This is a genomic window from Pirellulaceae bacterium (genome assembly GCA_019636385.1).
GTDB lineage: Bacteria > Planctomycetota > Planctomycetia > Pirellulales > Pirellulaceae > Aureliella.
This window is the reverse complement of the sequence record JAHBXT010000004.1, coordinates 173,014-230,684: the sequence shown is the minus strand read 5'-3', so window position 1 is coordinate 230,684 and position 57,671 is coordinate 173,014. Positions and strand designations below refer to the sequence as shown.

The 57,671-nt window shown below is 55.1% G+C and carries 46 protein-coding genes (2 of these 46 only partly in view); 30 read left to right on the top strand and 16 right to left on the bottom strand.

Annotation, left to right across the window (positions count from 1 at the left end; genetic code table 11):
- From KF752_15440 to KF752_15420, 5 genes are all read right to left on the bottom strand, one after another.
- Positions 1–926 carry the 5' portion of a glycine--tRNA ligase gene (locus KF752_15440; GenBank protein ID MBX3422947.1) on the bottom strand. The gene continues 679 nt to the left of window position 1, outside the view, so 926 of the gene's 1,605 nt are visible here — the first part of the coding sequence; the start codon lies at positions 924–926; its stop codon lies beyond the left edge, outside the window.
- Between the two features lie 233 nt (positions 927–1,159).
- Positions 1,160–2,047 carry a peptide chain release factor N(5)-glutamine methyltransferase gene (gene prmC / locus KF752_15435; protein ID MBX3422946.1) on the bottom strand — a complete coding sequence of 296 codons (888 nt, stop codon included), beginning with the start codon at positions 2,045–2,047 and terminating at the stop codon, positions 1,160–1,162.
- Positions 2,044–3,123 (bottom strand): peptide chain release factor 1, encoded by a 1,080-nt coding sequence (prfA, locus tag KF752_15430; protein MBX3422945.1) that lies wholly within the window; start codon positions 3,121–3,123, stop codon positions 2,044–2,046. Before prfA ends, prmC begins: the two co-directional genes overlap by 4 nt.
- 295 nt (positions 3,124–3,418) lie before the next feature.
- On the bottom strand, positions 3,419–3,661 hold the full coding sequence (gene rpmE, locus KF752_15425) for a 50S ribosomal protein L31 (protein ID MBX3422944.1): 243 nt from the start codon (positions 3,659–3,661) through the stop codon (positions 3,419–3,421).
- A 218-nt stretch (positions 3,662–3,879) separates the two neighbouring features.
- Entirely contained in the window at positions 3,880–6,228 is a 2,349-nt protein-coding gene (locus KF752_15420; GenBank protein ID MBX3422943.1) for a UvrD-helicase domain-containing protein, read from the bottom strand.
- Positions 6,229–6,509: 281 nt separating this feature from the next.
- Between KF752_15420 and KF752_15415 the strand changes: the two genes are divergently transcribed.
- The 7 genes from KF752_15415 (at position 6,510) to KF752_15385 (ending at position 15,399) form a co-directional block, all read left to right on the top strand.
- Complete coding sequence (locus KF752_15415) at positions 6,510–6,791, top strand: DNA-directed RNA polymerase subunit alpha (GenBank protein MBX3422942.1); 282 nt, start codon at positions 6,510–6,512, stop codon at positions 6,789–6,791.
- A gap of 63 nt (positions 6,792–6,854) precedes the next feature.
- Positions 6,855–8,183, top strand: a complete 1,329-nt coding sequence (locus tag KF752_15410) for a beta-ketoacyl-[acyl-carrier-protein] synthase family protein (protein ID MBX3422941.1) — start codon at positions 6,855–6,857, stop codon at positions 8,181–8,183.
- 401 nt (positions 8,184–8,584) lie between these two features.
- Complete coding sequence (gene nusA / locus KF752_15405) at positions 8,585–9,961, top strand: transcription termination factor NusA (GenBank protein ID MBX3422940.1); 1,377 nt, start codon at positions 8,585–8,587, stop codon at positions 9,959–9,961.
- Between the two features lie 178 nt (positions 9,962–10,139).
- Positions 10,140–12,896 carry a translation initiation factor IF-2 gene (gene infB / locus KF752_15400; protein ID MBX3422939.1) on the top strand — a complete coding sequence of 919 codons (2,757 nt, stop codon included), beginning with the start codon at positions 10,140–10,142 and terminating at the stop codon, positions 12,894–12,896.
- A 28-nt stretch (positions 12,897–12,924) separates the two neighbouring features.
- Entirely contained in the window at positions 12,925–13,347 is a 423-nt protein-coding gene (gene rbfA / locus KF752_15395) for a 30S ribosome-binding factor RbfA (GenBank protein ID MBX3422938.1), read from the top strand.
- Positions 13,348–13,485: 138 nt separating this feature from the next.
- Positions 13,486–14,511, top strand: a complete 1,026-nt coding sequence (locus KF752_15390; protein MBX3422937.1) for a hypothetical protein — start codon at positions 13,486–13,488, stop codon at positions 14,509–14,511.
- A 132-nt stretch (positions 14,512–14,643) separates the two neighbouring features.
- The gene (locus KF752_15385) at positions 14,644–15,399 is read left to right on the top strand and encodes a YebC/PmpR family DNA-binding transcriptional regulator (GenBank protein ID MBX3422936.1); all 756 of its coding nucleotides are present in this window, start codon (positions 14,644–14,646) and stop codon (positions 15,397–15,399) included.
- A gap of 726 nt (positions 15,400–16,125) precedes the next feature.
- Here KF752_15385 and KF752_15380 read toward each other — a convergent pair.
- From KF752_15380 to KF752_15370, 3 genes are read right to left on the bottom strand one after another with little or no spacing between them, the layout of a single operon-like run.
- The gene (locus KF752_15380; protein MBX3422935.1) at positions 16,126–17,319 is read right to left on the bottom strand and encodes an MCE family protein; all 1,194 of its coding nucleotides are present in this window, start codon (positions 17,317–17,319) and stop codon (positions 16,126–16,128) included.
- Positions 17,320–17,333: 14 nt separating this feature from the next.
- A complete protein-coding gene (locus tag KF752_15375) occupies positions 17,334–18,254 on the bottom strand; it encodes an ABC transporter ATP-binding protein (GenBank protein ID MBX3422934.1) in 921 nt (306 codons plus the stop codon).
- A 27-nt stretch (positions 18,255–18,281) separates the two neighbouring features.
- On the bottom strand, positions 18,282–19,160 hold the full coding sequence (locus tag KF752_15370) for an ABC transporter permease (GenBank protein ID MBX3422933.1): 879 nt from the start codon (positions 19,158–19,160) through the stop codon (positions 18,282–18,284).
- 134 nt (positions 19,161–19,294) lie between these two features.
- Here KF752_15370 and trmD point away from each other — a divergent pair, with 134 nt between their 5' ends.
- From trmD to xseA, 4 genes are all read left to right on the top strand, one after another.
- Positions 19,295–19,972 carry a tRNA (guanosine(37)-N1)-methyltransferase TrmD gene (gene trmD / locus KF752_15365; protein MBX3422932.1) on the top strand — a complete coding sequence of 226 codons (678 nt, stop codon included), beginning with the start codon at positions 19,295–19,297 and terminating at the stop codon, positions 19,970–19,972.
- Between the two features lie 218 nt (positions 19,973–20,190).
- Positions 20,191–21,036, top strand: coding sequence for a diaminopimelate epimerase (locus KF752_15360; GenBank protein MBX3422931.1), 846 nt, complete (start codon positions 20,191–20,193; stop codon positions 21,034–21,036).
- 69 nt (positions 21,037–21,105) lie between these two features.
- Complete coding sequence (locus tag KF752_15355; protein ID MBX3422930.1) at positions 21,106–22,038, top strand: DUF374 domain-containing protein; 933 nt, start codon at positions 21,106–21,108, stop codon at positions 22,036–22,038.
- Positions 22,028–23,281: an exodeoxyribonuclease VII large subunit gene (gene xseA / locus KF752_15350; protein ID MBX3422929.1), complete on the top strand. Its 1,254-nt coding sequence runs from the start codon at positions 22,028–22,030 to the stop codon at positions 23,279–23,281. The genes KF752_15355 and xseA overlap by 11 nt, the downstream gene beginning before the upstream one ends.
- A 20-nt stretch (positions 23,282–23,301) precedes the next feature.
- Here xseA and KF752_15345 read toward each other — a convergent pair whose 3' ends face one another.
- Entirely contained in the window at positions 23,302–23,796 is a 495-nt protein-coding gene (locus KF752_15345) for a hypothetical protein (protein MBX3422928.1), read from the bottom strand.
- A gap of 174 nt (positions 23,797–23,970) precedes the next feature.
- Here KF752_15345 and queG point away from each other — a divergent pair, with 174 nt between their 5' ends.
- The gene (queG, locus tag KF752_15340) at positions 23,971–25,131 is read left to right on the top strand and encodes a tRNA epoxyqueuosine(34) reductase QueG (protein ID MBX3422927.1); all 1,161 of its coding nucleotides are present in this window, start codon (positions 23,971–23,973) and stop codon (positions 25,129–25,131) included.
- On the opposite strand, the gene KF752_15335 is transcribed toward queG, so the two are convergent.
- Positions 25,128–25,457: a hypothetical protein gene (locus KF752_15335; GenBank protein MBX3422926.1), complete on the bottom strand. Its 330-nt coding sequence runs from the start codon at positions 25,455–25,457 to the stop codon at positions 25,128–25,130. The two genes, queG and KF752_15335, sit on opposite strands and share 4 nt — an antisense overlap.
- A gap of 532 nt (positions 25,458–25,989) precedes the next feature.
- Between KF752_15335 and KF752_15330 the strand changes: the two genes are divergently transcribed.
- The 4 genes from KF752_15330 to KF752_15315 all read left to right on the top strand — a co-directional run bounded on the left by KF752_15330 (position 25,990) and on the right by KF752_15315 (position 30,464).
- The gene (locus KF752_15330; protein ID MBX3422925.1) at positions 25,990–28,080 is read left to right on the top strand and encodes an FHIPEP family type III secretion protein; all 2,091 of its coding nucleotides are present in this window, start codon (positions 25,990–25,992) and stop codon (positions 28,078–28,080) included.
- Positions 28,081–28,095: 15 nt separating this feature from the next.
- Entirely contained in the window at positions 28,096–29,163 is a 1,068-nt protein-coding gene (locus KF752_15325; GenBank protein ID MBX3422924.1) for a hypothetical protein, read from the top strand.
- Positions 29,164–29,301: 138 nt separating this feature from the next.
- Entirely contained in the window at positions 29,302–29,574 is a 273-nt protein-coding gene (locus KF752_15320) for a hypothetical protein (protein MBX3422923.1), read from the top strand.
- 104 nt (positions 29,575–29,678) lie between these two features.
- Positions 29,679–30,464, top strand: coding sequence for a FliA/WhiG family RNA polymerase sigma factor (locus KF752_15315; protein MBX3422922.1), 786 nt, complete (start codon positions 29,679–29,681; stop codon positions 30,462–30,464).
- A gap of 295 nt (positions 30,465–30,759) precedes the next feature.
- Here KF752_15315 and maf read toward each other — a convergent pair whose 3' ends face one another.
- The 3 genes from maf to KF752_15300 are packed head-to-tail and all read right to left on the bottom strand — an operon-like array spanning position 30,760 to position 35,724.
- The gene (gene maf, locus KF752_15310; GenBank protein ID MBX3422921.1) at positions 30,760–31,374 is read right to left on the bottom strand and encodes a septum formation protein Maf; all 615 of its coding nucleotides are present in this window, start codon (positions 31,372–31,374) and stop codon (positions 30,760–30,762) included.
- Positions 31,375–31,385: 11 nt separating this feature from the next.
- Positions 31,386–32,288 carry a nickel pincer cofactor biosynthesis protein LarB gene (larB, locus tag KF752_15305; protein MBX3422920.1) on the bottom strand — a complete coding sequence of 301 codons (903 nt, stop codon included), beginning with the start codon at positions 32,286–32,288 and terminating at the stop codon, positions 31,386–31,388.
- The gene (locus tag KF752_15300; protein MBX3422919.1) at positions 32,263–35,724 is read right to left on the bottom strand and encodes a hypothetical protein; all 3,462 of its coding nucleotides are present in this window, start codon (positions 35,722–35,724) and stop codon (positions 32,263–32,265) included. The genes larB and KF752_15300 overlap by 26 nt, the downstream gene beginning before the upstream one ends.
- 143 nt (positions 35,725–35,867) lie before the next feature.
- Here KF752_15300 and KF752_15295 point away from each other — a divergent pair, with 143 nt between their 5' ends.
- Entirely contained in the window at positions 35,868–37,466 is a 1,599-nt protein-coding gene (locus KF752_15295) for an altronate dehydratase (GenBank protein MBX3422918.1), read from the top strand.
- Positions 37,467–37,478: 12 nt separating this feature from the next.
- Positions 37,479–38,561: a tetraacyldisaccharide 4'-kinase gene (gene lpxK / locus KF752_15290; GenBank protein MBX3422917.1), complete on the top strand. Its 1,083-nt coding sequence runs from the start codon at positions 37,479–37,481 to the stop codon at positions 38,559–38,561.
- Here lpxK and KF752_15285 read toward each other — a convergent pair.
- Positions 38,531–38,749, bottom strand: a complete 219-nt coding sequence (locus tag KF752_15285) for a BON domain-containing protein (protein ID MBX3422916.1) — start codon at positions 38,747–38,749, stop codon at positions 38,531–38,533. The genes lpxK and KF752_15285 overlap by 31 nt on opposite strands.
- Before the next feature lie 289 nt (positions 38,750–39,038).
- On the opposite strand from KF752_15285, the gene KF752_15280 reads away from it, so the two are divergent.
- The 5 genes from KF752_15280 (at position 39,039) to queC (ending at position 45,355) form a co-directional block, all read left to right on the top strand.
- The gene (locus tag KF752_15280; GenBank protein MBX3422915.1) at positions 39,039–40,544 is read left to right on the top strand and encodes a GGDEF domain-containing protein; all 1,506 of its coding nucleotides are present in this window, start codon (positions 39,039–39,041) and stop codon (positions 40,542–40,544) included.
- Positions 40,545–40,835: 291 nt separating this feature from the next.
- Positions 40,836–41,735: a hypothetical protein gene (locus KF752_15275; protein MBX3422914.1), complete on the top strand. Its 900-nt coding sequence runs from the start codon at positions 40,836–40,838 to the stop codon at positions 41,733–41,735.
- A gap of 189 nt (positions 41,736–41,924) precedes the next feature.
- Positions 41,925–42,752, top strand: coding sequence for a hypothetical protein (locus KF752_15270; GenBank protein MBX3422913.1), 828 nt, complete (start codon positions 41,925–41,927; stop codon positions 42,750–42,752).
- A gap of 136 nt (positions 42,753–42,888) precedes the next feature.
- On the top strand, positions 42,889–44,592 hold the full coding sequence (locus tag KF752_15265; GenBank protein ID MBX3422912.1) for an AarF/ABC1/UbiB kinase family protein: 1,704 nt from the start codon (positions 42,889–42,891) through the stop codon (positions 44,590–44,592).
- A 37-nt stretch (positions 44,593–44,629) separates the two neighbouring features.
- A complete protein-coding gene (gene queC / locus KF752_15260; GenBank protein MBX3422911.1) occupies positions 44,630–45,355 on the top strand; it encodes a 7-cyano-7-deazaguanine synthase QueC in 726 nt (241 codons plus the stop codon).
- Positions 45,356–45,460: 105 nt separating this feature from the next.
- Here queC and KF752_15255 read toward each other — a convergent pair whose 3' ends face one another.
- Positions 45,461–46,666, bottom strand: coding sequence for a 2,3-bisphosphoglycerate-independent phosphoglycerate mutase (locus tag KF752_15255; GenBank protein ID MBX3422910.1), 1,206 nt, complete (start codon positions 46,664–46,666; stop codon positions 45,461–45,463).
- Between the two features lie 355 nt (positions 46,667–47,021).
- On the opposite strand from KF752_15255, the gene KF752_15250 reads away from it, so the two are divergent.
- On the top strand, positions 47,022–49,679 hold the full coding sequence (locus KF752_15250; protein MBX3422909.1) for a c-type cytochrome: 2,658 nt from the start codon (positions 47,022–47,024) through the stop codon (positions 49,677–49,679).
- Between the two features lie 115 nt (positions 49,680–49,794).
- Here the strand turns inward: KF752_15250 and KF752_15245 are convergent, their stop codons facing one another.
- Complete coding sequence (locus KF752_15245) at positions 49,795–50,346, bottom strand: hypothetical protein (GenBank protein MBX3422908.1); 552 nt, start codon at positions 50,344–50,346, stop codon at positions 49,795–49,797.
- A 251-nt stretch (positions 50,347–50,597) separates the two neighbouring features.
- Between KF752_15245 and KF752_15240 the strand changes: the two genes are divergently transcribed.
- The 6 genes from KF752_15240 to KF752_15215 all read left to right on the top strand — a co-directional run.
- Positions 50,598–52,019 (top strand): glucose-6-phosphate isomerase, encoded by a 1,422-nt coding sequence (locus tag KF752_15240; protein ID MBX3422907.1) that lies wholly within the window; start codon positions 50,598–50,600, stop codon positions 52,017–52,019.
- A complete protein-coding gene (locus tag KF752_15235) occupies positions 52,016–52,705 on the top strand; it encodes a metal-dependent hydrolase (protein MBX3422906.1) in 690 nt (229 codons plus the stop codon). Before KF752_15240 ends, KF752_15235 begins: the two co-directional genes overlap by 4 nt.
- A 190-nt stretch (positions 52,706–52,895) precedes the next feature.
- On the top strand, positions 52,896–53,276 hold the full coding sequence (locus KF752_15230; protein MBX3422905.1) for a nitrite reductase (NAD(P)H) small subunit: 381 nt from the start codon (positions 52,896–52,898) through the stop codon (positions 53,274–53,276).
- A 313-nt stretch (positions 53,277–53,589) separates the two neighbouring features.
- Positions 53,590–56,415 (top strand): serine/threonine protein kinase, encoded by a 2,826-nt coding sequence (locus tag KF752_15225; protein ID MBX3422904.1) that lies wholly within the window; start codon positions 53,590–53,592, stop codon positions 56,413–56,415.
- A gap of 206 nt (positions 56,416–56,621) precedes the next feature.
- Positions 56,622–57,032, top strand: a complete 411-nt coding sequence (locus KF752_15220) for a hypothetical protein (GenBank protein ID MBX3422903.1) — start codon at positions 56,622–56,624, stop codon at positions 57,030–57,032.
- Positions 57,033–57,090: 58 nt separating this feature from the next.
- A protein-coding gene (locus KF752_15215) for a DUF1080 domain-containing protein (GenBank protein MBX3422902.1) crosses the window boundary here: on the top strand, positions 57,091–57,671 show its 5' portion. Its footprint extends 73 nt past the window's final position; the window shows 581 of its 654 coding nt (coding positions 1–581); the start codon lies at positions 57,091–57,093; its stop codon lies beyond the right edge, outside the window.

Below are 57,671 nucleotides of genomic sequence, written 5' to 3'. Positions count from 1 at the left end.
AGTTCATCGGTGGCATGTTCGCGCAGCCGCAAGCGCTCGCCAGACAGTCCCAACCCGGTATACCAAGCCATGCGACGATCGCGCCAGTACTGATACCACTGGTTGGACGAAGCGGGGTGGCAGAAGAACTCGATCTCCATCTGCTCGAATTCGCGCGAACGGAAGGTAAAGTTGCGGGGTGTGATCTCATTGCGAAAGCTCTTACCAACCTGAGCGATTCCAAACGGGAGACTGACGCGTGAGCTATCCAGCACATTCTTGAAGTTGACGAAGATGCCTTGCGCCGTTTCAGGACGCAGGAAGGCGGCACCTTCTTCGCCGCTCAGCGCGCCAACGTACGTCTTGAACATCAAGTTGAACTCGCGTGGCTCGGTCAACGTTCCCAATTCATTGGCATCGGGTGCCAGTACCTGAGTCATGTCGTCGACTTCTGGCAAGCTGCGCACGCCGCCGTCCCACTTGAGTTGTTCAGCGTCCTTGGCGCGGAGGTTGAAGTATTTGAGCGCTTTGCGCTGCATTTCTTCATCCTCGACGTCGGCCTCGACCATCGTGGTCACAAATATCTTTTTGCCTTTGGCCTCGACCCATCGGCCACGAACTTGATCGTGACGATAACGCTTGCGCGACTGGCGGCAGTCGACCATATAGTCGTGGAACAGATCGTAGTGGCCGGAGCACTTCCAAACTTGCGGGTGCATGATAATGGTGCAATCCAGGCCAACCATTTCGTAGTGGCTGGGTGCCCCAGATTGCAATGTCAATTCATCGTGACCGCTGACCATGTCACGCCACCAGGCGTCTTTAACGTTGCGTTTGAGTTCAACGCCCAGCGGACCGTAGTCCCAGAATCCATTCAGGCCACCATAGATTTCGCTAGACTGAAACATGTAGCCGCGGCGTTTGCACAGCGAAACCAGTTTTTCCATAGGCAACATAAGGCTGAGCTTTCTAGCAAAAGTGAAAATCGTAACGTTTCAGCGGTTTGAAGTAGGGTGTATGGTGGGCACAAGCCGGTGGTGTGTTCGGCAGGTCGGCGCGGTGTGGCAGTTCAAATTTGAATCGACGTACTATGTGTATTGCCGATGTAACCCAACACGTGCTGGCGACTTGCTTCACACCCCTACGAACTGGCCCCAGCCTACAAATAATGTCAACGGTTTCATAATTTCTTCAGGATGACGACGCGGGCCAAGCCTGCCAAGTCCTTGCGAATGCGGTGCGGTTCCCACAGTGCGGGCTGAGTCACCATCTGCTGGACCTGCGGCGCTAACATGGGTGAGAGTTCAAAAACCAGATATCCCCCGCTGCGCAGCCGCTGACCAGCTTGAGTAATCAGCTTCGACAGCAGGTCAGCGGGCGTGGGTTCGGCGACCAATGCCGTCCGCGGTTCGAAGTCGCGCACGGTGCGGGCCAGTTGTTGGTACTCGTCCTGCGAAACATAGGGAGGATTGCTGACGATCAGATCGAATTGTTCATCGGCCTGACACCAGTTTAGCATGTCGCCCTGGACGAGTTTTAGCTGCCTATCGTCGATGCCATGTCGCTGAACGTTGCGTCGAGCCAACCCGATGGCTTCTGGGGAGATATCGACGGCGGTCACACGGCAGCCCGGGCAGTGTTTGGCGATGGCGATGGCGATGCAGCCCGATCCGGTGCCGATGTCGACGATTTCGAGCACACGACCATTTTGAGGATTCAAAGATTTGGCCAGATCGAGCGCTTCCACGACTAACAATTCGCTCTCAGGCCGAGGAATCAGCACATCCGGATTGACCTCGAAGCTGAGCGAGTAGAATTCCTTGTGGCCAACTAGGTAAGCCACCGGAGTACCTTCAGCGCGACGGCGTACCATTTCGCGAAAGGCGGTACGTATCTCGTCGCTCGGCTCCTGTTCAAAAGCGGTATACAGCCCGATGCGTTGGCAGCCCTGGGCGTGCGCCAGGAGAACTTCGGCGTCTAGACGGGGAGAGGTAGAGCCATGCTTCTTGAGGTAGTCTGCTGTCCAGGTCAGCAGTTTGCCATTGGTCCAGGCCTCGGCAGTGCTCATTCGTCCTGTACCCCCCCGTCGCGCAATTGGTCGCGTTCGTATTCCAGCAGTGCCTTGCTGACTGGAGACATATCGCCGGCCATGATTTGGTCGAGTTTGTAGAGCGTCAAATTGATGCGATGATCGGTCAAGCGATTCTGAGGAAAATTGTAGGTGCGAATGCGTTGGCTGCGATCACCTGAGCCGATGAGCGTCTTGCGGGTATCGGCACGCTTTTGTAGTTCTTGTTGCCGATGGAAATCGTAAATACGGCTTTTGAGCACACGCAGCGCCTTGGCTAGATTCTTGAGTTGGCTCTTCTCGTCCTGGCACTGGACGACGATGCCGGTTTCAAAGTGAGTCAGGCGAATCGCCGATTCGGTCTTGTTGACATGCTGTCCACCGGGGCCTGATGCGCAAAACTTGTCGATGCGATAGTCGTCTTTTTTCAAATCCACTTCCACGTCCTCGGGTTCGGCCAGCACGGCCACGGTTGCAGCGGACGTGTGCACGCGGCCTTGAGCTTCCGTTTCTGGGACGCGCTGGACGCGATGCCCCCCACTTTCAAATTGCAGTTCACGGTAGACCCCATCGCCTTCGACGCCGAAGACGACTTCCTTAAAGCCGCCGCGTTCGGACGTGCTCATATCCATCACTTCGATCTTCCAGCCCTTGGCATCGGCATAGCGACGGTACATTTCGTAAAGATCACGAGCAAATAAAGCCGCTTCTTCACCGCCTGTACCGGCCCGGATTTCCATCACGCACCGCGAGCGATTGGCGTCCTCGCCTCCGACGGTCATTTCCAGCAGTTCGTTCCACAACGCTTCGCGTTGGGCTCGCAGATCGGCCAGTTCGTCTTCGGCCATTACGCGTTCTTCCGGGTCTTGGCTGCTGGCCATTTCCAGCAGTCCGCTAATGTCGCCAGACAGTTTCTTGTAAGCGCGGATTTTTCCAGCCAGCTTGATCAGCGAGCCGTGTTCGCGAGCTACAGCGGCCATACGCGCCGAGTCGGCCAACACTTCTGGCGAGCCCATTTGAGCTTCCAACTCTTCAAATCGCTTGAGTTTGGCTTCCAGTTCTTGACGGACGTTCATGCGTGGCTTCTTGGAGGGGGCGTCACCCGCTGCGCTAGCGAGGACTGGTCCATTCCCGGGCTAGCGCAGCGGGTTGTGAAATTACAATGCGGAGCAATACATCGCTCGCCACCGTCTGGCGACGGTCGCTACTTAAGCACGCGTAGCCCGCCGTGAAGGGAATCACGCGGGCTACTGGGAGACAGTGCGTCTAGTCCGCCTTGAAAACATCCCCTGCATGGCCGGAGCGGCCCAGTTGACGTGAATTGCATTTGCGGGCGATGTCTGGCCCTGTGCAATTCCCAGGCGGAATCAGCTACTTCTTCTTGGCCTTCTTGGGCTTTTGCAAGCTGGCGTAGGTGCCGGCTGCGAACTTGTTCTGGAATTTCTCAATGCGTCCCGCCGTGTCGACGAACTTCAGCTTGCCCGTGTAAAACGGGTGGCAGACGCTGCAAATGTCCACTTTCAGTTCAGGTCGAATGCTGCGCGTCTTGAAGGAATTGCCACAGCCGCAGGTCACGGTGGTCTCTTGATATTTGGGGTGAATGTCCGCCTTCATTGCTAGTCTCGTAGGGTCTGGCTAATTTGGAAAAACATGTGGGTCTAAAGCACAAACACAGAACCAAGAAATGCTACCCCCGATCCCAGGCTGGCTCAATCCCAAATGGCCCACCCGAATGGGTGTTTGTTGGCTTGGCTCGAGCCTAAGGTCTGTGAAACGCGCCTTTCGCGAATGCTGCGTTCCCCCACGCTCTGGCGAACGTAGCAATCTGGTGTCTATTCTTCTAATTGGAGCTGGGCGTGGGAGAGGCGGAAGGTGCGCGCTTGTTGGTCGTCACTGAAGCGGACGGTGACGGAGCGCTTGGGACCGTGGCCAGTAGTGGAGATGATTTGCCCGGTGCCCCACTGGGGATGGGAAACTTTACAACCGGGTTGGAAAGCGGACCAATTGGTGCCGCTGGTTGCGAGCTGCGAGGCGACCATCAGCCGGCCGCTGCTGGACGCCGTGCGGCGACGGCCGATGCGCTGACGCAGTTCTTCTTCAGGCAACTGACAATCGTCGTCGTATTGGACGGCCGCGTCGACTTCATGTGGTAGTTGGCAGGCTTCATCGTAGTCTGGGCCATCTTGGCGAGCCCAGTCGTCTGTATCACTACCATCCCACTGCGCCATGGACGAACTGCGATCGCAGTGGTCAACGATGACCATCTCGTGTCTAGGCAACTCCATCAGGAATGAGCTCGGGATGCCCGAACCGCCGCTGCCGGCAAATCCGCGATTGAGGGCGTAACTGAGTTGCAGGCGATCTTGCGCACGGGTAATGCCTACGAACAGCAACCGCCGTTCCTCTTCAAGCTGACCGGCGTCGTCGCGGCTGCGAGCGTGCGGCAGAATGTTCTCCTCGACGGCCACGATGTACAAATTGCGAAATTCAAGTCCCTTGGCGGCATGGAGTGTCATTAGTGTGACCATATCGCTGCCCGTAGCCAATCTGTCGGTATCCGACTGCAGAGCCACCACCTCCAAGAACCGCTCCAGCGCAGGCCGATCTTCATGCTGGACTGCATCCAGATCGTAGGCTTCGGCTAACAGTTCGTCGATATTTTGCAATAGCTCGTGGCGATCGCTATCTTCCAGGCGTTGTTTGGCCAGGTACCCTCGATAGTCGGTTTCTTCCAGCACCGACTGCAGTAGGGCTGTCAGCGAATCGCAGGTCTTTCGGGAAAGCTGGTCGTACAGTTCCAAGAATCCGCGCAGCGCAGCGGTGGTCTTCTTGGGAAAATGGTTCTGCTGCACTGCGTTGCGGCAAGCCTGTAGGAGTCCGCAATCCTGGCTGCTGGCCAATTGCCCGATGCGCTGCAGCGTTTGCTTGCCGATGCCACGCGGTGGAACATTGATGATACGCTGCAAGGCGATGTCGTCATCGCTGTTGTACAGAAGTAACAGGTAGGCGATCAGGTCCTTGATTTCCTTGCGCAGGTAGAATCGAAAGCCACCGACGAGCTGATAGGGCAATTGTCGTCGCAGCATGGCCTGTTCGATCAGGCGCGACTGAGCATTGGTGCGATACAGGATGCCAAAGTCGCTTAGCCGATTCTCGCCTTGGCTGACTAGTGTGGCGATCTGCTGGCCAATGTCTTCGGCTTCGGCGCGAGCGTTCGGGTAGATAGCCAAGCGTACTTTGTGGCCGCCCGCACGGCTAGGGACGAGTTGCTTGTGTTTGCGATACTGATTGTTCTGAATCAGGCAGTCAGCGGCAGACAAGATTTCTGGAGTGCTGCGATAGTTGTCCTCTAAGCGGACAATCTTCAGGTCGTGGTAGTCGCGTTCCAAATGCGTCACGTTTTTTAAATTGGCACCGCGCCAGCCGTAGATCGATTGATCCGGGTCGCCGGTGGCCGCCAGATTGCGATTGTCCACGCACAGATGGCGAAGGATCACGTATTGAGCCAGGTTCGTGTCTTGGTATTCGTCTACCATGACATATTGGAACTGCCGGTCCAGTTGTTCGCGGACCGACGCGTGCTGCCTGAGCAGCAGGGCGGTATGCAGCAATAAATCGTCAAAGTCGGCAGCTCCGCAGCGCAGCAGAGCGCGTTGGTAGAAAGGATAGACTTGCGCTACCTGATACTCGCTGCTACTTAGAGCTTCAGACTCCAAGACTTCGGGTGTTACCAGTCGATTCTTGAAGTAGCTGATCCGTTGGGCTAGAGCCCCCAGGCTGGTGTGAGTCAGCTCGAATTTGGCTTCAGCCAGAGCCTGTTTAAGGCAGGCGTGCGAATCATCGGTGTCGTAGATGCTGAAGTTTTCAGGTAGGCCAACCAAGCGCGCGTAGCGCCGGAGCAGTCGCACGCAGAAGCCGTGAAAGGTTCCCAGCCAGACATCGTCGCGACCGACCAGCCGCTGGACGCGCTGCCGCATTTCACTGGCTGCTTTGTTGGTAAACGTCAGCCCCAGAATATGCTGCGGTGCAATGCCCTGATCGATCATGTAGGCCACGCGCTGCGTAATGACCCGCGTCTTGCCACTGCCTGGGCCGGCTAGAATCAGCAGCGGCCCGTCCAAATGAGTTACCGCTGTTCGCTGCGAGCTATTCAATCCAGCTAACAGGTTTGTCGAGCTCATAACGCTTTCCCGAATTTAAGAGGAGGCCAGGGTGTTGCTAGCAATCGCCAAAAAAGTTCGGCATTTTGTGGACGATGACGACGGCTAGTGCCTCCAGTGCTGGTGGTTGACGTTTATATTATCCCGTTCATGCAACCCAGAGGTAGAGGCGGAAGGAATCGCTCGATCGGTCGTGCCGGATCGTGTGGCCGTTGCAGCCTAACTTCCGTGCTCACTCAATTTCTGTTCGCTGAGCTGAGGTTCGGCGAATTTCACGACTAAGATTTGGAGGGATCCCAATCATGGCGCGGACACGCATTCCCATTAGTCAGGCCGAAGAGAAAGCTCGCCGCTTGCGCGAGCAATTGGACTTAAGCACCGCTGAAATTGGCTTGACGGTACGCACCACCAATTGCCTTGAAGAAAAAGGCATTTTCACCGTGCGAGACCTGCTTCGCAGCACCCCCAAGGAGCTGTTGAGTATTTCCAATTTCGGCGAAAAAACCTTGGAGGAAGTCTATTTGGCTCTGGAAAAAATTGGCTATTATCGGCCTCAACGTAGTCCCGCTGAGGTTGGCAATTAAGGCGGGTTGAGGAAACTATATCGCCACCTTCCTGGACGCATCCTTCGTTGTTGAATATTTTCGATGAGCAAGTCACGAGTCGTCATCACTGGCCTGGGCGTGGTCAGTCCCCTGGGCTGTGAGCTAGACAATTTGTGGGACAACCTGCTGGCCGGTCACTCTGGGATCTCGCCGATTGAGAGCTTGCCGACGGCATCGCTGCCGGTGAAGTACGGAGCCGAGTGCAAGGAGTTTACCGGCGACATCGAAAACTATGGGCCGCTCGAGAAGTCGTTGCAGCGGTCCATCAAGAAAAACATGAAGGTCATGTGCCGGGAAATTGAGATGGGCGTCGCAGCCGCGCAGAAGGCTTTGTCGCATAGTGGTCTGGGAGACCAACGCAATCCGGAGCACTGCGGATGCTTGTTCGGCTGTGACTACATCTTGACTCGACCAGAGGAGTATGCCGACGGTTTGCGAAACTGTCGGCAGCATTGCCAGCCGTCACGTAACGATCTGTCAGGATGGGTTGAAGCTTGGCCACAGCAGGGATTGCCGAAAGTCAACCCCTTGTGGCTGTTGAAGTATCTGCCCAACATGCCCAACAGTCACGTGTCGATCTATAATGACTTTCGCGGACCCAATAATGCTATTACGGTGCGTGAGGCCAGTTGGAATTTATCGTTGGCCGAAGCTGCTTCGATCATTCAGCGCGGTTGCGCCGACGTGATGCTGGTGGGTTCAACGGGCAGCCGCATTCATCCGCTGCGAACGCTGCACGTCACGCTGATTGACGAATATGCGTCGTCGCAGCCGGATCCATCGACCATGTCGCGTCCGTTTGATGCCAGCCGTGATGGGATGGTTCTGGGCGAAGGTGCCGGAGCGGTAATGCTGGAGTCACTGGAGCATGCTCAGGCACGGGGAGCCAAGGTGTGGGGCGAGATCGTAGGTTGGGGCGAGTCGATGGTCTGCCCAGCAGCCGATCGCGACCACCTGCGAATGGCCATTGCGCAATCGCTGAAACTGACGGTTGGCCGCGCCGGTGGTGCCCTCGGGCAGGATTGGCACTTGCATGCTCAGGGGCTGAGTATGACAGGCGGGGATCGTTCCGAAGCGGCGGCCATCACCGATTTGTATCAGGACTTGGGGTACACCGCGCCTGTCACGGCGGCCAAGAGTTACTTTGGCAATTTGGGAGCCGGAGCGGCGGCCGTGGAGTTGGTTTGCAGTCTGCTGGCCTTGGACAAGCAGCAACTATTTGGCATTCGCAATCTCAAACAATTGATTCCGGAAGCTCGGTGGCAACCCGCGCAGACCGGTCAATTGCCGGGTAATGGCGTTGTGCATTGCAGTTACACGCTTCAGGGCCAAGCCGCTAGCGTGGCCGTCGTCCGAGCCCAAACTGGCTGAGCAGAGCTGCCTTTACACGGCCAGTGTCCTAAAATCAGGCAGCTACCTCCGCCCAGCTAGCTACCGTCGCCAGAGGGTGGGGCTGTTTTCAAAACTCTCCAGCTTTGTTGACACAACTTGACCGAGAATACCCTGAATCGGCGGTTATCTCGCGTTGACACCTGTTGGCAACAAAAGTACCATTTTCGGCTTACTGATCGAATCTTGCCTTCAACTTGGCAGGGTCTATCGGCCGAATTCGCCGATGCGGTGGGTTGGTGCACCATAATTGCCATGCAATCAATGGTGACTATCTCTACGGCATTCGCTTCGCTGGCGCTCCATGATGAGCTCTGACGGTCTGGGAATTAGGCCGCAGAAACCGCCACGAACGTCGAACGTCGCCAACCCCTAGTGCACTCATGAATCCGCATGAATTACTTCGCTTGGTTGATTCACTTCACCGCGAAAAAAATATTGATAGCGAGATCGTATTTGCTGCGATTGAATCCGCGCTGGTAACAGCCATGCGCCGTTTTCGTGGGGAAGAGGCGGAGATTGACGTCCGCATCGATCGCAACAGCGGGACTATTACAGCGGTATGCGATGGCCAGGAGCTCGACCAAGCCGAAATCGGGCGCATTGGGGCGCAAACCGCCAAGCAAGTCATTATCCAGAAAATCAAGGAAGCCGAACGCGACTCCTTGATGGAGGAATTTCACGATCAAATCGGACAATTGGTAACCGGTACCGTGCAGCGCAGTGAGCGCGGTGTGACAACTGTGCAATTGTCGTCGGTCGAGGCGATATTGCCGCGCGGAGAACAGATTCCTGGCGAAAGCTATCACAATGGCGATCGTGTGCGAGCCGTGGTGTACGAAGTTAAAGCTGCCGGTAATCGCGTCAAGGTGATCCTTAGTCGAACCAAGCCCCAGCTTGTGCAGCGGTTGTTCGAGCAGGAAATACCGGAGATCATCGATGGAGTTATCGAAATCAGGGCCATTAGTCGCGAGCCTGGTCAGCGCAGTAAAGTTGCCGTGACCAGTTCCGATACACGTGTCGATTGCGTGGGCGCGTGCGTGGGCGTGCGCGGTAATCGCATCAAAAATATCACCAGCGAATTGGCTGGCGAGCGTATTGATATCGTCCGCTGGAATGATGATCCGCAGGTCATGATTCCGGCGTCGTTGCAGCCGGCTGAGGTCGAGCAGGTGCTGTTGTGCGATATGATTGGAAGAGCCATTGTGCTGGTCCGCGACGATCAATTGTCTCAAGCCATCGGAAAATTTGGGCAAAACGTCCGCCTGGCAAGTAAATTGGTGGGTTGGGACATTGAGATCATGACTACCGCCGAGTTAGAGGAACAAATCGATCGGGCTGTCTCCTCCTTCATGGAGCTACAGGGCATGACCGAGGATTTGGCTCAGCGCCTAGTAGAACAGGGTTACTTGTCTTACGATGATTTGTCGGTGATCGAGCCCGATCACCTGATGGAAATGGGCGGTCTGACGGCTGAAGAGGTCGATGTGATCGTCGAGCAGGCCGATGAACGAGTGGCGGAAGCCGAGCGCGTCGCCGAAGAAGAAAAGCAATTGAAGAAGCAGCGGGAGTTGGCTGAACAACAGGCCGCTGCCCAAGCTGCTTCGCGGGGCAGTGTTCATGAAGCTCCGACAGCAGTATTGGAGGCCCAGTCGCCCAGTGGCGATGCGGACCTCATGCAGGCAACGGATGATTCGTCCGCTGTCAGCGATGCTCCAGAGGAAACTATGGACCAGAGCAATGACACCGATCGGAATTAAATCTCTGATCGGTAAACTGGGTCGGCTCAGTCCGACCAACGGCGTATTCGATAAATGCCATTTTCCGCTTGCGGAGGTGGTTTTTATGTAGATGACACTCCACGTGCAATCCAGTGGTCGTGTAGCCGTCGAAGACTAGATCACTGTTAACTTTTTGATTCCCCAGGAACCATAGCACGTGTCGAAACGCATTTACGCGTTAGCCAAAGAGCTTTCGCTCGACAGCAAAGATTTGGTGGATCTCTGCGCCAAGCTGGGCATGCAGAACAAGGGGTCGGCTCTGGCCAGTCTGGAGGACGATGAGGTTGCGCGCGTCCAGAAGTATCTGGCGGGCACCGACGCCAAGCCAGCGGCGCCTGAAGTTCCCAAGGGAACCACGGTGGCCGCCGCGCCTGTTCGGTCCTCGCCGTTGGGCAGTTCGCTGATCGGTCGCATTGGACGTCCGCGCGATCTCAAGTCGCCAGCGCCCGAGCGTCCCCAGGTTGAGGCACCACAGCCGATTGAAATTGAAGAGGTCCAGGCCGTCGCGCCGCCCGATGTCGGGCAAAAACCGATGAGTCGCGAGGACTATGTTGCCCCACCTTCGGCGTCCACCGGCCCCGTACGCTCCCTGGATGCCCGCCGCAGCGTTGGTCGCAGCGACAAGTCTACCGAAGAACGGCGTCGTCCGTCGCAGCCACGAGCCCCCGTGATCAATCTGGCGAGCGTTCCCAAATCATCCTCGTCCATTCCGCCGCCAAGGTCCAGAGAGCCTGCGCCACAGAAGCCCGAGATTCGCTTTACCAAGGAAGACATTTCCGGACAACGGCAGGGCATGAAGGCGGCGCCGCAAGAAAAGTATGAAGCTCAGCAGAAACAGGAAAAAAGTGCTGCGCGCAGTCGTGACCCCGACAAGACTAAGGGGCCACCGGCCGAAGGCGGCTTGAAGGGTTTTGCCAAGGCCGCTGCCGATCGCAAGAGTCGCTATCGAGGGCCTGACGAAGAGGATGCCGATGGCAAACCGGCCAAAAAGGGCGGTTCGGGTATTGCCGCCGCCCGCGCCGAGCGTCGCCAGCGACCGGTTGACGCATTTGATGATGATCGCCGTCAACGTGGCAACAAGAAACTTATCCGCAAGGGTACCAACACGGCTGCCCCACGCAAGGAGAACGCCGTCTTGGAGCTTCCATGTACCGTACGCAGTTTTTCAGAGGCCGCTGGAGTCCCGTCGGGTCGCGTCCTGGCGGTGCTTATGCAAGCCGGGCAGATGCTGAACATCAATGCCAGTCTAGAGCGCGAGCAAGTAGAAATGTTAGCGGTTGAACTGGGCGTTGATATTCAGGTTAAGCTGCCCGAGTCGCTGGAAGACAATTTGATTCAGCAGTTGGATCAGGTCGAAGATGCACCCGAATCACTGCTGCCGCGTCCGCCCATTGTTACTTTCCTGGGCCACGTCGACCACGGCAAGACATCGTTGCTGGATTATTTGATCGGCACGCGGATTGTCAAAGGCGAAGCCGGTGGTATCACGCAGCATATTCGGGCTTATCAAGTTGAAAAAGATGGCAAGTTGATTTCGTTTGTCGATACGCCAGGTCACGAAGCTTTTACTGAAATGCGGGCTCGCGGAGCGAACGTCACCGACATCGCTGTCCTGGTGATTGCCGCCGATGACGGTATTATGCCACAGACCGAAGAGGCCATCAGCCACGCCAAGGCGGCTGGCGTGCCCATCGTCGTAGCACTGAACAAAATCGACCTGCCCGGCGTGGATGTCAATCGCATTTTGACGCAAATGACCGAACATGAATTGACGCCCAGCGAATGGGGCGGCGACGTGGAAGTGGTGCGTACGAGCGCTACGACCGGTCAAGGCATGGACGAATTGCTGGAGACGTTGTTGACGGTGGCCGAGCTCAACGACTATCGAGCCAATCCCCATCGAGCCGCCGTGGGAGTGTGCTTGGAATCGGAGCAACAGTCGGACAAGGGTGTGGTTGCCAAGCTGATGATTCAAAACGGATCGCTGAAAGTGGGCGATGTCGTATTGTGCGGCTCCAGCTTTGGTCGTGTCAAAGCCATGTACGATACACTCAATACAAATCAACAATTGAAGTCGGCGGGGCCATCGGTGCCAGTCAACATTACTGGATTGGATCATGCACCAGCTGCCGGCGATCGCTTTTATGTACTCCCGGACATCGGTCAGGCGCGCGAGCTGGCCGAATCACGTGAGCATCACTCGCGAGCCCAGTCGCTCTCGGGTAGCTCGCCCAAGGTTTCCTTCGAGACCTTCCAAGACCTGTTGCAATCGGGCAAGTTAGGCAAGGTCGAAGAAAAGGTCGAACTGAACTTGATCGTGCGCGCTGATGCTCGGGGAAGTCTGGAAGCGATCGAAAAGGAATTGTCGAAGCTGGAGCATCCCGAAGTTCTGATTCGCATTTTGCAAAAGAGCGTAGGAGGTATCACGGCCGCCGACGTAACATTGGCCAGCGCATCGGGCGCGGTGATCGTCGGTTTCAACGTGATTCCCGACGAACAGGCACGTGGTTTGGCCGAAGAACGCAACGTAGAAATTCGTCGCTATAACATTATCTACAAGTTGGCTGAAGACATTAAGGCCATCGTCGAAGGTCGCCTGCGTCCGGAAGAGCGGATCGTTGAGCTAGGTCGGGCGCTGGTTAAGGCCGTCTTCAGTATCAGCAAAGTCGGGCAGGTGGCGGGATGTCTAGTGGCCCAAGGCACTATCGAACGCGGTTGCCGCATTCGCGTCAATCGTGATGGTCGGACCATTGGTGACTACGCTTTGGATTCGTTGAAGCGGCACAAGGATGACGTTCGCGAAGTTCCCCGCGGAATGGAATGTGGAATTCGATTAGCTGGTTTCAACGACGTCAAGCCCGACGATATTTTGGAAGCCTACCGCGTCGAGGAAGTTGCTCGTAAACTCGATTGAGTGCCATCCGTGAGGGGTTTCGTTGATCATGGCCAGCCGCCGTTTGTTAAAAGCCGCCGAAGCGATTCGCGAAGTCGTCAGCATGGCGATTCTGACTGAAATTCGCGATCCGCGTGTCCAAAATGTAACCGTTACTTCAGTAGAGGTAGCGCCGGATATGCGCCAGGCCAAAGTCATGGTCAGCGTCATGGGCGACGAGGCCAAGCAGAATTTGTGCCTGCGCGGGTTAGCTAATTCGGCCGGCTTTCTACAGTCCAAGGTTGCCAAGCGAATCGATACGCGCTATACGCCGCGGTTGACGTTCGAACTCGATTTGGGCGTCAAGAAGAGTCTCGAAATCGGCAAGATCTTGCACGACTTGGCAGAGCAGCGACAAGCAGTTTCCGCTGGCACTTCGCCGCCCGCAGCCTTGCCGCCCGATGATGTCGATTCCATTTCGCAGTCGCAGTGAGACTGGCAGGCCACGCAGTATCTCGGATCGGCAGTTGTCGGACTGGCAATGAACCGCTGGCGACAGAGAATTTTACTAGCCCTTAACCATACCTCAAATCAGTTTTATTGAAGCTGCCTCAGCAGAGCCATCAATACTATGAGCAACAAAAGTCGAAGCGATCGTATTCTCTTACTTCACAAAGTCTTAGGCAAACATTTTACTCCCGTGCTGGCTCCGTCGGATCGGAGTGTACTGGAGCACTTGATGTACGCCTGCTGCTTGCAAGATGCCAGCTATGAAGCGGCCGACGAAGCCTTTCTGCGACTTCAGGAGGCGTTTTTCGACTGGAATGAAGTGCGTGTCACTACGATTACCGAGTTGATGGAGCATGTGCATCGTCTGCCCGATCCTCGCTCGGCTGCTACGCGCGTCAAGCAGTACTTGCAGTCGATCTTTGAGACGCGTTACAACTTTGATCTGCAAGACATGATCAAAATGAATCAAGGCAAGGCCATCGCAGAATTGGAAAAATTAAGCGGCATGACACGCTTTGTCCTGGCCTACGTGACGCAGAACGCCTTGGGAGGTCACTCAATTCCAGTTGACAACAACGCTTTCAAGGTGCTGCATATGGTGGAGATCGTATCCGACTCCGAGTTAGCCAAGCAGCAGGTGCCGGGACTGGATAGGACCATATCCAAGTCCAAAGGTGCCGAGTTTGGTTCGGTGCTTCATCAAATGGGAGTTCTGCTGGCTCAGGCTCCAGGTGGTAAGCTGACCAAGGCAATACTCAAAGAATCGGGCGCTCCAGAAGGCAAAAAGGCCGCCGCTGCCGAAGCGAAAAAACCTGTCAGTTCAGATAAACCGTCCAAGACTGTCAAGGATGCTAGCCCAACCCTGCCGGGCAAGTCAGCGAGCGGGAAAGCTGCCTCTGGCAAAGCTGCCACCGATAAACTGGCTGCCAAGTCAGACAGCAAGAAGTCTGAGTCGAAGGTTGGGGGTAAGTCCGCAACCAGCAGTAAGGACAAGACTCCAGCGGCTGCCAAGAAGCAACCACTCAAGAAAGACCCGTCCAAGAAGGCGGCTCCCAAGAGTACAGCCGGCGAGAAGACTGCTGGCAAAAAGCTGCCAGCCAATAAGCCGCCTGCCAAAGTATCGCTTTCCAAGCGCAAGCCGAAGTAGACTGGTAGCCACCGTCCTGTAGACGGGGACTCTTGGAGGTAAACCCCCATATTCCAGTATCAGCTGAAGTCGTCCCAACTCACTTAATCTCAATTCCCTTCTCTCAATTTCTCACGCGTTGATCATCGAGCTATGGCTGGGCATTCCCATTCAGCAAACATCCGACATCGCAAGGCGGCCGTCGACAGCAAACGTTCCAAATTGTGGTCCAAACTCTCTAAGGCCATTATTGTCGCTGCCAAGTTGGGAGGTGGCGATCCCAATGCTAACTCGCGGTTGCGAACCGCAATTATCGACGCCAAAGCTGTCAGTATGCCCAAGGACAATATCGAACGGGCAATCAAGAAGGGGACCGGCGAGCTGGATGGGGGTGACGTAGAAGAGACGTTGTACGAGGGGTACGGACCGGCCGGGGTGGCCGTGATGTGTGATATCATGACCGACAATCGCAACCGCACCGCGCCAGAAATTCGCAAGATTTTCGATGTGCATGGAGGAGCTTTGGGTGGATCGGGCTGCGTATCCTATCTGTTTGATCGCAAAGGCATCATCGTATTGGCGGCCAAGCACGGCAACGAAGAGGCGGTAATGGAAGTGGCTATGGAAAACGAAGCTGAAGACGTGCAAGTGCTGGAGGACCGTATCGAAATCATCACCGCGCCAGAAAATTTGTCCAGGTTAGTGTCTGCACTGGAAGCTGCTGGACAGCCCATTGAAGTCAGTCAGGTGACGCGCATTCCTCAGATGACGGTCGATGTGGATGCCGAAACAGCCAGGACGGTGCTGAAGCTGTTGGAGACGCTGGACGAGCACGACGATGTGCAGTTCGTGTCTACCAATTTGAACTACGAGTCCGAAGTCGTCGCGGCACTGCTGGCGGATGCTTAGTTGGCTCCAGCTACTCTCGCCAAAGAGTGGTTGTAAGTGTTAGCCAGTTCGCACTCTAGCGAGCGGGTTGTAGTCGTAGGGTGTGTAAGTCGTAGGGTGAATGCAGCGAGCGAACGCAACATCAAATTAGACTCTGCTACAACCAACAAAGCATCCATACATCTTAAGGTTCGAACCCGAAGCGCTCGCGCGACACACCATTCTTAGCGCCTTGCTTCACACGCTCTACGCCAACTTCATTCGGCTGAATTGTTACTCATTCCAGTGATCGAAATATTGATCCTCGACGTTCCAGCGCCTCCTGGCAGCTGCTTGGCTTTCTTAGTGGCATGGTGCCTTGGTGTAAATGATCGACGCCGGGATGGGCGATGCACGATTAGTGAGACTTGGGATTTAGAATTTGAGATTTGGAATTATCGGGTGCGAGGGGGCGTGACAGGGAGTGGCATCGTTGGTCGTCGAGAAACGCAAACATCTGCCGGGTAAACCGGCGGCATTACCATCCCGCCCCAGACTGTACTAGTGACATCCCGATTGGGATTCTGGACAGCAAGCGCAACAATTCATCGCCCGTCAATGTATGCCCTGCTGGCAGTGGTGCATTCGTAGAGGCCTGACACCACCTGATATTTCAACCGCACACTTTTTGCCAGCGAACAGCAGTACATGGAGTTCACGTGTTAGGCGACCTTCCGTGAGTTGTGCCGACGCGGGTACACTATTTAGCTACTTCAATCCGCCGCGTTGGCCGGTGATGGCACCGCGGAGGTTGATAAGACTGGATGGTTCGCGGGCCACTTTGTCCGAGAAGATTCGAGCGTCTTGCAGGATCGGCTGTAAGCTCCGGGTAACGACTTCGATATTGTTCAGTGTGTTGACCATCGAGTAATACAAGTCATCGTCTTCAATCAGTCGCGCCAACGTTCCTTGGCCATTGTTGACACGAGTCAGCAAGGTGTTGGCTCGACCGCTCACTTGGCGCAGTTCTTCAACCAGTCCGTTCAAATTGTTGACAGACCTGCGAGCCTCTTCGATGAACTCGCTGCCCTTGTCCGCAAACGGCTCGGTGAATGATGCCACATTTTGCATGGTTTGGCCGGCTGCCTTGCCAACTTCCTCAAAGGAGCGCATGGTTTGCGATGTTTGCTGCATCACGCCTTCGGCTTCCGTGACTAATTGCGGTAGTCGCTCGGCGATCAAGTCAATGGTTGACTCGACCCGCGGATCGTTGAACAGGCGATTGAAGCTGGCCAGCGTTTGATTGAAATTGTCGATGGTCAGCTCGGCTTTCTGAGCTAGCCGGCCAAATTGACCGTCACCCCCACCAATGATATTTCTGACGTCAAGCGCCAACGCGTTGACTTGATTACCGGCAGATTCGATGGAATCCAAAGTCTTGGTAAACGAAGATTGCATTTCGATCAGCGCGTCCATCGGGTCGGGCGTCACGACGCCGCCTGAGTAGTACCCGTCGTGCTCCAAAATGGAATCGGCCCGAGCGCGCTCGTTGGCGTCCAGCAGGCCGTCTGCGGGTGAACCCGCTGTGCCATCGAATCTGGCCACGAGACTCTGAGCCGTAGGCGGAATGAATTCGACTACCGCATCACCGGTTATCAACGAGCCTTTGGCGATACGCGGCTGTTCACCAGCACGGATTTTGTAATTGCCATCTAGCTCTAGCGTCAGATTGACTCCATCCTCCAGCAGTTGAATGCGCTTGACCCGTCCTACGGGAACGCCGCTCTTGCGCACCGGTGTATCGGTGGTGACCCCCGGAGCACTGTCGAAGCGGATCGTCACGTCGTAGTGGCTGGAAAAGATGTTGGGAGCTGCGCCAAAAAACAAAATCAGGATGACAGCGATGACCATGGACGCCACCACCAGCACCCCAACTCCAAATTTATATCCTTGGTCATTCATGGCAATTCGAGTGACTACTTCTGTTTCTCGTGCAATTGAGCGGCGAACGAATCGGCCAAGCGCGGCGTCTCATTGAAGCCAGAAAACGGATCTCGCTGCAACTCCATCAATCGCTCCCCAGCCTCTCCTTCAACGAATTGGCGCACTCGCTGATCTTGAACTTTATCCAGTTCATCGGGTGTGCCATCAAAGATCACTTGGTTTTCACCAGTAGATAAGCGCGAATGCGGATACAGCATTACCACGCGATCGGCCACTTTGCGGGCCGTTCGCATATCGTGAGTCACGATGATGCCGGTCACGCCCTTGTTGCGTCGGGTGCGCAGCATCAGTTCATTGATGACGTCGCTCATAATCGGGTCCAGGCCCGTCGTAGGTTCGTCGTAGAGCATCAGATCGGGTTGCAGCACCAGGGCGCGCGCAATGCCCACGCGCTTGCGCATGCCGCCAGACAGCTGGGACGGTCGCTTGGGAACAACAGATTCAGGCAAGCCGACCTCGGCCAGGCGATCGCGGACGATGCGCTCCACGGCGCGACCCTCCGCTAATTCATGTTGAACTAAAGGAAAGGCTACGTTTTGGCCAATCGTCATGCTGTCAAAGAGGGCTGCATTCTGAAACACGAAACCGAATTTGCGGCGCAACTTGGTCAACTCGGCATCGCTCAAATGATGAATATTCTGTCCCCCATACACGACTTGGCCGCTGGTGGGCGGAACTAGCCCCACGATAGACTTCAGCAGCATCGTCTTGCCGCATCCGCTCTCACCGATGATTGCGACCGTCTGTCCGGCTGGAATTACCAAGTCGATTCGATCCAAAATGGTTTGTTTGGCAAATCGCAACGTCAGCGAGCGTAGCTCCACCAGTGGCATGCCGACTTGGGGCCGCTGATGTGAATGTGAATCGCGGGAATTGGACTGTACGAAAACCATGTGGCTGAAGGTCTCTTTCCTGGTTGGTTAGATGAGCTTGGCGCCGCCAGACCAGAGTGCCGCGTAGATTGCATCCAGTAGAATATTGAGCATCAAATCGACCGCTAGAATTAACACAAAGCTAATGACGAAAGCTGCCGTAGCCGCGCGGCCGACGCCTTCGGCCCCGGCTTGGCAATGGAAACCTCGGTAACAGCTTACGATGGCGATAATCGCACCAAAAAAGAATGACTTGTAAATACCCATGAAAAAATCCCACCCCCGCACGAACGTGCGGCTGTTGTTCAAATACTGGTAATGATCAATGTCCAGGACAACCGTGCTAAAAAAGTACCCGCCGACGATGCCCATGAAGTCGGCCATGATGGTCAGGGCTGGGATCAGTAACAAGCAGGCTAAAAATCGCGGTACGACCAAATAATGAATGGGATTGGCTCCCATGCTAATTAGGGCATCAATCTGTTCGGTCACCCGCATCGTTCCCAGCACTGCAGCCATGGCCGATCCCACGCGTCCCGAAAGCATGGTGGCGGCGAGCACCGGACCAAGTTCGCGTACCAAGCTCATGTTGATTACAGCACCTAAACGACTCTGCATGCCAATGTTTTTGAACTGCTCGTAGCTCTGAACCGCCAATACCATGCCGATAAATGTGCCAGTGAGCGCCACCACGGGCAGGCTGAGCACTCCGACGTAATAAAAATTTGGCAGGATAGTTCCGCGGCAGGGCTTGGCCCTGAACATCCAGACCAGCGTTTGCCAGAAGAACAGTGCCATGTCTCCCAGGGTTGTCAACACTTCGACGACCAATTCACCCCAGTTGCTGATCCAGTCATAGGACCAACGACTAAAACTCCAATCGCCAATGGGATCGCTGCCAGAGTATGATGTTGGTGTCGAAGACATAATAATGCTCCACGGGTTGCCATGGCGGGAGTTTACGCCCGGTGCATAGCGCATGTTAAACTATATCGGCTGCGCAAGTGTTGCGGCTTCACCCGCCTCCTGCTGGGAATGACAGAAAGTTGACGCCAGTGATGATTCGCTTTGACGTGCTAACCCTTTTTCCACAGCTTTTTAGCAGTTTCCTATCCGAAAGCTTGCTAGCAAAGGCGGTGGCCGCTGGGCTGGTGCAGGTCCAGGCCCACGATATTCGCCAGTGGACTCAGGACAAGCACCACAAGGTCGATGATCGTCCATTTGGCGGCGGCCCAGGGATGCTGATTCAAGTCCAGCCGGTGGTGGATTGCGTCGAAGCCGTTCAGACGCTGGCTCATCCACCAGGGCAGCTAATCATGCTCACGCCGCAGGGAGAGACACTTCGCCAGCCGCTGGTACAGCAGCTAGCCCGCCAGCAGCGTTTGTTGCTGCTGTGTGGTCGGTACGAAGGCTTCGACCAACGCGTCATCGACATACTGCAGCCGCGCGAGATCAGCCTGGGCGACTTCATACTCAACGGCGGCGAAGTGGCTGCCATGGCGTTGATCGAAGCCACCATCCGGCTGATTCCCGGTGTGTTGGGTGACGAGCAGAGTAGCCAGCAAGAATCTTTTACCGATGCTGACTTACTGGAGTTTCCGCAATATACTCGACCGCGCTCCTTTAGGGGCTACGACGTTCCCGAGATACTGCTCGGAGGCAATCACCAGCAAATCGCCGCCTGGCGCGAGCAGCAACGCCTCGAGAGAACTCGACAACGCCGCCAAGACCTGCTGTAGTACGGCAAAAACAACACAATACCAGTTCTCATAGGAGTTCGTCGGCAACTTTGCACTAGGTTCCAGGATAAGTTAGGGTAACCGAAATCACTCGACGGCCTATCGCAAAGAGTCGTATAATGTCACAGCGTTTCGTTTTCCCATCTTACGCTGAACCAATGCAGACAGAGTCACGCCAGCGCGACGACATCTGATAGCCACAAACACCAATCTGTGATATGCAATTTACCAAGATGCACGGCGCGGGCAATGACTATGTGTATGTCAATTGCTTTCAAGAGCGCGATTTGCCGGACGATCTACCTGAACTGTCCCGCCGGATATCCCATCGGCGATTTGGGGTGGGCAGTGATGGCCTGATTTTGATCGAGCCCAGCACTTTGGCCGATGCGCGGATGAGAATGTTCAATGCCGACGGCAGTGAAAGCGAAATGTGTGGCAACGGTATTCGCTGTGTTGCCAAGTACATCTACGATCATGGTATCGTCCGTAAAGAGACGTTGGCAATCGAAACGGGCAACGGCGTATTGCAGCTTCAAGTACAGGCGGCCGGTGGGTTGGCTCAAAGGATCACGGTAGACATGGGGCAACCCAAGTTCGATGCCGCCAGTATACCGACCACCCTAGCGACGGATCGTGTTGTGGACCTGGCCTGCGAATTTGCGGGATACCGTTGCCAAGTGACCTGCGTTTCCATGGGCAATCCGCATTGCGTCATCTTCGTCCCGGAAGCGACCGATGAATTGGTTTTAAGTCTAGGACCAAAGATCGAGTGTGATCCGCGTTTTCCAAAACGTACGAATGTCGAGTTTGTGGAAGTGATCTCGCCGACACGACTACGGCAGCGAACTTGGGAACGCGGCTCGGGCGAAACCTGGGCCTGCGGCACAGGTGCCAGCGCCGTCTGCGTGGCCGGCGTGCTGACCGGGCGCAGTCAACGCGAGGTGCAGATTCAATTGTTGGGGGGCGAATTGCAGTTGCGCTGGGATGAGTCGTCGGAGCATGTGTTTATGACCGGCGGAGCCAGCGAGGTGTTTAGCGGTCAATGGCTGAATTCAGATTAGCGCGAGATGTTTCTTCTGCGGCTTGATTTCCAGTTCATGATGACGCGATGGAATATAAAACAGGCATACATGACAGCTACCACTCACAAGAAGAAACGCAAATGGCTGCGTGGCATCAAGCTGCCGGCCTGGGCCTTTCGCACGGCCGGCTTCGCGGCGATTCGGCTGATGGATGCGTGGCTCAGCACATTGAATCTGCGAATGTGGCGCTATGACCCGGCCGCAGACCCCGCCGAAAAATCGTTTGCTGGACCGGCCTTGTATATTTTTTGGCACGAATACATTCTGTTACCGATCTACATTCGTCCCCATTGTAAACTGACGATGTTGCTGAGCGCTCATCAAGATGCCGAAGTGTTGTCGCATGTGGCTCGCTACGCCGGCATGGGCACGATTCGCGGATCGACCTATCGCGATTCCGTGGCAGCTTTGCGAAAAATGTTGCGCTGTGGCCAGGGCGTGAGCTTGGCAGTTGTGCCAGATGGCCCGCGGGGGCCGCGTCGCAAGCTGGCCCAAGGCTGTGTTTATCTTTCCAGTCGCTTGCAAATTCCAATCGTGGCGGTGGGTATGGGGTTCGATCGTCCGTGGCGAGCGCGTCGCGCTTGGGATCAATTTGTCATCCCCAAGCCCTTCAGTTGCGGGCGCGTGTTGCTGGGGCCAAGGATTCAAGTGCCAGCCAACTTAGACCGCGACGCCCTGGAACAGCATCGCCAGTGGATCGAGCGACAGCTGGAGCAATTGACCAGTTTGGCAGAAGAATGGGCCGCAGGACGCTGCCAGTTGCCGCAAGACGAAGCATTGTATCGACTGGGACCGGGGCAACTCGATACGCACCGCAGCCAACGCACCGGCAGTCAGCGGCTAGAGGCGTCTGGCACGGAAGTCAGCCAGCCGCAATCAGCGCGACTGGAATCTGGAGAGATTGGTGACACCAATCCCCAGCCAGCAGTCACCTCCGGGTGGCGAATTGTAAGCGACGACGAGGCGCGCAATGTGGGATGAAGATACTTCACTAACCGAAGGGCGCGGTCAAGCTGCAGAAGCTCCGCTGAGCATTTCACAGCTTAATTGGTTCGTGAAGCGACTCATCGAAGGCTCGCTTCCACGAGTCTGGTTAGAAGGAGAAATCAGCGACCTCAGTCGTCCTAGTAGCGGACACGTCTACTTTACGCTTAAAGATGAAAAATCCCAGGTTCGCGCCGTAATTTGGCGGTCGACGGCACAACGTTTGAAATTGACTTTGAAAGATGGATTGTCAATCATCTGTTGTGGGGCTGTTGAGGTCTATCCGCCGCGCGGCAGTTATCAGATCGTTATCAGTCAGATATTGCCGCAGGGTGTAGGGCCGTTGCAGTTGGCCTTGCAGCAACTTCATCAGCGATTGGCCAAAGAAGGACTGATGGAGGCTGACAGAAAAAAGCCATTACCCAGGTTCCCGCGCCGTATTGGGTTCGTCACTAGTCCTAGTGGAGCTGCCATTCATGATTTTATGGAGTCGGCAGAGGTGCTGTGGAGCGATTATCATCTGTATGTCATTCCGTCACGAGTCCAAGGCGACGGTGCTGCGCAGGAGATCGTGCAGGGCATTCGATTGGCGCAGCGCATTCGACCCGCCTTGGATGTGCTGGTAGTCGGGCGCGGGGGTGGCAGCCTCGAAGATTTGTGGTGTTTTAACGAGGAAAGTGTGGTGCGGGCCTTAGCCGCATGCAAGATTCCAACCGTATCGGCGGTAGGGCATGAAGTCGATGTTACGCTCAGCGATCTGGTGGCCGATGCGCGGGCGCTGACTCCTTCTCAGGCGGCCAGTCTGGTCCTGCCCAATCGCAGCCAACTGGATTCGACGCTCAGGCAACTGCGCCATCGCGTCGAGGCACACGCCCGTGGGCGTTTGCAGCGGGTTACTCAGCAGTTGCGCAGCCTTTCGCAGCGGTCGGTGCTGTTGCGTCCTCATCTGCTACATCAGGTTCGCAAGCAACAGGTGGATGAACTAGAGCGCCGAGCCGCCGATGGAATCCGCGCACGCATTAATTTGCGAGGTCAGCGTTTGAGTGAATTGGCCAGAGCTACACATGCGCTATCGCCGTTGGGCGTCTTACGACGCGGCTACAGCCTAACGATGCACCAAGGATCGCGGCGACCTCTCACGTCCTTTCGAGAGGTCTCGGTCGGCCAGACGATCCGCACTCAGTTGTCCGAAGGAATTGTCGTCAGCCGTGTGGAATCGACCAACGACAATCCCGATTGAATCGACAGTTGATTCGTTGTTTAGTCGATGACTGTGCTGGCCAGCTTGGGTTGCTGAGGCTCGACATAGTACGGGTTGTCGATGATCAACGGCACAATGGGAGCCTTCACGACATCTGGAACATTACTGGCTGCCGCTGGCGTGGTAGGTACCGCATCCGCGGGCAGTTGAGGACAAGTTGGACTGGCTGGTGCCAAGTAAGGATTCTCGAACACTGCGGCCGCAGCGCTGGTGTTGACTCCGGCTTGTGGCATGTAGTTTGGGTTGGGTTGCAGTTGCGGCCAGGCAGCAAATGGACTGGCACCGTATGGTCGATAGTATCGCTGGCCGTAGTACACTGGTGGATGTAATGAGAAATAGGGTGGCGTGTAATTGTTTTGAACTATCGGTCGATTGTTCCAGCCATTGTAGCCAAACAGATAGGCCATGGCCAAATTTCCACAGTCGTTGGCACGCGCCGCTGAACCGACGCACAGCCACAGAAAGCAGACGACAACTGCTCGCTTGGAATTCATGATGTTGATCCTGATGTGACGTAATTAGATCGCACGGATTCATGCGGAGTGAGTTTCCGGCTACCCATTGGGGTGCAGGTCCAAAATTCCACGCTAGTTACACTCCAGGGTCCGTCAAGATGCGCGGCGACACATTGAGCTGCATTTACCCGAAAGTTGCGGTTTGTATCGAATATGGCAGGTAACCCACAGCGATCTGAGTTGACCCAGCAACTCAAGCAATACGCCGGCGACCTGGGGTTTGCTCTAGTAGGCATCACGCCCGCTGCCGCGCCGGGCCGCCTAGCCCAGTTCCAGCGTTGGCTGGACAGCGGCTTCGCTGGGCAGATGTCTTATCTGGAAAATCGCCGTCAGGCCTACGCGCATCCCTGCTACCTGCTGGAGGGCTGCAAAACGCTGGTCATGCTGGGCATTCCGTACCTGTATAGCGACGAGCAACGGAGGGCGGCAATCCAATCAGCAGGTAGTGCCAAGGTAGCGCGTTACGCGCAATCCAGAACCGACTACCACGTGATAATACGCAAGCGTCTCAAACAGCTCAAGCAATGGCTTGTTCGCCGGGCGACAGGCGCTCGGATTCGCGGCGTGGTTGATACGGCTCCGCTGTTGGAGCGTGAGTTTGCCGCCCTGGCCGGTTTGGGTTGGATAGGAAAGAATACATTGCTGCTGAATCGTAACTGGGGAAGTTACTTCTTCTTAGCTGCCCTGCTAACCGACATCGAATTGGTGGCCGATGAAGAAAGTTACGCCAACTATTGCGGCAGTTGTACGGCCTGTCTGGACGCTTGCCCGACTGGGGCCTTTCCAGCGCCGTACGTGTTGGATGCTCGACGATGCTTGAGCTATCTGACGATCGAACATCCCGGAACAGTCGACGGTCAGTTGAGCAGTCAACTCAATGGTTGGGCGTTTGGCTGCGATATTTGCCAAGAGGTCTGTCCTTGGAATCGCAAAAGCGCCTGCACCGATGACAATACTTGGCAGCCGGTCGAGCAGAATTCGCAGTTGTCGGTGTTGGAGATGCTGCGCATGCACCCAGACCAGTTTCAGCAACAATTTGCCGAGACCCCGATGTCGCGACCGCGCTATCGTGGCATGGTGCGCAATGCGATCTTAGTAGCAGGACAGCAGCGACTGATAGAGGCTGCCCAACTTCTAGGGGTGAAACTGTGTGATGAGGAACCGTTAATTCGTGCCGCAGCCGCTTGGGCATTGGGCCAAATTGGTGGAGTTCGAGCAGCAAGTTGGCTGCAACAGGCACTGGATCGCGAGTCCGATTTGCAACTCAAGCCCATTATTCAGCAATCGTTAGTGAGATGCGGAGCCAGCAACTAAATCAATGGACGCCGCGCGGCTTGCTGCAATTCAGAAGCGCGTTCGCTCACGATACACAACTGAATGCGCTCCAGTCGATTGGCCCGGCGACGCGGGTCTAGCAACCGGTAGGCGCTGGTCGCTACACTGCTCAACAGTTCGATGCGCTGATTTGGGTCGGCGACGACTTCTTGCAACTTGGCGGCTGAAGCTTGCGCCGCACTGCGGATGGCGTCCACCCGTGCTTCACTGACGCGCAGGCCCAACGTTGCGTAAGCCGATCCTAAACCGTTGGACAGCGAACGTTTTCGACGGGTAGTCAGGACACTAGTAGTGGCGGGCGGCATGATTAAGACTCGAACTTTAACAAACAATTTGCAGATTATCGCACGCCGGCTCAAGCCAACGCTGTAAGGTGGCGTGTACGACACTCTACTAACACTTTTATTCGGCAGAAGCTACGCGAAAACAAGCCGCTTTCTTCAACCAATTTTCGCGATTTTGGCTAGGGCGGGCGGCTGAGCGCTAACGTCGAACAAGGGGGTTCATTTCCCCATGCAGCGGCGCGTTCTGCTACTACCAAGACAGTACGCTTTGTCGCAGGTTCACCAAATGCAGTGTGAGACTCAAAACGATGGTCCGCGCGCAAATCGATGTGCTTTACATGGGCGAAGCCCGCGGCCAGCGCTGTCAAACAGAGTCGGCCGGCTAGCATTGAGAGCATTTCGTTACGACCATTGAAATCTTGGCAATTCGGTGGGAATTTGTACTCGCTCACGTCAAAATTCCACTTGATTGACGAGCGATTCGACCTGGACAGCTTACGACTCGGTCCACTACTCTGGGGCAGGTCGGTAAAACCCGTGAGGGCAGGAAGCTATGGGGCCGTGGATAAACAAGTTACTTAAGTATCGGGAACTGATCCTCCCGGTATCGATCATTGCTTGCGTGGTGGTGATTCTCGTGCCACTTCCATCGGCGGTCATGGATGTCATGCTGGCCGGCAATATTACGATTGCGATCATCGTCCTGTTAACGACGATCTATATCGGTACGCCGCTCGAATTCAACGTCTTTCCAACCTTATTGGTAGCCACGACACTCAGTCGCTTAGTGTTAAACGTGGCTACAACTCGACTGATTCTGACGCGTGCCGGTAGTGAATCTACGCAGGCGGCGGGGGAAGTCGTAGAAGCGTTCGGGAATTTCGTTTCTGGCGATCAGTTGGTTGTGGGAATTGTCATCTTCGTGATTATCGTTCTCATTCAGTTTGTGGTGATTACCAAAGGCGCCACGCGCGTCAGCGAAGTAGCTGCCCGATTTGCATTGGATGGTATGCCTGGTAGGCAAATGGCCATCGACGCCGATTTGAATTCAGGCATCATCGACGAAGTCGAGGCACAGAGACGTCGCGACGGGATAACCCGACAAGCCGATTTCTATGGAGCGATGGACGGTGCCAGCAAATTCGTACGAGGCGATGCCGTGGCGGGTATTCTGATCACACTGATCAACATCGCTGGCGGGTTGTATGTCGGGATGGTTAGCTCGGGGATGTCGCTGCAGGAATCATTAGAAGTATTCACCAGGCTGACCATTGGCGACGGGTTGGTTAGCCAAGTGCCGGCGTTCTTGATTTCGATTGCGGCCGCTTTGTTGGTGACACGTAGTACGCAACAATCCAATCTGCCCGTCGAGTTTTTGACGCAGATTATGGCACGGCCTCAAGCGCTAATGGTGGCTGCAGGGTTTCTGGGATTGATGATGTTTACGCAACTCCCAGCAGTTCCCTTGTTGACATTGGGTGGTGGTTGCGTGGGTCTGGCGCTAATCGTTCAAAAGCAATCGCAGCGCAAGTTACTGCAGGAGCAACATGCCGCAAAAGCTCAGGCAGATCAAAAGAATGCTCCTGCCGAGCGCAAGCCGGAAGACTTTCTGACCGTGGATCCGATGCGGGTGGAAATCGGGGTTCGACTGTTGGCGCTGGCCGATCCGCGTCGTGGCGGAGATTTGATGGAAAAGATTACCGGCGTCCGCTCAATCTTGGCTAGCGAGCTTGGCATTTTGTTGCCCAAAGTGCGACTGAAAGACAAGCTTACGCTGCCTGAAAACAGTTACGAAATTCAAATCGCAGGCAGTACGGTAGCACGCGGCGATGTTCATCCGGACGCACTTTTGGCAATCGATGTTGGTCGGTGCAGCGGTACAATCACTGGTGTACCCACGCGCGAGCCGGCACGATTGCGTCCCGCTGTATGGATTCGCCCGGATCAAAAGATGCAAGCCGAAATGTACGGCTATCAAATCGCGATTCCCAGCATGGTCATCGCGACTCACCTTCAGGAGATTGCTCGCACCCATGCCGATGAATTGCTGACGCGCGAAGCGACCAAGCAACTGATGGACCAACTCAAGACGGTCAATCCCACCGTGGTTGAAGAGCTAATTCCGGGGCTGATGAAACTCTCCGAAGTTCAAGCGGTCCTACAAATGCTATTACGCGAGGACATTCCCATTCGGCAACTGGCCACCATCGCCGAGACGCTGGGCAATTTCGCTCCACGAATCAAAGACCCTGTCATGTTGTGCGAGTATGTGCGAGGTCGCATCGCACGCACAATCTGCCAGCGATTTGCGGACTCTCAAGGACAAATTCATGTGATTACTATGGACCCGGCTATGGAAGACCGGATCGCGGCAGGATTTGACCTGACCGATCGAGGTATTTTGATTCGCATGAGTCCACCGGCTATCGAGATCACTTGCCAACAGATTGCCCAACAGCTTCAGAAATTGACATCAGCAGGCCACAAGCCCATCTTAATCGTCAATCCTCGCATCCGACCGGCGGTGCGCCACATCACACAAGTCCACTTGCCGGATTTACGAGTCATCAGTCATGCAGAGGTCACTCAGGGCATCACCACGGTGGCTGTGGGGATGGTCAGCGATCCTTTAACCAAGACCTAAAGTTGCTTGTCTACGATGCGCATAGAAACATTTCGAGCCGGTACGATCCAAGAAGCGCTGCAGCTTGTCCGTGAAAAGCTGGGGCCCGATGCCAGTGTGATTCAAACACGTGAAGTTGGCAGTCGTCTGTTTACACGGCGGCGCATCGAAGTGCAAGCTGGTTTGGTGGCTAAGCCAACCGCTGTCCAGACAATTCAACCACAGCCGAACCCGTGGCAGGTTGCCAGTACGCAGCGACTGACGCCTCAGTTAGATGCGGGCGAATTCAATCAAATCACCAGTGGTGCTGCGGTGCGAGTCCGACAGGAGTTGATTGAGGCGGGAGTGCCGGCTGAGTTTGTGTCTCACGTGCTAATTGCTGCTTGCCAGAAGTGTGGGCCGGAGAGCCAGGATGACGTATGGATGATTCGTAGTGCTGCGGTGCAAGCGGTAGCCGATCGACTGGCTGTGGCCAGCACCGTCGAGCTGATGCCGCACCAGCAGCGGATATTGGCTTTTGTGGGGCCCTCAGGAGTTGGCAAGACCAGTATGTTGGCCAAGCTGGCCTGGCGCGCTTATCGCGATCACGGTTGCCAGATCGGGATGATGACCGTAGATAGCTGGCAAAGTGGCGTGGCCGACCCATTGTTGGATTATGCAGAGCAGGTAAATGCTCACGTGGAAGTAGTGAGTTCAATCGAGCAGGCAACGCCCGCGTTGCAACGTATGCGTGAGTGCGATCTGGTTTTGCTAGATACCGCTGGCAGGTCGCCACAGGACGCACAGCACATGGCGGCACTCAAACAGCTTTTGGAGTTGGCTCAGCCAGACGAAATCCATTTGAACCTCCCGGCAACGGCAGCGACATCGTACATCCAGAGCGCCATCGAGAAGTTTGGTGCAATTACGCCACTGCACTTGAATATTACCAAATTGGATGAAGTCAGCGGAATGGGCCACTGGCTTCCGGTACTGTGGACTCGCGCTCTGCCGGTGAATTTTCTGAGCTACGGCCAGCACACCACTGGCGATCTTACAACGGCCAATGCTCGGCGTTTGGCTTCGATTCTACTGGGCCAATTGAAGTTCACCTTGGCCGGCTAGTGAATCCGTAACACGCGGATATCTTTTTCTCAATTTTGCCTCAGCGGTATCCGATATTACGGTTAGTCGAAAGTATCTACTGCCGGCAGTAGCCGTACTTGCGCGTGCGCAATCACTATATTCACAAGGGACAAGGGAATGGCCCGTGCATATTCTGGAGTGTTGTCTGCCGTCGCGCTGTCACTGGCAATTACTCGTGGTCTGGTATTGGGGATGCCACCCAACGAAATCTTGACCCAGAGTCTGCTGTTCTTCTTTGTGTTTGCAGGCATTGGTTTGGTGATCGGTTATACGGCCGATCGCGTTGTTGCCGAATCGGTGGAAACTAGATTCCGTCAGGAAATCGCCAGCCTTGAAACGCGCGCCGCCAGTCGACCGGATTCCGTCGGCAGTTCCGAGAAGTTGGCATAGCCTTGGCTTCAGGTTATCGCTAAAAACCCGCTATCGTTAGCCGCAGTCCGCACAGCTTACAACAACTTCAATTACGCTTTGTCAGTCGTTTCACGGAGGAATGGATGGCCACGAAAATCGCATCCGAAGAAGATATCCAGGAGGTCTGGAAGCAATACAAAGCCGACCCCGACAATGTGGAATGGCGCAATCGACTGATCGAACAATACATGCCTCTGGTGCGCTACAATGGCGATCGCATTTGGCAACGCCTGCCAGATGGTGTCGAGTTGGACGACTTGATCAGCGCTGGCATCTTCGGTTTGATGGATGCCATCGAAGCTTTCGACGTCAACCGTGGAGTCAAGTTCGAGACCTACTGTGTGCCTCGTATTCGCGGTGCAATGCTGGATGAATTGCGCAGCATGGACTGGGTTCCACGATTGGTGCGCAGTAAAGCTAGTAAGCTGGGTGAAGCCAAGAAGAAATTGGAGATGCGCTATGGCCGAGCACCTACCGACCAAGAATTGTCTGAGTACATGGAGATCAGCATCGTGGAACTGGAGCGCATGCAAGCCGAATCCAGTGCGGTGAACCTGGTCAGTCTCAACAAGAAGTGGTACGAAACCGACAGCTATAAAGATGTGCGCGAGATCGATATTCTGGAAGACAAGCGTGGCGAAGATCCCACGCGGCGAGTCCAAAAGAGCGATTTGATGCGGCTGGTCACCAAAGGTCTCAATCGTAACGAGCGACTCATCATTATTTTGTATTATTACGAAGAGCTGACAATGAAGGAGATCGGTGCTACGCTCGATCTCAGCGAAAGTCGCGTCAGTCAAATGCATTCCAGCATCGTTTCACGGCTCCAAGAGCAACTCGGTCGTCGTCGCCCAGAGTTTGGTACCTAGACCGACAGGTCGATCTGTAGAATGCCCGGTCGCCTGCAAGCTCAGTTTCTGGCTGCGATTGGTGCCACCGACGGGTTGGATGGGCAGTATCGAGGCAGCATCGACAGAAACTGTCCGAGGCTCGCAGTACGGTTATGTGCAATGATACGGATTTGTATTGGCGATCACGACGAGGCGGTTGTCGGCCTGATCCAAGTTGGGCCCTGATCCAAGTTGAGCATTGCGAGCGGCATTGCGCCAGCGATTTGAATCTGAGCGGCGTTACGACCACATCCGCCTTCCCAGGAGTCTTAGTTCACGACTGATTGTCCACGATCGACTGTGCCTGCTGTAGTAATCGTGCTAACAATTCCAGCGGTAGACCGACCACGTTGTCTGCACTGCCCGCGACTAGAGCCAGCCAGGGTGGACCATCTTGAAATCCGAATGCGCCCGACTTGCCTTGCCACTGGCCTGAGTCTAGATAGCTTTGCAATTCCCAAGGCGCGAGCAACCGCATGTCCAGTTGGCTTTCGGCGCTTTCGGACCAGGATCGCTTCGAGGTCGTGTGTTGAATGCACAATCCACTCCACACGCTGTGGCGACGTCCGCTAAGCTGCATAAGCATGCGTTGAGCATCGGCACGATCACGCGGCTTGCCTAGAATCTGCCCATCGATATCAGCTACTGTATCGCAACCGACTACTAATGCCGGCTGAGAAACACGAGCCGCAACATCGGCTGCTTTTTGGCGCGCAAGTCGCTGAACAAATTGTGATATAGACTCGTTGCGACGAAGTTGCTCATCGACGGGTTCCGCATTTGCATCGGGCACCACAATTTGGAATGTATAACCGGCATCCTCAAGCAGCTGGCGGCGTCGCGGAGACTGACTGGCAAGAATCAATGGCAAACGGCGTTGGGCAGGCATGAGGTTGTTGTTCAGCATGAATGATTCGTTGGAGATGCCTGTGGGTGGCTAGCGGCGATCAAGCCCGCGACGTATCCGCCCTTGAATCCAGCGTCAATATTGACCACACTCACGCCTGCTGCACAACTACTCATCATGCTCAGTAGCGTGGTGATGCCAGCCAAGTTGGCGCCGTATCCGATGCTGGTAGGTACAGCGATGACAGGGCAGGGTACCAAGCCACCCAGTACGCTGGCCAGAGCGCCTTCCATCCCTGCGCAGACCACGATCGCACGGCAAGTTCGCAGATTGTCCAGATGCGGTAACAGCCGATAGGGACCAGCCACGCCAACATCAGACAGCAGTCGGCAGGGCACTCTCATCCATGCCAACGTTTCTAGCGCTTCGCGAGCAATCGGCAAATCTGTACTGCCGGCGGTGACCACGCAAACTTGGGCAGTGGCAGCTTCATGGGGCGCCAGAATTGTGTCATCGATGAGGCGATGGCTCAGTCGCAGCGTGCGTCCTAAGCAATCAAAACGGGCGTGTTTGAATCCCGCAACGATGGCTGGCACATCCAGCAAATGGCAGCGCGTGACCAGAACTTCATCCTGGCTTGAATCCAACAGACGGGCCGCAATGGTGATGATCGACCGAGCCGACTTGTTCTCGCCGAAAATGACTTCACCAAATCCACAACGCCGCAAGCGATCGACATCGGGTTGATGTTCTCTCCCAGAGGGATGTTCCAAGCGCAACAGTCGCTCCGCAACTTGAGTCCAGGAGAGCTGACCAGTGCGCGCTTGGTCAAGCCAATCCGTAGGATCGGCATCGCTTTGAGCAAAAGGCGGATGGTCGGACATAAGCATCAAACGGCTAAAGAATGAGTAGTCGGGTCGAACGAGTCGGCTACGGCTGGCGCTGTCTAAGTGCACGCTGAAATTCTTCCACTTGTCGCCGCAACCGTTCTGGTGGACGCGTCCGTCCCCCGCCGTCAAGCTGTTGACGAAAGTCGTCACCACGACCGCTAGGGGCAAGCGTTGATGTAGTATTCTCACGCGATCGCAGCGTCCGCAAATCTTCGCTGGACTGGGGGGACGGCTGCGCTGTGGTAGACAGCGATCGAGCGGCCCTATAACGTTCGACAAAGTCGCTCAGGTCTTTCTCCGTCCAATTCATTTCGCGCAGCAATTCGGGATCGGGCTGCTCGCGCTGCCGGTCCAAATAATCCAAAGCCAAGTCGGTGGATTGTTCGGAGAATGTTTGATTCGGTTCGGCACTTTGGCTAGTTCCGTCGCTTGCTCCGGCTGGCCCAGAACTTGAGGCCCCCTTGGAACCACGACCGGGTTGCGCATTGGATGAGGAAGGAGATGGTTTCTCTGAACCGGTTTCCTGTTTCGACGTTCCGCCTGGAGAGCCTGAGGTTGATTGTTTGGAATCGGCGGTTGATTTGGATCCCTGGCCTTTCTGCTGAGGATCGTGTGGCTGAGAACTCCCTGGTTTCGTTTCCGGCTGAGGTGATGTCTGCTGCTCTGCACCGGGTTGATCGGTACCTGGCTGAGCAGACCCGGATTGCTCAGAAGCGTTCTGTGGCTGAGATGGTTGTTTCTGCGTGCCCGGTTGTTGGGAGTCTGACCGTTTCGATGTTTGCTGACCTACTTCTGATTGAGGGGATGCGTCTTGATTGGGGCCACTCTGACTGGAATCCTGCTGAGCTGAATCCTGCTGTTCAGAACTGGGCTGTTCAGAGCTTGGCTGTTGTGAGCCTGGCTGTCGTGAGTTAGATGCTTTAGATTGCGAATCTTGCTGCTGGACATTCGAATTCTCAACGACCGACTGTGGGGTAGCCGATTGTTGCGAAGGTTGCTGTTGAGTTTCGCTTCGCGAGTTCGATTGATTGGAATCGGACTGTAGAGAATCTGGCTGCGGAGACTTCTGTTCCTGGCCGTTGCTGGGCGGAGCATGGCTGTCGTGACCGTCGCTGGGCTGAGTTGCTCCTGATGATGGATCGTTATTTGAAGATTGTTGGGACTGTTGGTGAGAACGATTATTCCGTTGACTCTCCAGGAATCGCTGTACCTTCTCCAGAGTTTCTTGATCGCGGCGATGGTCAGCCGACGAGTTACCGGAGTCCGATTGAGTGTGGCTGGAATCGCCGCTGGTGTTGCCAACTGAGTCACCTTCACCTGAAGTTGAATTGCTGCCGGCCTTTGAATCAGAATTAGCCTCCGGCTGCTGCGAACGGTCCGATGATGGCTGCGAGCTGGCAGATGAAGATTGTGGCTCGCCGGTGGATGGTTGCGAATCACTGGATGACCGTTGTGTACCGTCAGTAGATTGCTGGTTACTCCCACTTGGCGGCTGGCCGCTACCGGATTGCCGACTGCTGTCGGATCGCTGGTCGCCGCTGGATCGCTGGTCGCCGCTGGATTGTTGGTCGCCACTGGATTGTTGGTCGCCACTGGATTGTTGGTCGCCACTGGATTGTTGGTCGCCACTGGATTGTTGACCACCGCTGGACTGTTGAGAGTTGTCAGAGCCACTTGATTGGTTGGCCGCAGATTGCTGTGACTGGTTAGATTCCCCCGGTGGTTGGCTTGATGATTCTGGCGACGGGCTGGACGATGATCGCGATGGTGCTGGTGGCTGCGGCGAGCTGTGGTCTGACAAATTAGCGGTAGGCGACGTAGGTGATGGAGCAGGCCGCTGCAGTTCAGGTGGTATCTCGGCTTGCTGGGGACCGACGACCTCCAGGATCAGTGGCAAAGAATCGCGTGTATTGGGGCTGAACTGTCCCGACTGCGGATCGTGTCGATTGTCGGCTGCCGTCGCCAGAATGTGAATTCGATCGCCGGGAACTGCATTGACCGATCCAACGTTGACGGGTACTGAAAATACTCTTTGAAATACCGGTCGGGGTCCGAGGTGCGCGTCCTCAAGTAGCACTTTCTTGACTTCGCGACCTTGGTCCAGTTTGAGAGTCAGGTGCACTTGAGATAGCCCAAAATCGGAGTCACTGGCGCGGATTTCCAAACTCAGTCGACTGTTTGGAGCAACGCGAACAATGCGATTTTCCGGTCCAACCAGCACGCATTCAGGTGCGGCGTCGCTAAAAACGTTCAACGCTCGAACCACTGGAAAGCGATTCGACTGGCCTCGTGGTACCGTACCATGTAGACCATAAGACTTGTGCTGCGATGACAAAACGCAAGATCCGTGCAATTGCAAGTCATCGACTTTCAGCTCGAAGTATTCGCTGGCGCGCGCGACATTTCCCGAACTGTCTAATTCCGGATTGATGGCCAATCGAGCTCGCTGTAATTGCTGATTGGATGTGCCCCAGACCAACATTCGTGAACCTTCAACGGCGTCCACGTCGGCGGTTGCTGGAAAGTCAGCCGGCTCAAGTCGCGTATACTGGGGATACTCCAATCGCACGCGGTTGACAGCTAGTGTCGGCAGTGGGCTCACGCGCACGCGGAACGACCGACTGCGCGCATCGCCGGCTTCGATCCAATACTGCAGATCCTGCTCCACGCCCTGCGACCCGGTCCCCGTTTGACCGGAGTAATGCGTACCTTCGACGACGGCGGACAATTGCGTGCGTTGATTGACGAACTGGCCATCCAGCGAGTCAAAGCATAACCAGACGGGCATGTCCGGAGTTAGTCCGCGCAGATGAGCTTCGACCTTGAGCGGCGTACCAGATGTTAATTCGACGTCGCCGGGCGATACTTCCCAGATATTTACGCGAGTCGGTGCGACGATGCTCCGCCACGGAAACGCAATTCGCTTGCCAGTTTCCAGCAGGCTTTTGGGAGATAACATCGCGTATACGGCTAGAGCGATCGTCAACAACAAACTGGTACCCACCAATTTGATCAGTCCCGTCGTATCGACAGTCGCCGATGGTTCTTGACCGCCCAAATACCTGACAGCTCGATAACTGAGCGCCGCCATCACCCCTTTAGGCACGCCTTGTTCCGGCAGTGAGCGCAATTGCACCCAGGAAATGAGACCGTTGTGGAATTCGGGAAGCAGTTGTTCAATCCTGTGCGCGGCGTAGACAGGATTGATCCGTCTTCCGATGAGCGGTGCAATGCGGCTGAAAGACAGCCAGAGGCTTGCTGCAACAAACGCTAGCCAGGCGATCCACCGTAGTGGCACCGAGAGAGGAATGATCCAGTGGTCGATAGCGCTGGCCACCAGCCACAGGCTGAGCAGCAGGACCACCCAGGACATCAAAGCAATCAATATGTCCAACAGGCGAATGAATTGAGCCGCCTGCGCTATATGGCTCGCGAGTTGACGATCAACATCGTCGGCACTCAACCGATTGGCGGTACTAGTAGGCTGAGAAGGTGTCAGCATGGAACTCATGGTGGCGAATGCAATTGGCATCTGCGATCGGGTCGGCTCCGGGGATTCCGGCCACCCAGATACTGGCCAGGCGGAGACTATAGCTTTATCATAACCCGTCCGGCAAACCCCGTCCTCAACCCATTGGCAGTCTCGTGCCTGATTCAACCGAATCTCCTACGGCAATACTCATACATCCGCGCGACACGGTGGTAGTTTGCACACGCCCTGTTGCGGCGGGACTGAGTGTCGGTGTTTTGGGGCGAAACATTGTGGCTCGGCAGGACATTCCAGCCGGACACAAGCTGGCGATTTGCGACCATCGCCAGGGCCAAGAAATTGTCAAGTTTGGCTGGCCGATCGGGCAAGCCAGCATCCCCATTTCTGCCGGGCAACATGTCCATACGCACAACGTTTCGTGCACGCATCAGGTGGACACTCAGGCATCATCGACTGAGCTACCGGTCAATCCACCAGTGGATCGTCAGTACACTTTTGACGGCTATGTTCGTCCCAACGGTCGCGTCGGTACGCGCAACTATTTGGCGATCATCAGCAACGTCAACTGTTCTGCGTCGGTGGCCCGCAGGATCGCCCGGCACTTTGAGGGCACTGCGCTACAAGATTTTCCAAACGTTGACGGTGTGATTTCATTTCGTCATGAAGGCGGTTGCGCCATGGCGTGGGAGGGATCGCGTCATCGCATGCTTTCGCGAGTCTTAGCAGCCATGGCTCGCCACCCAAACGTAGGTGGCTGTTTGTTCGTCGGACTGGGGTGCGAACAGGGATCGCTGGATCACTTACAACGCTCCGAGAATCTTCATCAAATACATCTCCCCAGTTCCGCTGTCTCAACCAACGCCGCCGGTTCTGTGGCTGCGGAGCAATCAACGGCGCGCCTCATTCCCATGTTGACCATTCAAGACTTGGGGGGGACAGAAAAAACAGTTCGCTATGGAGTGGATGTCGTCCGTCAGTTACTTCCACAACTCAATTTGGCACGACGCACAACGGTCAGTGCCAGCCATCTGATGTTGGCTACGGAATGCGGAGGTTCGGATGGTTATTCAGGAATTTCGGCCAATCCAGTATTGGGTGCAGCCGCCGATTTGCTAGTCGGTTGTGGAGGCACCGTGATACTGTCGGAGACTCCAGAAATCTACGGTGCCGAGCACCTGCTGGTGCGCCGTGCCAGGCGACAAGAGGTAGCGGACAAGCTACTTGAGCGGCTGGAATGGTGGAAGCAATACTGTCAGCAGTATGGTGAACAGTTCGACAATAATCCGTCGGTAGGTAACAAGGCTGGGGGGTTAACGACAATTACCGAAAAATCACTCGGAGCGGTGGCCAAGGGCGGATCGTCGGTGCTGGAAGCGGTTTACGAATACGCTCAGGCAGTTCAGCAGTCGGGCCTGGTTGTGATGGACACGCCAGGCTTCGACCCCGCCAGCGTGACAGGTATGGTGGCCGGAGGTGCTAATCTAGTTGCATTCACGACGGGGCGCGGTAGCTGTTTTGGATTCAAGCCGGTTCCAAGTTTTAAAATTGCATCCAACAGCCAGCTGTTTCAGCGCCTGTCCGACGACATGGATTTTGACGCCGGGCCGGTTCTACATGGTCGCGACATCCCGCAGTTAGGGCGTGAACTGTTTGAGGAATTGTTAGCTGTTGCCAGCGGTCGTCCAACCTGTAGCGAGCGTTTGTCGCTAGGGGATGAAGAGTTTGTTCCGTGGCTGGTTGGTCCCGTGTTATAGCGAGGCGCTGCGTTGACAAGCTGGCGTGAGTGGCTCACACGTTCCAACCCGCGTTGGTACGATCGACTAGCGCGATACGCATTGCGCTGCGCCAGCCTGCTGTACTACGTTGCCATACTGCTGCGCAATCGCCTTTTCGATTGGGGGTGGAACAAGACTTTTCGCAGTCCGCTACCGATCGTCTCCGTGGGAAATCTGTCGGTCGGCGGCACAGGCAAGAGTCCTGTGGTGGCTTGGATTGCCCGATGGTTGCGACAGCGCAACCTACGCGTGGCTATCCTGAGTCGCGGTTATGGACAATTGGACTCCGGCCGCAACGACGAAGCCTTGGAGTTGGAATTGAAATTTCCTGATGTGCCTCATTTGCAGCATTGGGATCGCATCGCTTCGGCCCAATTGGCGCACGAAGAATTGGAGATGCAAGTCCTGCTGCTGGACGATGGCTTTCAGCATCGCCGCTTGGCGCGAGACTTGGATATTGTGCTCATTGACGCTACCGATACGCCTGCCGCGCAGTGGTTGCTGCCAGCCGGATTACGTCGCGAGCCGATGTCCAGTCTGTCGCGTGCCCAGGCAGTCATCATTACGCGGGCAGACCATATTTCACCACGCGATCTGCAGCGCATTGTCCAGCAAGTACATCAGCATCAACCGACTGCGGTATGTGTGCATGCCATTCACCGACCCGTGTCTCTATGGGGTTATCCCGATCAACATTGGTCACTCGATATAGTCGTCGGCGCAAAGATACTAGCATTTTGTGGTATCGGTAATCCGGTTGCATTCTTTGATACGCTCAAACGATTGGGTGCCGAACTGGTCGGCACTCATTGCTGGCCAGATCATCATGCTTATTCTGCAGAAGATGTGCAATGGCTTCGTGACTGGGCCAGCCAGCACACAGGAGCAAAGCTAGTGTGCACCGTCAAGGACCTGGTCAAACTACAGACTACACATATTGGAAGCTGTGAACTGCTGGCGCTGGAAATAGAACTAGAGATCATCAGCGGCCAGTCGGAATTGGAGCAGCTCTTACGTGCGCTGATCAACCAGCTCAAATTACATCAGTCGACATCAACTGAATTCACGATTTGAAGTCCTCGGGTAGCTCCTCGGATTGTCTCTTGAGCCATCTGCTTGGCATAAAAGGTTCGCACGCGACCTTGCAATGTGACGCGATCCCCGTCTTGCTGAACTCGAATTGTCCGAATTTCAGCGATCGGGCTTTCCGCCAACAAGATGCGGAGGCGACCGGTTACGTCTCGGTATCCGGACTTAATCATGGCAGAATCCTCCAATTAGAGCCTCAAACGCCACGAGCGATTCCGTGCTGAATGTTCAAGATGTATGGCTCTTTCCGCTCGCTGACCATAAGTATGACGCACATTCCCGGCACGTCAATAAAAGCCGAACCAATTCGCGCAGTTGTTAAAATCGGCAAGCTTCGCCCGTGCTAGCAAAACAACTTTGCTTTAGCTGATGTCGTGACCTATATGCTAAAGGCCATGATTCCCTGTTGTCTGCGCGGCTTCGCCGCCGGTTTTTTCCACGAAAGTTAAGCAAAACGCTGATATGATCGAGTTCTTATGTACGCTTGCAGGCCTGATTGCTGGAGTAGCGGTTACCATGTCGTTCGTGGCTGCCAAGGGTGAAGGGGAGCAGAGCGACCTACAAAATGTACTGCAGCAAATTGACGCAGAGAAAATGCGGGCGGTCGCCAACCAGCTCAAGTCGCTCACCAGCCGCATGTTCAGCGATGTCAATACGCATAGCGCCAAGATGGAGCAATTCACTGCCTCCATCAATGAGGTTACCGAGGGGTCGCCTGAGTGGCAGCAATCGGCGTTCGTTGAGATCATCGGTGCCAATGCAGAGATGCAAGCTCAACTACAGGATGCTCGACAACGTATTGCCGAACAAACGGAACTCATCGAACAGGCAACTCACCTGGCGCGAACGGATTCATTGACGGGACTGCCGAATCGACGAGCGCTAGAAGAATACCTCCAGTCATGTTTGGAATCGAAGACCAATCAACACTTGGGGTTGTTATTGCTGGATATCGACCGCTTCAAGAGCATTAACGACTCCTACGGCCATCCGGCCGGCGATGCCGTGTTAATCGCATTCGCGAGAAAGATTTCTGGAGCCTGTGATCAGCAGTCGTTCGCGGCTCGTCACGGCGGCGAAGAATTTGCAATAGTTCTGATTGCATCCGACGAAGTTCAGCTCATTAAGAAGGCCACCAGGATTCGCCAGGCGGTTAGCGCCAATCCGATCGTGCACGAAGATTTAGAGCTAGTCGTGACGGCCAGCGCTGGGCTGTCATTGGTACAGCCTGGTGACGATTTGAATGTAGCCGCAGAGCGTTCCGATGAAGGTATGTACCAAGCCAAGCGTAATGGTCGAAATCAAGGATTCTGGTTGGCTAGTCAAGGTTGGGAGCCATTTCCTGACGAAGGTGAAGATCTGGACGCTGAACAGTTTCGTGCTCACTTTGGCGTTCCGACTGCTTCTAAATCAGTGCGAACCTACAGCCCCTCCAGTGATTTGAATACTGAACTCGAGTTACTGAGGTCCGAGGACTCCGGACCCGTTACCGCCTGCTTAGATTTAGGAACATTTGTCGAACGTGTAGCCGAGCATTTGGACACGTTGCAGAAAAAGGGATTGCCGGCAGGAGTTATCATGGTGGAGGCCATCAATGAGGATCAGGTTCCGCTAAACTCAGAAAGCTGGCAAAAGGTCGTCACGGTCATTGAAAGCAAAGTTCGCGGGATTGACTTATTATGCCTCTACCGTCCGCAGACGATTTGTATGTTCCTGCCAGGCTGCTCATGCGCTGTGACTCATGAACGCGCGGCGGATGTGCTTCTGAATTTGAACCTTACCCTGGAAACTTGGGAATTGCCAACTGTTCCCAGCCGGTTTGCAGTCAGCGTTGGCCATGCTGACGAAAACGAGGAAACGACACCTTTGCTCGATCGCTTAGAGCAGGCGCTCAACGAAGCCCATGACGCCAGTCCTAATGAAATGGTGATTCACAACGGCCAATCGACCTACTTCCAAAAGCTTTAGAACCCCGGTTCTGGCTTTTGAAGTTGCGCTTTGGGGGCTGGAATCGTACTCGTACTCAATGAAATGGTACTCGTGCTCGTACTCGAAACGCACTGTTCGAGTAGGAGTACGAGGACCGCCAGGGGCTGAGTACGAGTACGAACAACCAGTTCATGGGGTGTTTCCGGGCGATTAAACATGAGGTGCGCAACTACAAAAGTTCCGGCTTGGCGCACATTGGACAACATGGTATCACCCAGACTGTGTGGGAGACTTAGGTAAACGAGGCTTGGCTTCTAGGGAATCAGTGACGTGCAGGGACAGCCACTCCGTGCCACGCAGATTGCGGGCCAGCTAACGACTTGGAGCACTTTTGGACTGGTGTGGTGTCTACTAGCCGGTGCGGCCAGCGCTCAAACAGCTTGGCTACTACAGTACAAGCTGCAGGCCGGTCAACAGATAGTCTCTCAGGTCGTGCACCAATCCGAGACACAAACTATGGTGGCCGCAGACCAGGAAAACAGCACCTCTCGGTCGCAAAGCCTGAAGGTATGGGATGTACAGTCGGTCGATGCCGATGGCAACATGAAGTTAGTCTATTCTGTCGACCGCGCTCAATTGCAGCAGTCGATTGGCGATCAGAGCTATAGTTACGACAGTGCCGTGGACCTACAGGCACCGGAAGTATTTCAATCCGTTGCTCAAGCCTTGGATCAGCCACTAGCCACGATAACCATCAGCCCAGCCGGCGAAGTATTGGCTCGCGACAAGCAGTTCAACTGTCCTCTGCTGGGTATTGGCGACGCAACGGTACCGTTGCCCAACGCGGCTGTAGCAATTGGTGCCCAGTGGCATGTGCCGCGCGAACTGCGAATCCGAGTAGCTCAAGATCAATTCAAGACGATAAAATTGCGTGAATCTTATCGCTTAGAACGTGTCTCCGCAGGTGTAGCGACAATCAGCGTAGTAACACAACCACTAACTCCAACCAATAGTCCCGTGATCGACGCTCAGTTAGCTCAGCAATTGAGTCGGGGGACGATCAAATTCGATATCGACGCCGGACGACTGCTGTGCAAGCACTTGACTTGGGATCAACAAGTAGTGGGTTTTCAAGGGCCAGAAAGTTCTATGCGATTTTACGCAACTTGGAGCGAGGAGCTTGTGCCCGCCTCAATGCGCACTGTCACTGCGCAAGTCGGTCGACGCTAACGCTGAAATCTCTTCAAGTTTTGTTAGCTGCTAACAGATCCACGGGTACTTGTTAGTGAATCTATACAGCCTGTCGCATTCCCATACAGATTCTTGGTATAAATACGTCGATTGAGTTCAAGCTTGGTCATGTTTCAACGAATGCACTTGATAGCGAATATTGTTCGACGCTGACGAAAGCACAAAGCCATGAGTCACTTTGCACAGCATGATGGTTTAAGCGATACGCAACCGTATCAACCGGCCAATCAGACTCCGCAGTGGATCGAGGCAGAGCCACCGCGCCGACGATCTTCATGTGGCTGCTTGGCGGTGGGCTGCCTAGTTGTCCTATTGTTGGTCATGGGGGCTGTTGGACTGGCGGTGTACAGCGGCTACAGCTTCTACCAGCAGCAATTGCAAAAATATACTTCAGAAACGCCTGTCGAATTGCCTGGCGTCACTATAGACGATGCCCAAATTCAGGCGACGGTGGATCGACTGGAACAATTTCGCGAGCAGTTCGATGAAGGCTCGGCACCGCAGGAGTTGGTGCTAACCATTGAAGAACTCAACGCGCTTATTGCCAACAACCCAGAACTGCGAGGGCGAGTATACGTCAGTGTCGTGGATGGTGACCTGCGAGCTGAGGTGAGTTTCCCGGTAGACAAGCTGCCAGGAGGACGTGGTCGCTACTTCAATGGTTCGGCCACGATGCACGTTGAGTTGCAGGATGGAGTGCTGATCGTCCATGCGGTCAGCGCCGAAGCCAATGGACAACCAGTTCCTGAACAGCTCATGGGAATATTCAAGCAAGAGAATTTGGCCAGAGACCTGTACAAAGACGTGCAGATATCCAAGACGCTCCAGCGCTGTGAACAATTGATCATCGAACCTGAGCGAATTATTTTGAAGGTTCGTCAAAAGCCACCAAGACGTGCGGGGGAAACACCGCCCGGGGTCAGTCAGCCAGATCAGCTCAAAACGCCAGATACTCTCGGCGAAGAAGCCTCTGCGGCCAGCAGTGGCGATTCTTGAGCCCACTTCGGCTTGGAAACTTGATTTATCAAGTATGATGGAGGGTAGCCCTGAGCCGAACGGCAGCCTGTGATGGTCAGCATAGCCAAAGGCCGCTGCGCAGGGCTAATCACACAAGCCGGCTGATTAGGTGTCCATGAAAATAACTTCGATACCGCAACTGTATCGTAATCTGCGCCGCTGGCAGGATATCCTGGCTGTCTTGCGCAAGTATGGTTTGGCGGATTGGTTGAGCCAACTGAAGTTTGATTTCATTCGCGACTGGATCAAAGACGATCAGGGAGTCCCACTCTCAAGCTATTCCCGCGAGCAACGCATCCGATTGGCATTGACGGATTTGGGGCCAACATTCATCAAGCTAGGTCAAGTGCTCAGCCTGCGTCCGGATTTGATCGGTCCCAGTTTGGCAACAGAGCTTACACAACTGCAGGCGAATGTTCCTGCCGACCCTGGCCAGACGATCAAAGAGTTGATTGAACGCGAGTTGGGACAACCTGTCGATCAGCTGTTCGTCGAATTCCACGATCGGGCCATCGCATCGGCGTCGATCGGTCAGGTCCATCGCGCTCGGCTGCCTGACGGCACGGAGGTGGTCGTCAAAGTGCAGCATGCCAACATCGAAAGGACGGTCAATGAAGACCTGGAAATCATGGCCGGGCTGGCTACGTTGGCCGAACATATTCCTGAGTTTGCAGTTTGGAAGCCTAAGGTGATTGTCGAGCAGTTATCAAGATCATTGCGTCGCGAGTTGAATTTCTCGCGAGAACTGCAACATCTGATCGTCTTTCGCAAGCAGTATGGTCATTTAGAGACCGTTCGTATACCGGCAGCATTCCCTAAACTTTCCTCACCGCGCGTTCTGACCATGGAATACATTGCGGGTGTGCCGGTCAGCGCGCTAGCGGACAAACAAGCTGACGTCGACTCCAGCCGCGAGCAGGCTCGACAAACGTTGGCAAAAATTGCTGCCGATCTGTACGTCGAAATGATCTTCATTCATGGCTTTTATCATGCGGACCCTCATCCCGGCAACATTCTGGTGCTGGATGGCAACAAACTTGGATTGCTCGACTTTGGCATGGTGGGTCGCATCGACGATCGCCTCCGCGAGACCATCGAAGAGATGTTGTTGGCGGTCATATCGCAGGATACAGGTGTGTTGACTTCGCTGATTAAGCGGGTTGGCAATAATCCACCGCGACTGGACGAGGCCGCACTGGCTATCGATGTGGCAGATTTGGTAGCGAATTATGGTTCCCAGCCGCTGGAAAGCTTTGACTTGAGTGGAGCGCTGAATGATGTCACCGATATCATGTACAACCATCAAATATCGCTGCCGCCGCAAACTTCGCTGCTGATCAAGATGCTGGTGACCCTGGAAGGTACTCTGCATCAATTGTCCCCCAAGCTGAGTTTGATCGAGGTGATGCAGCCCTTCTTTCGCCGAATGTGGCTGCGAAGACTATCTCCCAAGCGTCAGGTCAAGCGGCTCAATCGCATCTACGTCGAGCTGGAGTCGATGTTAGAAAAACTACCCAGTCAAGTCAGCAGCATCATGCAACTCGTCCAGGAAGGTCGGCTGGATGTGCATCTGGCACACAAGGGCCTTAGCCCGTCCACCAATCGTCTGGTTATGGGCATGTTGGTAAGTTCCGTATTTATGGGGTCGTCGTTGCTACTGTCGTTCAAAGTGCCGCCACTGCTGTTCTCGGGTGATTGGTGGGGCTTGCAGGATTTGAGTCTGCTGGGTCTGATTGGTTACGCGTTCAGCATGTTGGCTGGCTTGCGGCTCATTCGCGCAATTCAACTTAGCGGCAATCTGGACCGCGATACCGACTAGTTTTTTATTGGCTCCTTCAATCTGTAATCTGTCGCCCATGCGACGTGAATGCATCAGTCGCATGACCGCATCAACCTCCACCAAACCCTGTGTTGTCCTACTCAGCGGTGGCCTGGATTCAGCTACCGTTTTGGCGATTGCTCGGCGGGCAGGGTATCGAGTACATGCCATCAGCTTTCGCTATGGTCAGCGGCATACTGTAGAGTTGCAGCGTGCAGTTCAGCAGGCACAACTACAGGGAGTGGCGGCGCATGTCATTATGAATATTGACCTGGCACAGTTCGGCGGATCGGCTCTGACAACGGATTCCATCGCTGTGCCAAAACATGATTCAGTCGAGCAGATCGGTACACATATTCCAGTAACCTACGTGCCCGCCCGCAACACGGTCTTTCTGTCATTGGCGTTGGCCTACGCAGAAACCATTTCCGCCAATGATATTTTTATCGGCGTCAACGCGCTCGATTTCAGCGGATATCCTGACTGCCGCCCCGAATACATCGCTGCCTTTGAATCGCTGGCGAATCTGGCGATTAAGTCCGCCGTCGAGGGTGCTCGGGTGAGAATTCACACGCCACTGATACACATGACCAAAGCCCAAATCATCGCCCAGGGTTTGCACTTGGGTGTTGATTATCAAGCCACATCCAGTTGCTATGATCCCGATCCGATAACCGGACAACCCTGCCAGCACTGTGACGCTTGCCATCTTCGCCAGCGCGGCTTCCAACAAAACGGTCTGCGAGATCCCTGTATGGGCTGATGTTTAGGGATGCAAGCATCGTGTTGCAGCTTGAATTACAGTGTTGTAGCCTGAATTACAAGCATCGGGCCTCTGGGGTCTATTTTTGGTTTGTCCTTTGTAGCACTAAGCCCCATACTTGCCCATCCGGCCAGCATTAGACAGCGCCAGCAGCATCAAATACTGAGCTTCGAATTGTCCTAGCCCGCCGGTAATCGCCGTGGTTTCGCCAAAGCGAGTGTGTGAGTCGGGGCGACAGCATTCGCTGACCAGTAGCGTGGGCACGGGATGCCAACTGTGGCTTTTCAGAAACGCAGGCGTCGAATGATCGCCGGTCACGATCAGCACATCAGGCTTCAGGCCTGTGATGGCCGGTAGGTTGGCATCCAGCTCTTCGATGCGTCGCACCTTTTCTTGAAAATTGCCATCTTCACCGGTGCTGTCGGTGTACTTGAAGTGGATGAAGAAGAAGTCGTATTGCTCCCAATTGTCTTTTAGCACCTGCATTTGCTGCTCAAGCGTAGCTGCCTGACCAATGACGTCCATGCCCACCAGGCTGGCCAAGCCGCGATACATCGGATAAACGGCGATCGCTGCGGCTCTCAGACCATACACCTCTTGATAGCTCGGCAGATCGGGCCGCGAAGCAAATCCGCGCATGGTGTGAAAGTTCGCCTTCTTTTCCGCCTTGAGTATTTGCCTGGCTTGCCTGAGAAATTCTGCAGCCGCCTCTGCAGTCCGATGGCTGGCTTGGTCTACCGCGACTGGTTCCAGCGGCGGGACTCCCACAGCTTGCGGGTCGGTATCTTTAACGTTGCCCCCCAGTCCGCTACCGCGCAGCACCACCACAAAACGATGCTCTTTGACCGGCTCGACGAAAACTTCGACACCAGGAATCTTGATCTGTCGCAGCGAGATAGCCAGCGGCGCACTCTCCTCAGACGAAATGCGACCAGCCCGGCGATCGGCGATGTTGCCAGCAGCATCCAACCTGCAGAAATTGCAACGAATGGCTACATCACCTGGCTGCAATTGAAATCCAATTCCCGTCGCCTCTAGGGCTCCACGTCCGATCTGATAACGTAACGGATCATAGCCAAACAGTCCCAAGTGACCCGGCCCAGATCCCGGAGCAATGCCGGGCTTGACGGGTATCGACAGACCCTGAACACCACGCCCAGCCAAAGCATCCAAATTCGGAGTCTGTGCCGTCTCCAATTCCGTCTGGCCACCTGGCTGCATTGGCAAGCCGCCCAGTCCATCTGCAACCAACATGACAATCTTCGAATCATTTTTGAGTTGCAGCTCGCGGGTCAAAGTGTGCATGTCCATCGAGATGGTCGCGTGGTTGAAGGTTGTGAGAAGTAGAGAGTAGTTCGACGATTCTAGGCTGCTAGAAGTAGGCGTACCGGTCGACGTTCGCCCAGACCACCATAGCGCTAGTATTATGTCCGATCCGCTGGATTCAACTAGGTGGGAAGCGGTTGTCAGCTGGTATCGCTGGTAGGCCTCGCTGCAAAGTTGTCGTTCGTTGCTGTCTTCGGTAAGTCTAAGCCTACAACGGTAGGGGCAAGTTGATTACCATGGTGTGGCTGATAGCCTGACAAGCTGTACTACGACGTTAAGCCCACCCCGAATATGTGACTTGCGAAAGTTGCACTAGTAATCCAATAGAGGTACCGTGCTAATGAGTTGTGTTTCGCGTGACCTGTCTCGAATGTTCAAGAAGCTCCTGGACCTGACGGCCATCGGCCTGTGTTCGACGCTACTGGTTGCCCAGGAGGCTCAGGCCACCGCGCCACTGGCGGCAGAGTACCAACCGCACGACGCCGAGCAGGCTAAAGTGCCAGCCGGATTCAAGATCGAAAAGATTTTTGAGGTTCCGCGATCGATGGGCTCATGGGTTTCGTTAGCCGTTGATCCGCAAGGACGAATCATCGCCTGTGACCAGGGCGACGAAGGTCTGTTCATGATCGAGCCAGGAGACGCGCGCCAGCCGACGCGAATTCAGCGACTGCCTCTTGAGTTGACTTCGGCCCAAGGTCTGTTGTGGGCTTTTGATTCGCTGTGGGTAATGGTTAACGGAGGTCCCAAGTCGGGGCTCCATCGAGCTACAGACAGCGATGGCGATGGATTGGTAGACACAGCCGAGCACTGCATGCACTTGCGGGGTGGCGGCGAGCATGGTCCGCATGCAATTGTTCTAGCTCCGGACGGCCAGTCGCTGTACGTGTGCTCCGGCAATCACACCAAGTTGCCCGAGTCCGTTGCGGACAGTCTTGGGCCGCGCAACTGGCAAGAGGATTTGCTGCTGCCTAGACGCTGGGATGCCAATGGTCACGCTGCTGGTCTTCTGGCACCCGGAGGTTGGATTTGCCGCGTGGACCCTAGCGGCAAGCACTGGACAGTGGTCAGCACCGGCTATCGTAATCAATACGATATCGCCTTCAACGCCGATGGAGAATTGTTCAGCTACGATGCCGATATGGAGTGGGATTTTGGATCGCCTTGGTACCGGCCAACACGCGTCGTACACGCCACCAGTGGCAGCGAGTTCGGATGGCGCAGCGGGACGGGCAAGTGGCCCGAATACTATGCCGATTCGTTGCCGGCGGCGGTGAACATCGGCCCGGGGTCGCCAACAGGCATTGTGTTCGGTTACGGCACCAAGTTCCCAGCTAAATACCAACAAGCGTTATTCATCCTGGATTGGACCTATAGCACGATCTATAGCGTACATCTCAAGCCCAGCGGAGCATCGTATACTGCAACTTTCGAAGATTTTGTTACTGGTTCGCCTCTGCCAGTTACTGATGCTGTGATTGGACAAGACGGCGGGCTGTATTTCGCTGTCGGCGGTCGAGGAACTCAATCGGCAATCTACCGCGTGACCTATGCCGGCGGCGAATCGGTCGCGCCGGTAGAGTTGACCAATGCAGATGGCCAGTCGATGCGTAAACTGCGCCATAGCCTGGAACAGTATCACGGCTCGCAAGGAGCTGCTTCGGCCAGCGATGCGGATGTACAGCGAATGGTAGAGCACTTGGGCCATGCGGACCGCTTCATTCGTTACGCCGCTCGCACAGCTCTGGAGCAACAGCCCGTTACACGGTGGCGCGCGCAGGTGCTAGCTGAACGCGATTCGCGCAGTGTCATTTACGGTCTGCTAGCTCTGGCGCGTCAGGGACTGCCTCAAGATTTGGAGGTTATCGCTGAAAGACTGCTGAAGTTGCCACACGAAGAATTACCTGAGGAAGACATCCTGGCGGCTTTGCGCACGCTGCAAGTTGCCTGTGCCCGTCGTGCCGAGCAGTCGAGCGCTCAACTACAGACTTGGCAGGATGTAGCTCTATCCGCGAAACTGCGTGAGCGGTTGTTAGGCGTCTTGGAAGCTGTTTATCCGACCGAATCATATGCGATCAATGCCGAAATCTCGCAGTTGCTAGTGTTCTTGGAATCACCTGTCGTAGTGGAGAAGACTTTGGACTTAATGGATCAACTGGGCACCGAGCCAATTCCGGATTGGGGCTATCTAATCAGCCGCAATACCGACTACGGCGGTACGGTGGGCAAGATGATGGCCGACATGCCTCCTGTGCGTGGAATCCAGTTTGCATTCGTGCTGCGCAATGTTAAGTCGCCCTGGACGCTGGCGCAGCGCGAGCGCTACTTCGAGTTCTATCTTCGAGCGGCCAAGCATCCCGGGGGTGCCAGCTATGCCAAGTTCTTAGAAAACTTTCGTGAAGACGCGCTACTGACATGCACCGAGTCCGAAAAAATTGCTCTTGGTTCTCTAGTTGACCGTTCGTTATTGGTTGCCCCAATCGAGGCCAGTCCTCCCCAGGGGCCCGGACGCGTGTGGACTTCCGCTGAAGCATTGGCCGAGCTGAGAGATAAACTCCGCAAGCGCAGCTACGACTCGGGGCGTAATCTGTATCACGCCACGGGCTGTGCCAAGTGCCATCGGCTGGCTGGAGAAGGCGGTGCGATCGGCCCCGATCTATCGACTGCCGGCAAAAAGTTTTCACTGCCGGACCTGATTGATGCGCTGATCGATCCCAGTCGCGTGATTTCCGATCAGTACGGATCACACCAGGTAGTAACCCTAGATGGCGACGTGCATATCGGTCGCGCTGTTGAGATTGATCAGAAGGTGCACATCTATACGGCGGACTTCAATGCCAAGCCGATTGTAATTGCGCGGTCCGATATCGATTCGATGTCGCCGTCCAATGTATCGCAAATGCCCACCGGCCTGCTAGATGCACTCAACGCCGAAGAGCTGCGAGATTTGATCGCCTACCTGCTGGCTGCCGGCAATCCCGGCGGCATACAGTTCAAATAAGCTGTCAGGCAGTTGTCCAATTGCTGACGATCGCACCAGTTGCCTTAATGACTTACCAGCGATAGAACTCAGGGCTCTGACCGTGGTCCAACCGATCAAAGTTCGGATGTGCTTCCTATGCCTGAGCGACGTCGCGAACAGCCACGGGAGGTGCAGCTGGACGAAGCCGTGGCCAAACAGCTTCCGCAATGGCTAACGCCCCGAAAAAGGCTGCTCCAAAGAGTAGGTCGCCAGCGATGGTGTAGCGATAAAACGGTATCGCCAGCGTGTAGCAGTCAACCAATCCTGCCCAAGTTTTTGGATAGAATGCGAAGTATGCCCCCAGGTTGGTAATCATAAAAAACGCTAATGAGCCCAGTAGCGCGGCGGGCAGTAGGCGGGTGGTGCGGATTTGATTGCCAGCCCAAGCTCCCAGGCCCACGTAGATCGCCATTCCAAGGTATACAAACAGCATGGAAGCGTGAAAGCCGATAGATAAATCTGTCAGCAACATCACAATCAGTGGAACTGCCAGAGCGATCTTCCTGTTCGCTAGTGAGGCTCCGGCCAGAAGCGCCAATGCGCCAACAGGGGCAAAATTCGGCAGGCTGGTAAGCAATATGCGACCACATACTCCGCCAACGATGATCAGACCAATAATAAAGGCGGTGCGATACTTGGTTTCCATCGAAGATTGCTCCACGGATTCGGTTCGCCGATTAGCTGGATCGGCAAACGGCTGGTGCTCGAAATGTAGTCTGAACGAAGGCTTAACTGTATCGGTTACCTGGGGACTGTCAACGGACCGATCGCCCCTGCCACAGCGATTCTCCAATGGGCAGTTGGGATAAAGTCCGAGAAAAATGAAAAACTTAGTCAGCTAGGATAGGGCTGCGAAATCGAGTAATCTATCGTGCCCTCGCAAAAGGAATTCGATTCATGTTGATACAGTTTGATCCGTCAGGGGCCTTCTTGCCTAATACCGGACTTCAGCCCAGCCAGGTTGCCAGCTTGGCAGCACGCCTGGAAGCGGTGCGTAACGAGATCTGCACGACCGACGTGCAGATGTTGGCCGGGCAAGTGCCAATTCCCGCAGACAAACAACCGCTGGACAGCGGTTTCTACCTGTTGCCCGAGCGTCTGCTGGCAGAATATCAAGCCGATCGACAGGGTAGCCAGCTGGCGCGGATTCTGGCCAAGACGAAACAGTTGATGAGCCAAGTGGATCGCGTCGTCGTGCTGGGCATCGGTGGCTCCTATATGGGTGCCCGCGCACTTATGGACGCTTGCTGTCAGCCCTATTTCAACGAACTGTCGCGCGGGCAGCGGGGCAGTCGTCCACGCATCTATTTCGAGGGCAACAATGTCGACAACGATGCCACGCAGGGGTTGTTGCATTTGTTAGGTGCGCATCAGGCGGCCCGAGCGACGTCGGTGGAAGATGCATGGGGGCTGGTGGTCATTAGCAAGAGCGGCGGCACGTTGGAAACCGCTGCCGCCTTCCGACAGTTTCTTAAGGCCCTCGAGGTCAGTTGTGATGGCGACCAGCAACTCATTCGCCAGCGACTGATTCCCGTAACCGGAGAAAGCGGCAAGCTGTTTGACTTTGCCCAGCAGTTGGGCTGCGATCAAATTTTTCCCGTTCCCGACGGCGTGGGAGGGCGATTTTCGATTCTGTCCGCAGTCGGACTGGTTCCGGCCGCCCTGATGGGTATCAACGTTATGAAGTTGCTTGAGGGGGCTCAGGCGCTGAACGAGCATTTTCGAACCGCCAAAGCCGCCGATAACTTGGTATTGCAATACGCAGCGGTCAATCATCTCATGGAACAGCATCGTGGAGCAACTGTGCGACTGTTGAGCGTTTGGAGCAAGGCGCTTGAAAGTGCCGGCATGTGGTACGATCAGTTGCTGGCCGAAAGTCTGGGTAAACAGTTGATGGGGGCCATGCCGTTGACGACTGTCAACACGCGCGACCTGCACTCGCGACATCAACAACACCAGGAAGGTCGTCGCGATAAAATCGTCAATAATGTGATTGTTCAGAAATATCGCTTCGATCCGCTGCCCATCGGTAGCCGCCCCACAGATCCCGACGCCCTGAACGACATTGCCGACAAGACGCTGCCGGAAGTGATGGCTGCAGCCATCGCAGGTACAAACCAGGCGCTGCGCGACGATGGTCGTCCATCGACAAACATCTACTTGCCGGTAGTCGACGAGTTTTGCATGGGGCAGTACTTTCAAATGTTGATGCTGGCCACCGTAGTCGAAGGGCGACTGCTAGGAATCAATCCTTATGGTCAGCCAGGCGTTGAGGCTTACAAGAAGAACATGAACCGCAATTTGGGACGCTCATCATGACCGTTAAACTTACCTGGTTGGGCCACGCCACATGGTTAGTCGGCGCTGGGTCGCATCAGTTGATCGTGGACCCGTTTCTGACGGATAATCCGGCGGCAAAGATGTCGGCCGACGAGGTAAATGTGGACTTCGTGCTGCTGACGCATGGACATTTTGACCATGTGGCTGATGCAGCTACAATCGCTAATCGCTGTGACGCTACCCTGATTGGCAGCTACGAAGTAGCCACTTGGTTCAGCGAAAAGCATTCGGTGGCCAAAACGTTGGGCATGAATATCGGCGGGGCAGTGCACATGCCTTTCGGCTGGCTAAAGATGACGCAGGCCATTCATTCCAGCCAGCTTCCCGACGGCAGCTACGGCGGACCGGCCGGTGGTTTTTTATTGCAGCTTGGCGACCGACGCATCTACTTCGCAGGCGACACCGCGCTGTTCACGGACATGCAGTTAATCGCTCGCGGTGGACTGGATGTAGCCATCTTGCCGATCGGCGATTTGTTTACGATGGGACCGGAAGATAGTCTGCAAGCCGCGCAGTGGCTTGGTGCGCGCTTGGTTCTGCCATCGCATCACGGAACTTGGCCACCGATCGAGCAAGACGTTACCGCGTGGGCAGATCGCATTGGCGCCCAAACATCCTCGCAGGCCATCGTGCCTGTGCTGAATCAACCCATCGAAATCGTCTAAGTCGACCATGCTGGCTGACAGGGGCTGCAGACGCTTATTGAACTGCTTCAGGAAGCCGCCGTCGCTAGGCGGCGGTGCCATCGTTAGGTGCCTGTTGCTATCGGTAGATCCGCCAATGACCAACCAGAAACTACTCGGCCTAACAGACTCACCTGTGGCCCCTGGGTGAACCGTTGCTTGGAAAACTTCAATGACCGATACTGTATTGCCGCTGTTCCCCAATGAGCCACCTGGAGCAGATTTTGTATCGGTGGCTCGCGTGGGAGATATCCAGGAAGGACAGGGCAAGGCGTTTGTGATTGGCAAACGTGTGGTAGCCGTCTTTTTGTATCACGACACGTACTACGCCATCGACGATATTTGTCCTCATCAAGGTGCCTCGCTGGCCGAAGGTTATCTCGACGACTGCGCGGTAGCTTGTCCCTGGCATCATTGGCGGTTTTCGCTGCAGGATGGTACCTGGCTGGATAATCCAAAATTGGGCGTGGACAAATTCAACGTGCGCGTAGTCGGCCAGCAGATACAAGTTCAAGTACCGGACAAAACACCACCCGAATCGGTTGGAACTTAACTATTTTTGGTTCGGTTCGAGAGAAAAATGTCCTGGTTTCCTAAGGCTTTATGCGATTGATCTGACAGCAGACGGCACTGGACGTTTGACCCTGACTTTCCCCCCGTCTATCCTAGAACTATATCCGCTTGCGCCATTGGCAGGGTGGGACAAGCCGGGTCGGTGCGAACTGGTGCTGAAAAGTCTGCCCACCACCCGTGACCATGTTCGTTTCATTTCCATGAGCTTGGCCCCGCGCCGGCCCACCAGAGGCGTGAATAGTTACCTAGAAACAGCGGGCGCACATGGCCCAGAGTAGGGCAGAGCCACAGGTATGGTATCTAAGAGCGAAAGTCGAGCCGAGGCTGTGGAAGTACAGGCCGCTACGGCAGGCAGCGCAACCGGTACTGGTGGCGACACGGCAACCCGAACTTTTCGGGGCACTCAGTCGTTTGAGGTATCCGAATCCGATCGTGCTCAGGACAGTCCAGGAGTGGCTGGCCAGGGGGACAAGACGGTCATTAGCCATCGGCCTGCAGCGGGCCCACAAGAATTCTATCGTCAGGTGCCGCTGCCCGATTTGGCAGCGATGTTGGAAGGCCACACGTTGGACCACTTCCAAGTTCTGCAAATCATAGGCGGAGGCGGCATGGGAGCCGTCTTTCGAGGGCTTGACCAGCGACTCAATCGCACGGTGGCAATCAAAGTTATGCCCGGCTTTCGACGAGACGCCGAATCGCTACGCAGATTTCGTACCGAAGCCCAATCGGCTGCGCGCTTGGACCATCCCAACATTGCTCGCGTCTATTACGTCGGTGAAGCAGAGCAGTGGAACTATATTGTTTTCGAGTACATCGACGGGGTGAATATTCGCGACCTGGTGGAAAATCAGGGTCCGTTGTCAATCGACGATGCTGTATTTTACACTCGACAAATTGCCGAAGCGCTGCAACATGCCCATGACCGTGCGGTCGTACATCGCGATATCAAACCCTCGAATATCCTGGTGACGGCAGGTGGGATTGCCAAATTAGTCGATATGGGACTGGCTCGCGATACTTCGATCGACAGTTCGACTGCGGATCAAACGGCCAGTGGCGTTACCTTGGGAACGTTTGACTATATTTCGCCTGAACAAGCTCGTAATCCGCGCGACGCTGATGTGCGTAGCGATCTGTATTCACTTGGCTGCAGTCTGTTTTTTATGCTGACGGGGCGTCCGCCATTTCCAGAGGGGACGGCACTGCAAAAGCTACTCAATCATGGCAGTTTGCCTCCGCCAGATCCGCGTGAGTCGCGCGACGACATCAGCGATCAGTTGTACGAAATCCTGATGAAGTTGATGGCCAAACGAGCAGGCGATCGTTATCAAAAGCCGATCGAACTCATCAATGACTTGATGCTGTTGGCCGAACAAGAGGGGCTATCGCGCAGCCAAGGTCCGACAACTATTTCGTTCACTCCCACGTTGGTCGAACCCACATTGATCGAAACACATTTGCCGTGGCTGATTGCCGTGGCCGTGTTGCTAGCCAGTACCATTTGGATGCAGCAGCAGTCGATGTCGCGCAGCTTTACTTTACCGGAAGTGAATTTTACTGAAGTTCGCAACCACACGGACAAAGACCAGCAGCTCCGGCAAAACGCGCCACAGTCCAGCATCGCACAAGCCCAGCCAGCACCTTCAACAGCCTCCAGGGATAGCACGCTGCGCTCTCTGCCCGGCGACTCAATCATCAGCCCAGCAGATAGTGTGATGCCTGCGGTAAGCGGTCCGGTAGTTGGTAATTCTGCAGAGTCTGCCTCAAACCGCATCCCGACAGATCCACAGCGACCGTTTGGAGACAACAGCCGTTCCAGTAGTAGTTCTACAGAGCCGTTGATTACCGACGGGCCAACGATCAATGGACTTGACTCACCACCCGCGCTGACCATCGATGCGCTTGATAACCCTGGCGCCACGGTGTCGAGCCCAGCGACTTCTGACTCGCCTACTGCAGCGCTCACCGCATCGGCCGCAACCATCGTGGTCTCGACCGTGCCGCCTACAGATGTTAAAGCAGAGTTCTGGGAAGCATCGTTAGCCAGAGCCGTCAAACGCGCGGCGGAATTGCCTCAGCCTGCGATGATTGAGGTCCGAGGCAGCGTATGGCTCGATCGACCTTTGGAAATTCGTGGCTCTGCAGACATCGTAATTCGTTCGTCGGCCAGTGAGATTGGTCGCGTGGAAGTGGCTCGTGGATTGTGGAGTAACCTCAATCCGCAGGAGGGCGCAATCAACGTCGTAGATGCGAATCTGACTCTCCAAGACATCAAACTACAAGCGGCTTTCAGTGGGACCCCGGCAAAGCCGATGAACATCTTTCAGGTTCGCGGCAATGCGCGACTGATGGCACAACAATGCGAGTTCACGGTTCGCAGCGATTCAACGAGCACCGTCGGCCTGATAGCAGTCGGGCCTGGTGAAAATAGTACGTCGACTACCATGACTAGCCCTCAACAGCGCCCAGCACGTTCTACGCGGTTTGCACTGGAACGCAGCTTGGTGCGCGGTGGATGTTCTGTTTTTATCATCAATCAAATTGGCTCCAACACTCAAGATGCAATTCAGATCAATATCGACAGTTCGGCGATCGCCGTTGATGGAAGCGCGCTGGAACTTTTCGCTCCAACCTCTACGGCAGGAGTTCAGCGCATATTGCGGATGTATGGTCAGTCCTCTACTTTTGTGACCGGCCGGGAGTTTGCCGCGTTGCAGTATGTGGGGACGCAACTGCCCACAGTTGGGTTCAGCCGAACCAGCCAAGCCTGCGTCTTTTCGTCGCTGCAGGCTCAGGCCCATATTGCAATCCGTGGCGAAGCGGTTGGTCTGAGCAGTAATCCGGACTTGCTGCTATTGCAAGGCTTGGACAACGCTTACGATGTCGGAATCGAGTCCATTTGTCAGCTTCAAAAGCCCATGGGGCGAGCCGATGAATTTGCCTTCCAAGACGCGCAGCAAGCCGGGTGGCTACTGGAACGCGGCACAGAGCATGTTGTGCGCTGGAAAAACCCCGGATTGTATGCTGGGAGGTTGGCCGATGCCGATTGGAGCGATTTTCGACTGGCCGAAGCGTACTTTGTGCCAGGGGTGCCTGCCACGCAGTTGCCAGGATTCTGATTCCCAGTCGGCCGATGGTGGAGTCGAGCCCGATGGTTACTTGATTTTGTGGCCGTTCCCGTGCACACTAACTGTCCCTCCGCTGAACTGGTCTGCCGCACGCATCCAGTTTAGCACCGTGTTTCCCACTTTAGTTCCCGCCCTATAGTAGTGTCGTAACCAGACAGTGGGGTCTGGATTGCGTCAAGTTGTTGCAGGAGAGTTCAATGCTCAGATCAGTTTTTTCGTTAATGGTGATGTGTGCCGTGTTCGCAGTACCCAATTTGGCATGGGCCATTAAGCCTTTGCAGGATCAGTTCAAAGCGATCTATGCGGGTGACGAAGCTACGGAAGAGTTCAAGTCGCTAGTGGCAGATGCCAAGTGCAACGTGTGTCACGTCGAGAAAGAAGACAAAAAGAAGGTGCGCAACCCTTTCGGCAAGAGTCTGCACGATCTGTTAGAGAAAGACGAATTTCCAATCGCTGAATTCAAGAAGGATCCGGCCAAGTATGCAGAGCGGCTGAAGGAGATTTTCAAGAAGGTAGAAGGCGAAGCCAGCACTGACGAAAAGCACAAGACGTTTGGAGATCGCATCAAGGCCAACCTGCTGCCTGGTGGGGATAAGTATGGCAAGTAACCCAGTGTGGTTGGGCAATTCAAGCTTCGTTAATTATCACGAATAAAGGATATTGGAAATGCGTTTCATTTGGTCGCTGGTTTCGCTCGTAGCATTGGCCTGTTTCATGCCCCACGGTGCTTCGGCACAAGAAGACGGCTGGATTGAAATGTTTGATGGCAAGTCGCTGGCTGGTTGGAAGGCTAATGAGAATCAACAGAGCTGGAGCGTCAAAGATGGAGCGCTTGTCTGCCAGGGGCCTAGAAGTCACCTGTTTTATGTAGCGGAAGAAAAGCCCTTTAAGAATTTTCATTTCAAGGCGGAAGTCAAGACGACCCCAGGAAGCAACTCGGGAATCTACTTCCACACCCGTTTTCTTGAGCAAGGTTGGCCCAAGTATGGCTATGAATGTCAGGTCAACATCACACAGTCTGACCCTAAGAAGACGAGTGGCTTGTATGGTGTGAAAGATGTGTTTAGTAAAGACTTAAAGGCAGTTGGGATTTCCGACGACCAATGGTACACGCAAGAGATCATCGTCACGGGGTTGCGTGTGCAGACGATTGTCAACGGTCAGACATTGGTCGACTACACCGAACCCGAGAACAAACCCGCATTTTCCAATGACTTCGAGCGGCGATTGGGTGAGGGTACCTTCGC

Coding starts and splice junctions, on each gene's coding strand:
- prmC (MBX3422946.1), bottom strand. CDS start 2,047: ATGAGCACTGCCGAGGCCTGGACCAATGGCAAACTGCTGACCTGGACA.
- prfA (MBX3422945.1), bottom strand. CDS start 3,123: ATGAACGTCCGTCAAGAACTGGAAGCCAAACTCAAGCGATTTGAAGAG.
- rpmE (MBX3422944.1), bottom strand. CDS start 3,661: ATGAAGGCGGACATTCACCCCAAATATCAAGAGACCACCGTGACCTGC.
- KF752_15420 (MBX3422943.1), bottom strand. CDS start 6,228: ATGAGCTCGACAAACCTGTTAGCTGGATTGAATAGCTCGCAGCGAACA.
- KF752_15415 (MBX3422942.1), top strand. CDS start 6,510: ATGGCGCGGACACGCATTCCCATTAGTCAGGCCGAAGAGAAAGCTCGC.
- KF752_15410 (MBX3422941.1), top strand. CDS start 6,855: ATGAGCAAGTCACGAGTCGTCATCACTGGCCTGGGCGTGGTCAGTCCC.
- nusA (MBX3422940.1), top strand. CDS start 8,585: ATGAATCCGCATGAATTACTTCGCTTGGTTGATTCACTTCACCGCGAA.
- rbfA (MBX3422938.1), top strand. CDS start 12,925: ATGGCCAGCCGCCGTTTGTTAAAAGCCGCCGAAGCGATTCGCGAAGTC.
- KF752_15390 (MBX3422937.1), top strand. CDS start 13,486: ATGAGCAACAAAAGTCGAAGCGATCGTATTCTCTTACTTCACAAAGTC.
- KF752_15385 (MBX3422936.1), top strand. CDS start 14,644: ATGGCTGGGCATTCCCATTCAGCAAACATCCGACATCGCAAGGCGGCC.
- KF752_15380 (MBX3422935.1), bottom strand. CDS start 17,319: ATGAATGACCAAGGATATAAATTTGGAGTTGGGGTGCTGGTGGTGGCG.
- KF752_15375 (MBX3422934.1), bottom strand. CDS start 18,254: ATGGTTTTCGTACAGTCCAATTCCCGCGATTCACATTCACATCAGCGG.
- KF752_15370 (MBX3422933.1), bottom strand. CDS start 19,160: ATGTCTTCGACACCAACATCATACTCTGGCAGCGATCCCATTGGCGAT.
- KF752_15360 (MBX3422931.1), top strand. CDS start 20,191: ATGCAATTTACCAAGATGCACGGCGCGGGCAATGACTATGTGTATGTC.
- KF752_15355 (MBX3422930.1), top strand. CDS start 21,106: ATGACAGCTACCACTCACAAGAAGAAACGCAAATGGCTGCGTGGCATC.
- xseA (MBX3422929.1), top strand. CDS start 22,028: ATGTGGGATGAAGATACTTCACTAACCGAAGGGCGCGGTCAAGCTGCA.
- KF752_15345 (MBX3422928.1), bottom strand. CDS start 23,796: ATGAATTCCAAGCGAGCAGTTGTCGTCTGCTTTCTGTGGCTGTGCGTC.
- queG (MBX3422927.1), top strand. CDS start 23,971: ATGGCAGGTAACCCACAGCGATCTGAGTTGACCCAGCAACTCAAGCAA.
- KF752_15335 (MBX3422926.1), bottom strand. CDS start 25,457: ATGCCGCCCGCCACTACTAGTGTCCTGACTACCCGTCGAAAACGTTCG.
- KF752_15330 (MBX3422925.1), top strand. CDS start 25,990: ATGGGGCCGTGGATAAACAAGTTACTTAAGTATCGGGAACTGATCCTC.
- KF752_15325 (MBX3422924.1), top strand. CDS start 28,096: ATGCGCATAGAAACATTTCGAGCCGGTACGATCCAAGAAGCGCTGCAG.
- KF752_15320 (MBX3422923.1), top strand. CDS start 29,302: ATGGCCCGTGCATATTCTGGAGTGTTGTCTGCCGTCGCGCTGTCACTG.
- KF752_15315 (MBX3422922.1), top strand. CDS start 29,679: ATGGCCACGAAAATCGCATCCGAAGAAGATATCCAGGAGGTCTGGAAG.
- maf (MBX3422921.1), bottom strand. CDS start 31,374: ATGCCTGCCCAACGCCGTTTGCCATTGATTCTTGCCAGTCAGTCTCCG.
- KF752_15300 (MBX3422919.1), bottom strand. CDS start 35,724: ATGCTGACACCTTCTCAGCCTACTAGTACCGCCAATCGGTTGAGTGCC.
- KF752_15285 (MBX3422916.1), bottom strand. CDS start 38,749: ATGATTAAGTCCGGATACCGAGACGTAACCGGTCGCCTCCGCATCTTG.
- KF752_15280 (MBX3422915.1), top strand. CDS start 39,039: ATGATCGAGTTCTTATGTACGCTTGCAGGCCTGATTGCTGGAGTAGCG.
- KF752_15270 (MBX3422913.1), top strand. CDS start 41,925: ATGAGTCACTTTGCACAGCATGATGGTTTAAGCGATACGCAACCGTAT.
- KF752_15265 (MBX3422912.1), top strand. CDS start 42,889: ATGAAAATAACTTCGATACCGCAACTGTATCGTAATCTGCGCCGCTGG.
- queC (MBX3422911.1), top strand. CDS start 44,630: ATGCGACGTGAATGCATCAGTCGCATGACCGCATCAACCTCCACCAAA.
- KF752_15255 (MBX3422910.1), bottom strand. CDS start 46,666: ATGGACATGCACACTTTGACCCGCGAGCTGCAACTCAAAAATGATTCG.
- KF752_15250 (MBX3422909.1), top strand. CDS start 47,022: ATGAGTTGTGTTTCGCGTGACCTGTCTCGAATGTTCAAGAAGCTCCTG.
- KF752_15245 (MBX3422908.1), bottom strand. CDS start 50,346: ATGGAAACCAAGTATCGCACCGCCTTTATTATTGGTCTGATCATCGTT.
- KF752_15240 (MBX3422907.1), top strand. CDS start 50,598: ATGTTGATACAGTTTGATCCGTCAGGGGCCTTCTTGCCTAATACCGGA.
- KF752_15235 (MBX3422906.1), top strand. CDS start 52,016: ATGACCGTTAAACTTACCTGGTTGGGCCACGCCACATGGTTAGTCGGC.
- KF752_15230 (MBX3422905.1), top strand. CDS start 52,896: ATGACCGATACTGTATTGCCGCTGTTCCCCAATGAGCCACCTGGAGCA.
- KF752_15225 (MBX3422904.1), top strand. CDS start 53,590: ATGGTATCTAAGAGCGAAAGTCGAGCCGAGGCTGTGGAAGTACAGGCC.
- KF752_15220 (MBX3422903.1), top strand. CDS start 56,622: ATGCTCAGATCAGTTTTTTCGTTAATGGTGATGTGTGCCGTGTTCGCA.